The sequence below is a fragment of the sulfur-oxidizing endosymbiont of Gigantopelta aegis genome, from assembly GCF_016097415.1.
Taxonomy (GTDB): Bacteria; Pseudomonadota; Gammaproteobacteria; order GRL18; family GRL18; genus GRL18.
In genome coordinates, this window is record NZ_JAEHGE010000001.1 from 1,205,599 (window position 1) to 1,263,269 (window position 57,671).

Sequence of the window (57,671 nt, forward strand, 5' to 3'; positions counted from 1 at the left end):
CCCTAATGAGTGAAATGCTAAGTTTGTTCTGGGACAAAGAAGAGGGTGCTTTTTATATGAGTGCTTTGATTGATACCAGCCTCCCCGAACATGAGCAAGGAGTCGAATTATTTGATCGACCTAAGGATATTTATGATGGCGCTATTCCTTCGGCCAATGCAGTCGCTTTGGAAGGTCTCACGCATTTATATTTGAGAACCGGAGAAGAAAATTATCATGCCAAGGCCATGGCTTTGATTGCTTCTTTGTCATCAAAGGTTAAAGTCACACCCTCATCGTTTTCCTATTTGCTGATGGCTGTGAATCAGTTGAATTTTGGTGAGTTGTCAGATGTTCAATACGGGGGAAAAGGTCATGTCAAACTTGAAGCTCAACATCAATTAAACGACCAAGCCAAAGAGGGAAGTATCTTCGTTGATATAAAACTTAATTTTGATGAACATTGGCATATCAATAGCCGTTATCCCAAGGATGAAGACTTGCAAGCAACATCCATTACTTTGGGCGAGAAGGCAAAAGGTTTATGGAAAATTACTCGCGCAGAATATCCTCAAGGTGAAATGGTGAAATTGAAGTTTAATGATACGCCATTGTCGCTTTATCAAAACTCAGTGACGATTAAGGTGTTATTGGAGAAAATTGCTCACTCTAATCGCTCTAATAACAAGCAGGAAAAAAACGAAATGCTGTCTATTCCATTGAAAGTTAATTATCAGACTTGTAGTGATAAGGTATGCTTGGCACCTGAGAGTAATACTTTTTATGTTTTTTCGAGGGACTCCGGGAATTTGGATAAATAGCGGATAAAATGAGAACGGAAAAACATTGCCGTTTAAGTTGATTTTTGTTCTCCACAATAAGGCCTAAACCGCTTTTGTGCTTTCGGATTACTCCCACCCACCATCAACAATAACACAATCTCATCTTGGCTTAATTTTTGCATTTCATATACCACCATGAATAAAATTTTTACCATTATCATTTTTTTATACTTTATTGCATCTCACATCGCAATAGTGTCCGCCGCTGAGCGCGAGTATGTTGTGCCTATGGAAAAAGCACTTTGGACTAGCGTAGCTAAGAAAAACTATGAGTGTAGTTTGTCACAAATCATTCCTTTTTATGGTGAAGGAAAATTTATTCATAAGTCGGGTCATAAAGTAAGGTTTGAACTCTTCAGTGATAAACCGGTTATGGATGACAATATAAAGATCATTGTGCAATCTGAGCCTCCTCCCTGGCGTCATGACGATAAGGTGTTTGAAATTGGGCAATATGTCTTTGAGCGTGGTCATAATCCTTTGATTGTGGCTTCACCTGAAGGCTCAAGAATGATCCAACAGGTAGAAAATGGTATGTCGCCAGTGGTCATTTATCGTGATATGGCCGATGGACGTGACATTATTGCGGTTATGTTGTCACCGATTAATTTTCGTAAGGCATTGGTAGAATATCGAGATTGTGAAAAGACCTTAATGGATTTTGATTTGGAAGAAATTAAAAATCTTAGACTCTATTTTGCGACCAATAAAGATATTTTAACGCCTCGTTCAAAGCGAGATTTAAGAAATATTCCACGTTATTTAAAACTAGATCCCAGTATTAAACAAATCAAAGTCGATGCTCATGCCGATTCTCGTGGTCGTCGTCGTTTTAATGACAAGCTATCAGAAAGACGTTCTGAGGCTGTGGTGAAGTATTTATTATCCATCGGCATCAAAAAAGACCTGATTTATGCGGTTAGTTTTGGTGAACGTAAGCCGTCACATACGAATAAAACAGCCAAGGGACGCTCTAAGAATCGTCGTGCCAATGTGCAATTATTGACTACAGCGCCGCCAACAGAAGAAGAACAAAAGGCAATTATAGAAGCCAGAAAAGCTGAACGTCGTCGTCAATTGACAGAACGTTCTGTCTTTAGTGGCGCTAAATCTGCTGAGAATAAAAAGTCAGGTAAAAAGACCCAGGACAAAAACTCTGCCAATATAAATGGCGCAGCACCGTCTTCTGAAACAAAGAACGGTGCGCCTAGCAACTCATCTTCTGCAGCGAATGATTATGTCGATGACGAGCCACCCGCCCCTAATTTCATCAATTTTGACCATTTGGTTGATAAAAACAACCAAAAAGTTAATTCTCAGTAGGTTAGAAGTCAAGAATCCGCTATAATGCGCCCATTTCGACAGTCTTATTGTTTGTGGTAAGCCTTGGTTTGAGTAAAGCTTGGTTTGACTAATGTCTGTCTACACTTAATTTATTAATGTTTTCTATACAGAAACGAATGTGGGAGAAATTCTCGATGTCTGACGTGAAAAAGGTGGTTTTAGCCTATTCCGGTGGTCTTGATACTTCAATTATTGTCAAATGGCTGCAAGATGAATATCAATGTGAAGTAGTCACTTTTACGGCGGATGTCGGTCAGGGTGAAGAAGTTGAGCCAGCACGTGCCAAAGCAAAGGTGGCGGGTATCAAGGAAATTTATATTGAAGATTTACGCGAAGAATTTGCGCGTGACTTCGTATTTCCTATGTTCCGTGCCAATACCATCTATGAAGGTGAATACCTGCTAGGGACTTCGATTGCGCGTCCTTTGATTGCCAAACGCCTGGTTGAAATTGCCAATGAAACCGGCGCTGATGCCATTTCTCATGGTGCAACGGGCAAGGGTAATGATCAGGTGCGTTTCGAACTGGGTGCTTATGCCCTGAAACCGGATGTACACGTCATTGCTCCTTGGCGTGAATGGGATCTTAACTCTCGCGATAAACTCATGGACTATGCCGAAGAGCATGGTATTGCCATTGAGAAAAAACGAGGCAAAAAATCGCCGTATTCTATGGACGCTAACTTATTACATATTTCCTATGAAGGTGATATTTTAGAAGATCCAGCGAATGAGCCAGAAGACTCTATGTGGTTATGGACTGTTTCACCTGAAAAAGCACCGGATGAACCAACCTATCTGGATTTTGATTTTGTTAAGGGTGATATTGTGGCCATTAATGGTGAAAAAATGTCACCGGCTACCGTGATGGAATATTTGAATAAAGTCGGTGGTGAAAATGGTGTTGGCCGTACCGATATAGTGGAAAACCGCTATGTGGGCATGAAAGCGCGTGGTTGTTATGAAACGCCAGCGGGTACAATTATGCTCAAGGCACATCGAGCAATGGAGTCCATTACTCTGGATCGTGAAGCAGCGCATTTAAAAGATGAAATGATGCCTAAATACGCCACTCTTATTTACAATGGTTATTGGTGGTCACCTGAACGTGAAATGTTGCAAGCCCTGATTGATGCCTCACAGACGGTGGTTAATGGTCAGGTACGTGCTAAATTGTATAAGGGGAACGTGATTATCGTGGGACGTAGCTCTGAAACGGATAGTCTGTACGATGGTGATATTGCCACCTTTGAAGATGATGAAGGGGCTTATAACCAACAGGATGCAGAAGGTTTTATTAAATTGAATGCATTAAGATTACGAATTGCTGCGAAACGAAAAAAACAGTAAATCCGCTCAAAATTAGCAGTCTTCCCGTTTGTTGTTATGGCGGGGAGTGCTTGTTAAACGCTTTAACCTAAAAAAATCAGTTGAATCTACTGCGACCGCCTTATGCACTGAATCTTAAGGATTTTCCAGAACATTTTGACTTCACCCGCAGGGTGACTACGAATAAAGCCAAAATAACCTGTAAAACCCTTAATCTTCAGCACCTAAGTCGCTCTCGCTACGATTCAACTGATTATTTTAGGTTTAAATTCACCTTTCCAAGCTTTCACACCCTAGGTTTACTATTTAAAACACTCATGTTTTTGAGGGTGAACGCTTATATAAAATCTTATTACTATCTCTTATTCTTATTATTAAATCTAGAATGATTACTTGCTTTGGAATTGAATTTCAACATGAATAAGATAAAAAAAATAAGTGTCTCTAAAATGAGTTGGTTTTTTGAAAAAACCATCATGGGTGGTGCTGTTGCTTTTATATCCCTATTTGCCGTATTGATGCTTGTTTGGATGTTCTATTTGTTGAGTGGTATTGAAGGTTAAGCTATTGAAGGTTAGACTATTGAAATAAAGTCAATTTATGGCTGTCAGATAAATCCCAATAGCAATACGATGAGCTATCCGAGACGCCACTTTGAAACGAGAACCCATTTTGAAACGAGAACCCATTTTGAAGAAATATACATTAATTTCACTGTTAATATTTCTATCCGGCTGTACCGATAAAAATCAAATAGTAGACGATCGCTGGTATACATACGCTCAAATAGATAAGGGTGCTGATATTTTTAAAAATAATTGTGCCTCCTGTCATGGCGATAATGCACAGGGTACTACTCCTGACAACCCAGCACCCGCATTAAACGGCACTGCTCATGCTTGGCATCATCCTTTGAAAATGCTACGACAATCTGTCCGTAATGGCAGTATTCCCTTAGGAGGGACTATGCCGCCATTCAAAGATAAACTCAATGCCGATGAAATAGATGCGTCTATTGCTTTTTTTCAAAGCCAATGGAAGGATGAAATATATGAAGCATGGATAAAAAGAGGCGCTTTAAAATAACAGCGTCGACTTTCTGGGTTGTTTACTTTTAATGCTCAAGTGTCAGTGCTCAAGCTTCAAGTTTGAAAGTTACTTGAAGAAAGGCATGTTACCAAACATCCCATTATTCTTTTTCGGTGGTGGTGGACGCATGCCATTGTTTTGGCTAGGTGGTGGTCGACGACTTTTTAATTCTTTGATGGCTAAAATAGTGCCTGTGTAACGGCAGAGGTATTCTGCTTTTTTTTCACTTTTTGGCATTCTGATGACTTGAGCATCAAAATCGCAAACTCTTGGCACTAAAGTGGGTTTGACCAATATGATATCACCCTTTTCACAATGCTTAGGCTTCCCCTGATCGGAAATACAAAAATATTCAGCAAAGCTATTATTGCTGATCACTAGTAGTGCGCCTGCGATTACAAGGCTAATCTGTTTCATTGACTTCTCCGTTGATTGAAAGCTATTTATAACAGCTTTTTAATGCATTCCAAATAGGTAGTTTCATCTGGTTGCTGATTATTACTTTGTGCGGCCCATAGCATTGCGCCTAAACACTCCATCATTTGATGTTCGGCTTCATGAGCATCGCCGGTTTTCTTGCATAGTGATTGATACAGGCTGGTGATTTCTGCCGGGCGCTGGGTGCCGAGCTGCTCCTGAATAGAAATATGCATCCCCAAATGTAAAAAAGGGTTCGTTTGACCCATTTCAGGCGTAAAATCTCGCTCTTGATTGAGTTCGATATTATCAAAAAAAGCATGGTATTCAGGATGTTGACCAATTAAACTGGCAATTAAGGATTCCATGGGTTCCAGGGGTAATTTTTTTTTAAATTTATCCCAACTTTGAAAGTAAACCTTGCGTAGCTGATTTCTATCCTGGCCAAAGAGCATTCATTATTCCTGTTGTGACAATAAAGTGTGACAATGAAGGTGACAATAAAGTAATAAAAATTACTAAAAAACTAAAAAATCATTAGAAAAAATTGCTGATAGAACGGAATTTACCAGAACTTGGGCTATTTTCCACTAAAACGCTTGGCATTGTCCACTAAAGCTTTTATTTAGCTGATAAATCAACTTTGCAACACCACTTCTAATAAATCAACAACATGAGCCTTTCTTGATAAATGTCAAAAATAGCTTCTTTAGGCAAGAACTTAGGTAATTATTTCGTTAAATAATGCCTCAAAGTGCAATCTTCGTTTCCATTCTTCTTACAGTTTTATTACAATCGCGCTATAGAAAAATACAATGATAAAGCCTGTTGCTATTTAAAAATTGCTGCAACCAGAAAAAGGCTTCCCTGAAACTTAAAAGAAATGTGGTTATGGACTTAAAAAATATCAATGATGTCGACGATGCAACCAAAGGCTCTCGTCGTGAACTTTTTCGTATTGGCACAGCGTTATTATTTATTGTCGGTATTATGCTTTACACCTTATCACAAAATAGTGTGGATGGTAGTCCCAGCACCTTATTGATTATCGCCGCTATGATTGGCGGTTATATGGCCATGAATATTGGTGCCAACGATGTTGCCAACAATGTCGGGCCAGCAGTGGGTTCCAAAGCACTTACCTTGACAGGGGCTATTCTTATTGCCGTAATCTTTGAAGCCTCGGGGGCATTAATTGCCGGCGGTGATGTCGTTAGTACCATTAAAAAAGGTATTATTGATCCGACTGGGGTGCTCACTAGTGATTCCTTTGTATGGATGATGATGGCGGCCTTGTTGGCCGGTGCTATTTGGTTAAATATTGCCACTGCATTAGGCGCACCGGTATCAACCACACATTCAATTGTCGGTGGTGTACTGGGTGCAGGCATTGCAGCAGGCGGAATGGGTATTGCCAATTGGGATAAAATGGGTGCGATTGCCGCCAGTTGGGTTATTTCTCCTGTGTTAGGAGGGCTGATAGCAGCCTTTTTCCTCTATATGATTAAACACTTTATTACCTATCGAACGGATATGCTGACTTCAGCTAAAAGAGTGGTGCCGATATTTGTGGCCATTATGGCCTGGGCTTTCTCAACGTATTTAATTGTTAAAGGCTTAAAGAAAATTTGGAAAGTTGAATTTCTGTCTGCAGTGCTGATTGCACTGGTGATTGCCGTGGTAATTTATTTAATCGTCAGACCATTACTGGCTAAAGCGGCTGATAAATTAACTAATGATAAAGAAAGTGTCAATGCTTTATTTACCATACCGCTTATTTTTTCAGCGGCCTTATTAAGTTTTGCTCATGGTGCTAATGATGTGGCAAATGCTGTAGGCCCGCTTGCGGCAATTAATGAAGTCATCAGCACGGGTGCCGTGGTCGCAAAAGCCGCTATTCCGCTATGGGTGATGTTGATTGGTGCCATTGGTATTGCTGTCGGTTTGGCTTTATATGGTCCCAAGCTGATTAAGACCGTGGGTAGTGAAATTACCGAACTGAATAAAATGCGCGCGTTTTGTGTTGCGATGGCCGCCTCTATTACGGTGATCATTGCATCACAATTGGGCTTGCCAGTGAGCTCCACACATATTGCGGTGGGTGGTATTTTTGGTGTGGGCTTTTTAAGAGAATACCTGAAAGCTTCTTATGCACAAATGGTTATCGAAATTAAACACCACCACGAAAGTGATAATCCGGAAGAAATTGAACTATTCTTAATGGAGTTTAAGGCTGCACCGTTGAAGAAAAAGCGCCTGATGCTAGATGAACTGAAAATGAAATCAGCCAAAGCCAATTTAAGTAAAAAAGAGCGCAAGCAACTTAAACAAGTCTATAAAACAGAACTCGTAAAACGCTCACATCTCTACAGAATTGCTGCTGCCTGGGTTATTACAGTACCCGTATCAGGTCTCATGGCGGCGCTATTGTTTTATATGAACCGTGGCATGATGATGCCTTAATTCTTTAACTCTTTAATTACGGAGTCGTATTCATTTCCCCTGCAGGGATTAAGGCTGCTGCCGTTGCCAGATGAATAAAGGCACGGTAGGAATGGTAATCTTGTATGGTATCATTCTGATAGGTAATAATGCGATCCAGCCATAGAATACCGGGATTTGTACTCGCCAGCGGATCCTCCTGCCATTGCCATGTCCAATCATTCCAATCATCCGGTATCGCCAGCATAGAGGCTAGTGAAATCTGAGCCGTATCATTAAAGTCATTGCCTGCACGGGTTTGGTTCTCAATAATACGCTTTGTTAAAGCATAATATAAACTACCATCTCTATTCAAGGCCTGTGCATTAGCAGCGGCAAAAGCTAATAGATTTATCTGATAAAAATAAGAACTGGCATGACCATCAGTGCCGAGATCCCAGTCATCACCATCACCGGCTACCAGAATATCTGCAGCATCGAGAATGAGTTGGCCAATGACTTGATCCCCCGTACGTTCGTAGCGGTATAACAAGCCTGGAGCTGCGCGCATAAAGAATTCAAATCCAGAACGATAGAGACTGCGGTTAGAACGTCCATCACCATCCCGATCATGTTGACCATTATTATTCATATCAATGAGTCTGGCCTCAACACGATTCCAACTGTATTGACTGGAGTTCAAATAGTTACGATAGGCATCAATACGGGTATTGATTGCTTGTGCCAGCGCAGTGTCATCATAAAAAACCGCTAGCATTCTATCTAAGACATCTAAACCATTTTTCAGTGAGGTTTTATTATCACTGAGACGTAAAATAAACTGCCCGGCTTCATAGAGCGTTTCTTTAGCACGAGGATCACCCGTGAGGTAATAATAAGTTTCGATTCCAGCAATATGACTATAATCAGGACTATTGGCATAGCCTGACCAGGCTTGTGCGCCATGACGGTGTAGCGAACCGACGGAATTAATCATGTTTCTGCCATCTAAGGCTTGTTTATCACTTTGCACGGCATCGGCATAATGTACCATTTGCTGATCCATCGTATGACGAGCCAGAGCTTCGGCATCGAGAAAGACTTGTTGTGAGGTCTTTCTTAAAAATTGTACCCAGAGTTGGTTCGAGGGTTCACCAGAATTACCTGACCAGCCATAGCGACCACGCTCTAACCAGTAAAGCTCATTTTTACCACCTATGAAACGACCGCGTATATCGCCGTAGTTTTCCTGACCAAACCAATTAAACTGCTTACGCTGATTGATACGCATAAAATCAGCCATGGTTTTTAATACCCGATCAATTCTAAAATGTCCTTCTGCCTGTTGTGCATCGGTACTGAAGCTAAACGCACCGACACCCATCACCTTGCTTGCGGAATACCATTCTGGACTGGCCAATAATAATAGCGGGCCTTGATCGACCGCTTTGGCCTGTTGTGCCAGCGTGTTTAAGTCACTGGCCTGAGTACTGAAAATGATTTCATAATTATCGGTTGCAGATAAGCCTTGCGCACCACGTAAATACAAGTGATCGGTGAAGCGAGTGGTTTCGCCATCATAGGTCGCAATTTCATTGAGGGGGAAAGAACTGAACTCGCTTCGAGAAGGATCAGGGGCATCACGGCTCAAGTCCCAGGCTCTGATATTGTCAGGATAGAGTTGCACTTCTAAGCCCTGAGTATTCGATAAGAGTGCTTTAGGAAAGCGTTCAGCCATATCTCTAAGAATAATACTGATGGAGCCTTGATTATTACTGCGACTGATATAGCCTATAGCCTGACCAGCAGAGACAGACTGATTGACTTTAAATTGATCATAGGCGAATTGTTGTAATTCAACATTATTGCCTATCTGACCTTCAACTAACGTTTGTGTACCGATAAAAGGCAAACGCAAACCATAACCTTCAATGGTTTGTGTTTCATCACCCGTATACACCAGCGTATGATCCACCTTTATATTCTCTTTGCCTGCATAAAAATGTAAACGGACAATGAAAGTAGAAAAACTGTCACCATTGCTATTGAGGTGAGTGCCGGAAATTCGGATGATGCTATGTAAGTCACCTTGCTCTTCTATAGCGACATCTAAATTCCAGGGATGATAAAGATTATAATTGCTGACCTGTTGGGCATATTGATTGATTTTGTCGTTGGCCTTAGCTTGTGAAGAGCTCTGTAATAAGCTGGCAAAATACTGTTGTCCCCCAGTACGAATATAAGGGCCACGATCTTTGGGATCAGTGGGCGTGTCGATCAATAGCGTCCCATCAACCCAGGCACGATCAATAATGCCCCCATAGTTTTTTGGGATTTCAACTTTCAAACGCCCAGTATCAACGATAATATGACTACTTGATTGCTGTAGTGTAATGGCTGATGGTGTCGTTGCACTACTACTGGCACGGCGCAGGCTGAGTTGTTTGTTTTCTGCCGCGTCAATAGGCAATGTTGTGTCCATTAACAACCAGCGAATAGAGCCATCATCCCACAAACTTAAGGTTTTGCTTTGAGTCGGTAGGGGCGTATCTCCGACAAATAAACTCACGGGGGTAGAGGGCGAAAGTAGGCCTTTAGGTAAAGGGATACCGCTGCGAATATTAGCATTAGCACGTGCCACACCCGCGCTTTCTTCTACACTGAGGTTGACTAAGGTAGCGTTGCTTTTGCGTTGAAATAGCACATAGTTTTTAGGTTCGCTGACAATGAGTAATTGTGAGAAATCAGCATTAAAAGTCATGCCTTCAAATTGTCGTCCACCTTCATTGATGTCTAAACTGGTTTGCACATCACCATTGAGATTAACCTCAATAATCTTTTCACTGACATGACTTAAAATCAGCAAGTTTTGGGATTGGTTATTAAAATAACAACTGGAAATATCTGAAATATAGGGGCGGAGCTTGCTTTCAGCATTAAAGAGTTCAGTGACACTCAAGCCACTATCCAGATAAGAAATATCAGCACTGCTCGCAGGCCGCTTAAATTGATAGACTTTCATAGGGGAAGCCTTATTGGGATCACTATGATAACGCCCCTCAATACAAATATAGAAAGTATCCAAAGCCTTATTATAAGCAACACCTTCACCACCGGTATTGCTTAACTTAGGTGTGGATGCATAAGTGATCCGCTGGAAGTTTTTATAGTTTAAATCGGCATCAGCAGCAATGCTACCTAGAAACATACGCCCGTATTCATCAACGATAGCATATTCATGTAAGCCCGATGCTGTTACACCGATGAAGGTGAGATCCTCATGGTCATTGCCATTGCCACCATTTCTGATTTGTTTGCTAAAGATAAGATCGTTATCAAACACGTTAAAATAACCATTGCCATTATAAAGCGCGATGTATTGCTGATTAGCACTATTAAATGTCACACCCGATAAATTCACTCCAGGATTATCGGCCAGAGTTGACCAGGTTTTTATTTTTTCATACTGATCAATAGGAGCGGGTCCTATTGCACCTGAGCCGCTTCCGCTTCCGCTGCCTGAGCCGCTTCCGTTGCCTGAGCCGCTTCCGCTGCCTGAGCCGCTTCCGTTGCCTGAGCCGCTTCCGCTGCCTGAGCCGCTTCCGCTGCCTGAGCCGCTTCCGCTGCTTGAGCCGCTTCCACTGCCTGAGCCGCTTCCGCTGCTTGAGCCGCTTCCGCTGCCTGAGCCGCTTCCGCTGCCTGAGCCGCTTCCGCTGCCTGAGCCGCTTCCGCTGCTTGAGCCGCTTCCACTACTTGTTCCAGTCCCAGTGCCGTTATCACGGTTTAGCATCGATATAATTTTTAAAGCAGATGAACGATGTTTAATGGGTTCAGCTTGTTGAGTGATGCTTGTATCTGAACGCTGATAAACAACATAATGACGTGGTTTGCTAGTGATGATCATTTGGGAGAAATCCTGATTGAAAGTCAGGCCTGAGAAGTCACTCCCGGGTTCTTGAATATTGAGGCTATCCAATAACTTGCCTGTTAAATCGGTAACTTCTCAATAAGTCTGTGCATTTAAACAGCACAAACTTTACCTTTCAGCAACTCAGGCAGATATGGGGTCAAATTTCTCTTGCTGATCCGGTCATTAATAAAATCCCAGAATGAAATTCCTTGTTTCAAACAAGTTTTCTTTAAACTGACAAAGGTATCTCTGCAAAGTTGCCCATCCTTTGAGCGTGTACTACCACTAATTTTACGCTTAATAACATATTCTCGAATATCATTTTCACTCAAATTATTATGAAGAGGAATATCAGGCCGTTCCAATACCAGCAGTAATTCTGTTTTATTTCTTGCCAATCGTTTCAGTGCCTGATTCAACGTTTCAAAGCTTCAAAGCTTGTTTTAGTCCGGCACAATTCATCAAAATGTTCAGCAATCGCTGACTTCAACGGATCATCTGGCTCAAGTTTATATTGTTTGAGATCATAAAATAGTTCCCAAATCTGAGTATGTACCCAGTTCAGTTCTTTATCATGTCGCTCATTGAGTGGTAGTATCCGCTGAAACACTCTGTCTGCATGTATCCAACATAATGCGTGCAACAAAATATCAAATTGTCCTGCATCATCACTCACAATCACCAAATCACTTGGAAAGCCACTGTTAATTAATGCCCCCAGTAAAGCGCCTTCTGTGGCAATGCGAACATGCCGTTGTGTTATGATACTATTGTTCTGCAGATAGTATTTCCAGGCTTCTTCATTATCAAAGCAAGTCTGATGACTTTGTTCAATAACGCTCAATGGCTTGTGAGGTAATTTTTCTGCTCTCATATAATCAAGTGCTGCATCGTTGAGCGTATAATCAACAGCAGCACCTCGTAACAATTGTAGAAAATTAATCCGGCTCTTATATCGAGTACTTGAAAACCAGGCAAAGGTTTCATTGCCAACGTGAGTACAATAACCATTCTTTCCATCATGACGACTACCCGTATCATCAACATGGATATAAGTACTATGATGTGTCAACACTTTTCCGGACAGTTTTCTAAATATTTTTTTGGCTGTTTCAAGTGATTTTTGTCATTTTGTATTTCCTATCATTTTAGTTTCTCATGTTAACTTTAAACAGATGAAGAGAAAGGGCTTTGCCCTCTGGAACGATAGAGCCGTTCCATTCACCCAAGGTATTTTCACAACGGTAATGATCCTGTTACAATATCTTCACGGCACAGGCTGAGGAGCCGATGGCCGTCAACGGTAATGGGCGGCATTTATGTCGCCTTTTACCCCTCTTCAATCAATCGATTTAAGCTATTTCCTGCTGTATTTCATAATCGACTGGTGACAAATAATCATTAGCCGAATGAAGTCGCTCCCGATTATAAAATACCTCAATATATTCAAATATTGCCTGCTTTGCTTCTACTCTGGTTTTGAATCGACAATGGTGCGTCAATTCAGTTTTCAAACTATGAAAGAAGCTCTCTGATACAGCATTGTCCCAGCAATTTCCTTTGCGGCTCATAGACTGAATTATGTTATGATCCGACAATATTTTTCTATGACTATCAGAGGCATATTGGCTACCTCGGTCAGTATGCCAAAGCAATCCATCCATTGGTTTACGCTTCCATATGGCCATCAGTAAAGCATCATTGACTAGCTTGGCTTTCATTCGCTCATCCATCGACCAGCCAACAATTTGCCTAGAGAATAAGTCAATGACAACCGCTAAATATAACCAGCCTTCCTTGGTGGCAATATAGGTAATATCACCCACATAGTAGCGATCAGGTTGAGAGACAGTAAACTCTCTTTCCAGTAAATTTGGAGATATACGCTTATTATGCTTGGAATTAGTCGTCGCTTTAAAGCGTCTCTTCGTTTTACAAAACAAACCGGCTTTTTTCATTAATCGACCAATTCTCCGGCGGCTTATATGAACGCCTTTTTCAGCCAGTTTTCTTTTTAAGACGACGGGTTCCATAAGTCTTGCGACTGTCTTCAAACAGTTTTTTAGCTGCTCAGTAAGCGCTTCATTTTCTTTCTCTCTATCCGTTTTAGGAGAGCTAACCCAATCATAATAGCAACTACGGGAAACATCCATAAAACGGCACAGAATCGTTACCGGGTAATCTTTAGCGATCAGTTATCCATGCGTACTTCACAAAGTTTCCCTTGCAAAGTACGCTGTGGCCTTTTTAATAAATCACGCTCCTGAATCACTTTTGCCAATTCTTTTTTCAGACGTTTTACTTCATCATAAATGTGTTCATCACTTCTATTGGCTACCGTCTTCACCGGTTTGGAATATTTACTGATCCAGGTATGTAGAGTATTTACATTAACACCTAGCTCCCTGGCAGTCTGAGAAACGGGTTGATCCGTCTCATTAGCTAATTTGACAGCTGATTCTTTAAATTCTGATGTATAGCTTTTATTCGGTTTTTTTTGTTTGATCATTCATTTTAGGTCACACTTTTTATTTTTTAGTTATTTTAAGTTGTGTGTCCGGTTAAGTATAGCCACATTACTATTGTTGATACCGGCAGTTAGCAATGTATTTTTTTCAGTATGAAAATGGTCTTTGTCATGGATTAAAATCTCATTGATCTGACCCGTTGAAATATCAAAACCTAATTCTGTTAATTGTTGTATTATCAATGGCTGAGTCACTCTCTGGTGATAATATTGATAAACGATATAACTCTGTAATGTATGGCCAAAATGTCCTATATGTGTATCAAAGCTCAATTTTCCTATACAGGTATCATCATCGGGTGTTTTATAGCGAGCCAATCGATAACGAGTATTGAAAGGCTTAATCAGCAGCTCCTGAACAAAATAATCCTGATACCCTAAAAAACGTGAATGTTCTGGCAGGTTATCTGGTTTGATAACGGTGGTTTTATGAATAGCCAATTTCTTCTTTCGTTTACGACTTTTACTAGTCCCATTTCCTGAGTTGTTTTTCTTGCTTCCTGAATGACCTGTCGGATTATCATTGTCATCATCCTTTGGCAATTTACTGGCTCTTATTTTAGGCTTTGGAGGTAGCTTTTTAAGCTTAGCAACTTCTGTTTTAAGGGCATCGATTTCAACCTGTTGGTTTTGAATGATTTCCTGTTGTTGCTCCATGAAAGCAAGGAGTAATCGGACTACCGGTGTCTTTTTTCTTCAGGTATCTCTGGAATTGGAGGTAATTTTTTCACTATAATCAATACAGGTTGTTTTCAATAAAACAATTGTATCATGGCTTTTTAAGGCTCTTTAGTTTGCCCTGTGTTGATCAAACTCCCTCTCAGTTAAGATAATATTCAAAAATATTCTATTTCGATCTGAGACAGATCGACAGGATCATTTATAGGGATAAATTACATGGGGCAGTGAAAATGCAATTTTTGTCCTCTAAAATGCTGTCAAGACTTTTTTTGTTTTTATTTCAAGTTTTGCACAGACTTATTGAGAAGTTACTTAAATCGACTTCAATGACTTTTTCACTGATTTGGCTCAAAATGATCAGGCTTTGAGTTTGATTGTTAAAATAACAACTGGAAATGTCAGCAATATAGGGGCGTAGTTTTAGCTCGGCATCGAATAATTCCGTAACAGTAAGTCCGCTATCAAGATAAGATATATCAGCCTGAGTTGCAGGCCGCGCAAACTGATAGATTTTCATAGGAGAGAATTTATCTGGGTCGGTATGATAACGTCCTTCGACACAGACGTAAAAAGTGTCACTAGCAGCATTATAGGCTAAACCTTCGCCGCCATAATTTTTTAGCTGAGGGCCAGCAGAATAAGTAATTGTCTGGAATTGTTTATAGTTAAAACCTGTATCAGGCGTGAAGGCTCCAAGAAACAAGCGACCATATTCATCTACGACAGCATATTCATGTTGATTATTGGCTGTCTTGCCAATATAAAGTAAGTCTTCATGATCATTTCCATTGGCATTATTATTTATTTGTTTAATGAAGTTAAAGTTTTCATCCAGTACATTACTCAAATTGTTGCCATTGTGAAGCGTAATGTATTGTTTAAGCTGAGCATTATAGGTGATGCCTACCAGTTTTGTAGCAGGCGTATCAACTAATGGGCTGAGTCCTTGAATTTTGCTATATTGATTGAGATTTGTGGCTATACTTGTAGAGGGAATGAAAAATATGATGAACAATAGAAGTGTAATGCGCATAGAGCTTGTAGGAATAAGCAGTTTAAGCTTGTCAGGTGCAAACATAAAATAATCCAATTAAGTTGAGATGTTAAACAGCTGATCCTTGCTGTTTTCTATGTACTATTAAAGAGCTGTCTAAAAGTGGCAACGCTCTTTTTATGTTATGACAGATCAATAACAAAAAGCATGATGGTCTTCACAATTAGATGGTGAAATAATGAGAACTCATTGATTTGTGTTGATGTTTTAGAACTACATCACTTAATTGGGAGCGCTAATATCATGAAACTTTGATGCCACTTACTGTCTTTTTTACTAAAGATATTTTCTAATGAGTCGATATATGACAACAGTAATAAAAATAATAACAAGCTATTTGAGGTATTAAATGAAAGTTAATATGCCAGTAACAAGTACTGAAGTCGAAGTCGATAGCACAAAAAACCTTATATCGACGACGAATGCCAAAGGCATAATAACTTCTGCTAATCAAGATTTTATCAATATCAGTGGATATAGTCTTGAGGAATTGCTTAATAAGAATCACAATATTTTGCGTCATCCTGACATGCCTGCTGCGGCGTTTGAAGACTTATGGCAAACCATAAAGCAGGGTAAATCATGGATGGGTATTGTAAAAAATCGCTGCAAAAACGGTGATTTTTATTGGGTAAGAGCCATTGTCACGCCCATTACCAAAAATGGTAGGGTTGTTGAATATCAATCAGTGAGAACAAAAGCTCGCCAGGAAGATATCCATCGGGCAGAAAGAGCTTATCGCTTATTGAATGAAAATAAAATGCCCATTGAACTTAAACTGGCAAAATTGAGTATTAATTTAAAGCTAATGTCGGTATTTATGCTTGCCTTACTACCGCTCTTATTTCTTGCCAGTGCTAATAACATCATACCGTTACTGATTACTGGTCTTGTTAGCTTTATTGTTGCCTATTCCGGTATCTGGTTTGTTACCAAAAAACTGAAAGCCTCTATCAAGCAAGTCAGTGCTACAGTTGATAATGATTTATTAGAATATATCTGTACGGGTAATTGTAGTGATACAAACAAGCTTGCCTTCGCCATTGAAATGCAAAAATGCCAACTGAATGCAGTTTCTGGACGTCTATCTGATGGTTCTAAGCAATTACAAAATGAAGCAAAAGGACTAACATCAAATATAGCATTAACTGATCAGGGTGTAACTCACCAACATACAGAAACAACTCAGCTTATTAGCACCATGAATGAAGTTATTGTCAATACTTCGCAAGTGACAGCTAATACACAATTGGCATCCGATGCGGCAGATGATGCGAATAGAAGTGTTATAAGTGGTCAGGAAATAGTTAACAATACTATTCAGACTATTAATCAATTAGCAGAACATGTCCTGCAATCATCAAATGTCATTAGTAAACTAGAAGATGATTCTAATAAAATCAGTACTATTTTAGATGTGATAAAAGGCATTGCTGAACAGACTAATTTATTAGCATTAAATGCTGCAATAGAAGCAGCCCGTGCAGGAGAGCAAGGTCGTGGTTTTGCTGTTGTTGCAGATGAGGTTCGGACTCTGGCGAGTAGAACACATGACTCAACCCAAGAAATCGAAGCCATGATTGAGAATCTGCAATCGGGGGCTAAAAATGCGGTAGAAGTGATGAACCAAAGTTGTCAGCAAGCAGAGAAAGGCGTTGATCAGGCACGTAAAGCAGGCGAAGCATTAATCGAGATTAGCAATGCAATTGCAAAGATCCAAGTTACGACTTTACAAATTGCCAGTGCAGCAGAACAACAGGTGATTTTATCTAATAGTGCTAATGATACCTTATCTGATATTAGTGATGTGAGTGAATTAACGGTCGAAACACTGGAAAGCTCCAGAAATATTAGTGAGGAACTCAGTAAACTTTCTACCATGTTATTTGATTTATCAGTCCAATTTCGTGAGCCGATTTAATCTGTCCTGAATTAATCATATTGTTTCTTTTTAAACTCACAGAGATCTTCAATCAGGCAGGCACCACATTTAGGTTTTCTGGCGGTGCATATATAGCGCCCAAGCAAGATTAGCCAATGATGGGCATCGAGCATAAACTCTTCTGGAATGAGTCGCACCAGACGTTTTTCCACTTCAACAACATCTTTGCCATGGGCAATTTTAGTACGATTTGACACTCGAAATATATGCGTGTCAACAGCCATTGTTGGATGACCAAAGGCTGTATTAAGTACTACGTTAGCTGTTTTTCGTCCAACACCAGGTAGGGCTTCCAATGCTTCACGATCATCAGGAACTTGGCTATCATGTAATTCAACCAGCATTTGGCAGGTTTTTATGATGTTTTTGCCTTTGCTATTGTATAAGCCAATAGTCTTAATGTATTCCTTCAAACCGGCTTCGCCCAGTGCATAGATTGCTTCGGGTGTGTTAGCAATGGGGTATAGTTTATCCGTGGCTTTATTAACGCCTTTATCCGTTGCTTGAGCGGAAAGTATGACGGCAATTAATAATTCAAAAGGATTGCTGTAATGGAGTTCAGTTTTAGGATGAGGATTATCCTCTCTGAGGCGGGTAAATATTTCTATGCGTTTTTGTTTGTTCATACGTTGCTTATAAAATAGTTTAGGCGGGTGAAGCTTCAGTTGTTATGATGCTTTGTCTTTGTAATTTTTTCTTTTCGAGTTGTTTTTTCTCATAGAAATTTCGCGCGGCAAGTAAAAAAGCCAGACCAATAAAGGCACCGGGAGGTAAGATAGCCAGTAGAAAACCATCATAATTGGGTATCACTGTTGTGGTAAGATTGTGGAAACTAGCACCAAACATGATATGGGCATTGGCAAAAATTGTCCCCATGCCGATCACTTCACGCAGGGTGCCTAAAACGAATAATACCAAGGTAAATCCCAGTCCCATCATCAGTCCATCAAAGCCAGATTTCATTACGGTATTTTTGGATGCAAAGGCTTCTGCGCGAGCAATAATGGCACAATTGGTGACAATAAGCGGGATGAAAATACCTAACACTAAATATAACTCATGAAACCAGGCGTGCATGACCAATTCGATTGCGGTCACGGCAGAGGCGATAATGACGACAAATACCGGCAGACGGATCTCTGGTCGAACAATATTACGAATCAAGGAAACGGACATGTTGGAAATAATTAATACCATCATGGTGGCAATGCCTAGGCCTAATGCATTGACCATGGTATTGGACACGGCCAATAGCGGGCAGAGTCCCAACATCTGGGCAAAGACCGGATTGCTAGTCCACAGGCCATCCTTTGCAATAGGCGCATATTCCTCAATAAAAGAGGCTTTGGTTTCTTCAGTATCATTATTTGTCATCTGATAAAACTCGCTAGTGTCACGGTAAATAGGTTTATTTTTTTCTAGTGCCTAGATTATTGTATTGGCTTTGCTCAAGAAATAATTTGTTTTTATTATCGTCATAATAATCTAAGGCCTTATAGACTGCTCTAACGACAGCACGTGGTGTGATGGTTGCACCGGTGAATTGATCGAACACTCCACCGTCTTTTTTCACTTTCCATTTTTTTCGTTCGGGATCATCAAGGCTTCTATTGTTGAAACTCAGTATCCAGTTGTTTTTGATGATTTCAATTTTATCGCCCAAGCCTGGGGTTTCTTTATGACTGATCACCCGTACACCGGAAATTTGTCCGTTTTCTTTAATCGCAACTAACAAGGTAATATCGCCGCTATAACCATCATGCGCAATGATAGAAAACGCAATTGCAATCGGTGTTTTATCTTGCCAGGCTTGATAAATAGTCGTATTTTTATCTTTCCCCAATGCTTCTGTAGGGGGAACGATTAATTTGTTATCCAATAAGTTATTATTATAAGACTCAGCGGGAATAATATTATTCAGGTTACGTAATAGATTCGCTTTTTCACTGGCTTCAATTTGATCTTTAGTTTGTTCAAATGTCACCATGACTAGGCCTGTTCCCAAAGCGCCAAATGTGGCCAACAACGTGGCACTGATGATCATATTTCTCAGTATCTGGGTTTTTTTCATGGGCGATATTGTGCTATTAGAACTCATGATGAACTCTCGTCATCAACATCATGGCCATAGACTCTAGGTTGTGTATAGTAGTCTAATAAGGGTGCGCACATATTCATGAGTAAGACTGCAAAAGCAATGGCATCAGGATAGCCACCCCAGGTACGAATAATATAAATCAGCATACCAATACCGGCACCATAAATAATGCGACCTTTGGGCGTTGTACTGGCAGTAACGGGATCGGTAGCAATAAAAAAAGCCCCGAGCATAGTCGCGCCAGAAAACAAATGAAACAAAGGTGAAGGGTTGCTGTCCAGTTCAAAACTACCGAATAATAATGATAAAAAGCCTAACATCGCTAATAAAGAGACTGGAATATGCCAGCTGATGAGGCCTTTGCGCATCATAAATAAACCACCGGCAAGAAAGGCCAGATTAACCCATTCAGTGCCTATACCACCATCAAAGAGTCCAAAGGCAGTTGCTTCAGCATGAATTTCATCAATAGTGGCTGAACCATTTAATACTGAAGTTCGCACAATATCTAAAGGCGTTGCCGAGGTCAGAGCATCAATGCTTATACCGGTTGGTAATTGCGCAAATAGTTGGAAGTTAATGCTTTCCAGTAAGCTCAAGCTTTGCCCCCCGGTTTGAGCGAGGAGCATGGTAGGGGTTTGCCAATAGGTCGTCATTTGTGCAGGAAAAGAGATCAATAAAATGGCATAGGCTACCATTGCCGGATTAAAGGTATTATAACCCAAACCACCATAAAGCTGTTTGGCGATAACGATGGCAAAAAACAGTCCGATAAAAGTAAGCCACCATGGGGCTAAAGGCGGTAGGGAAACGCCAATGATGACCGCTGTGAGCAGTGCACTTTTATCATTGAGATACACTTTGATCGGGCGCTTGCGCAAATACAGAATGGCGGCCTCAAATCCCAGTGCAAAGACAATGGCCAGAAAAACATTAACCAAGACACCATAACCAAAGATATAGGTGGAGGTTAAGATTCCCGGAATCATTAAGAGTGTGACCACCAGCATCATTTTTGATACTGACATCTCCGGTTTTAAATAAGGTGAACTTTGAGCTAAAAACATAGTTTATTTAATATCCTCAGACTGAGCGCGTTTACGGCGACGCTCATTAACCGCGTCTATTTTTTGTTGCTGAGATTCGCTTAAATGGTCAGTATTTTTTTTCAGCCCTTGTTGCTGTGCTTTTTTTGCTTTAGCACGGGCAATGGCTTCCTGAATGAGATCGGCACTGCTACTTTTGGCTGCTTTTTTGTCACTGCTATGTTCAGCTTTGCTCGAATCATTTCCTTCGCTAGGTGAATTTTCAGCGTCCAGTGCTTTTTTCTTGGCGAGCTTTTCTTTTCTTAATCTTGCCGCTTCTGCTTTGGCTTCTTTCATCTTTTCTAAGCGTTCATTGCGAAACTCATGACGTTCACGGGCAATGTTTGCCTTGTTTCGTTCGCGCTCATCATCCCATATTTCAGTTTTGGCATAGCGAAAATACTGCACAAGAGGAATATTGCTGGGGCAGACATAAGAGCAGCAACCGCATTCAATGCAATCAAAGAGATTGTAGTCCTGCACTTTTTCTAAATCACGGGCCTTGGCAAACCAATACATTTGCTGTGGTAATAAAGACATAGGGCAACTATCTGAGCAACGAGCACAACGAATACAGGGCATGGCCGGTGGTGGAGTGGCTAATTCGCCGGGCTCACTGACTAGAATGCAATTGGTTGCCTTGGTAACGGGGGCATCGATGGAGGGTAAAGAAAAGCCCATCATAGGACCACCCATAATCACTTTTTCTATCTTGCTTTCATCCAGACCTGCTTGATTTAAAATATTCCGAATGGGGGTACCCAATGGCACTTCCATATTTTGTGGATGTTTGATTGCACCGCCAGTAATGGTGACAATTCTTGAAATCAGAGGTTCACCGCGATAAATCGCCTGGTAAACTGCAACGGCGGTAGTGACATTATGGCAAATAATACCGATGTCCATAGGAAGTCCCTGAGAGGGAACTTCATAGCCGGTGAGCACTTGTATTAATTGTTTTTCACCACCAGCCGGATAGCGGGCTGGCACTTGAACGATTTCGATGAGATCATCATGAGAGAGCTTGTTATTCGCATAACCCTGAATGCATTTTTGCAGTGCTTGATAAGCTTCAGGTTTATTATCTTCTATACCGATAATACATTTGCTGGCACCGACGACCTTGCGGATCAATAATATGCCGAGAATGACTTCTTCAGGACGTTCACGCATTAATACATCATCACAGGTGATATAAGGCTCACATTCTGCGGCATTAATGATCAGGGTATCGGTTTTCATTTTTCCGGCAGTACGTAATTTCACCGCCGATGGATACAATGCTCCACCTAGGCCAACGATGCCAGCCTGAGCAATTTGCTCATTGATTTGTTCACTGCTTAAATCGTTGATAGTCTGTGAATGAGTGCCTTGTGGAAGGCTGCTTTGTAAATCATTGCCTTGTAAACCACCGCTTGCCTGTGTAATGAGTGGTGCGCATTCAATCCACTGATCATAGCCATCGGTGTCGATGATGACACTCAGAGCTGATAAGCCTGATGGATGGGGTATGAGACGTTCTTCAATGGCGACGACGATACCTGATCCAGAAGCATGAACGGGAGCGCTGACATGACCGCTGGCAAAGCCTATGAGCTGTCCTTTAAGCACCTTATCGCCTACTTTCACTATGGCTTCAGCAGCTTGACCTATATGCTGAGTCAAAGGAATACTCAGTTGCAAGGGGATTTCAGCAGTACTGATGGACTGCTGATTGGACTCTGCTTTATGCCCGGGTAGTTTTAAACCACCGGGAAAAGGCCATAAATGCCGTAATTTGTCGGTTAGCTGGGTAATGGATGAGGGTATAGGTTGGCTCATGAGCGACTATTCTCCGCCAGAACATGATCAAGGGTGGTAAAAATTGTCTCTGCCTCCTGATTATTGGCTGTATATTGTGGTTCAGGCCAACGCCAGTTTTTTAAGGTTTGCTTAATTGGAATGATTTCAATGCAATCGACCGGGCAAGGGGGCACACAGAGTTCACAGCCGGTACATTCGCTTTCAATGACAGTATGCATTTGTTTGGCTGCACCGAGAATGGCATCGACTGGGCAGGCTTGAATGCAAAGCGTGCAACCGATACAGGTATCCTCAATAATGACGGCAACGACCGGTCCCTGATAAGCATCTTCCTCGTCCATGGGAAGTACTTCAACATCTAGTAAATCAGCCAGAGATTGTATTAAATTTTCTCCACCGGGAGGGCATAGATTGATTTGTGCCTCACCCGCTGCAATGGCCTCGGCATAGGGACGACAACCGGCAAATGAACATTGTCCACATTGTGTTTGCGGTAATAGGGCATCAATCTGCTCGACTACCGGACTGGATTCTACTTTAAATACAATCGCAGCCAGCCCTAAGACCAGACCAAAAAAAGCAGCCAGTGCTACGAAGGCTATCAGGCCACCGAACATGGCATTGTATTTGCCACTTAATAATTCAGTGATGGCTTCGCTGAACATCTAGTTAAGCCCCTTATCGAGACCTGTAAAACCAAGGAAGGCAATGGACATTAAACCCGCAGTGATCAAACCAATGGGGGCGCCCTGAAATACTTCGGGCACATCAGCAACAGCCAAGCGTTCGCGAATGGAGGCAAAAAGTATCATGACCATCGAAAATCCCACCGCAGCACCAAAACCAAAGAGAATGGATTCAAAAAATCCATAACCGGTTTGCACGTTAAGCAGGGCGACACCGAGTACAGCGCAGTTGGTGGTAATTAAGGGTAAGAACATGCCCAATACTTGATACAGCATAGGACTGGTTTTATGTACCATCATCTCGGTGAAATTCACCACGGCAGCAATGACGAGAATAAAGGCGATAGTGCGCAAATATTCAATGTCTAAGGGCAATAAGATGTATTGATTAACCAAGTAACTAGAAGCAGAGGAGAGGGTCAGTACAAAGGTCGTAGCCAGTGCCATACCAGTGGCCACTTCAAGTTTGCGTGACGAGCCCATGAATGGACAGAGTCCCAGAAATTTCACCAGAACAAAGTTGTTCACAAAAATCGTGGAAACCAATAATAAAAAATATTCACTCATAGGAAAATGTCATTTATACAAAAATGTAGGGTGGCATCGCCCACCAATTGATGTTAATAAATTGTGTTAATCAATACTTCTGGCGGGCAGTTGCCCAGCCACTATTTTACTTTCATACCCGGTTGTGCGCCATTCGCCTGGTCACCTTCGGGATTCAGTATCCATAAATCTTCACCACCAGGGCCTGCGGCTAACACCATGCCTTCAGAAACACCAAAGCGCATTTTTCTCGGTGCTAAATTGGCCACCATCACAGTGAGTTTGCCTTCTAAATCTTCGGGCGCATAAGCGGACTTGATGCCAGCAAACACGTTGCGGGTTTCACCCCCAATATCCAGGGTTAATTGCAATAACTTATCAGCCTTCTCGACATGCTCTGCTTTGATGATTTTGGCAATACGTAAATCTATTTTAGCAAAGTCCTCGAAACTTACCATATCGCTAATGGGGTCTGCGAGTCGGTGATCCGGATCACTATCACTGACAACCGGTGTGGTTTCTATGCTCTTATCGGCTTTCTTTTTCTTGCTTGGCTTAGCCGGTTCTGCTGCTTGGGTAGTATCTGCTGAGGCATCCACAATGGCTTGTACCTTATCTTCTTCTACGCGCATCATTAAGGGCTTAAACTTTTTGATTTCATGATTAGTCAGTGGTGTTTGCACATCACTCCACTGCATGGCTTCAATGTTTAAAAAGTCACAGGTTTTTTCAGCCATCACGGGTAATACCGGGCTGAGATAAATCATTAATTGGCGAAATAGATTCAGTCCCATGCTACAAACGTCATGCACTTCTTGCTCACGACCTTCTTCTTTAATCGCCTGCCAGGGTTTCTTGTCATCAATGTATTGATTGGCCAAGTCAGCCAAGGCCATGATTTCCCGAATGGCCTTACTGAACTCACGCGCCTCATAATGTCCTGCAATAGACTCGGCAGCATCAGCAAACTGAGCAAATAATGCGGGTTCACTGATGGTTTCAGAGAGTGTGGAATTAAATTTCTTTTTCACAAAACCGGCACAGCGGCTGGCAATGTTGACTACCTTACCGACCAGATCGGAGTTCACACGGAGACGGAAATCTTCCAGATTCAAATCCAAATCGGTGACACCGCTGCCCAGTTTGGCAGAGAAATAATAACGTAGGTATTCAGGATTTAACTCATCTAAATAAGTCCGCGCCTTGATAAAAGTACCGCGTGACTTAGACATCTTCTTGCCATCAACGGTTAAGAACCCGTGTGAGAAAATAGCGGTAGGGGTTCTAAAACCAGAACCACTGAGTATGGCAGGCCAGAATAAACCGTGGAAATAAATAATGTCCTTACCAATGAAGTGATACAGTTCAGTGTCACTATCGGCTTTCCAGAAGCTATCAAAATCGATTCCCCGTTTATCACAGAGGTTTTTAAAGCTGGCGATATAACCAATGGGTGCATCTAACCAGACATAGAAAAATTTGCCCGGCGCATTGGGAATTTCAAAACCAAAATAAGGCGCATCACGGGAGATATCCCATTCTTGTAAACCGGCTTCAAACCATTCTTTTAATTTGTTGCTGACTTCATCCTGTAAGTGACCAGAGCTAGTCCAGTCTTTTAGCATGGCTTCAAAATCAGGCAGCTTAAAGAAATAGTGTTCGGAGTCTTTTTCAATGGGCTTGGCACCGGAAACCACAGACACGGCATTTTTCAGCTCGGTGGTACTATAGGTTGCTCCACAGGCTTCACAATTATCACCGTATTGATCTTCTGCACCACACTTAGGGCATTCACCCTTAATGAAGCGATCCGGTAGGAACATTTCTTTTTCCGGATCATAGGCCTGAGAAATGGTGCGTTTACTGATATGACCCGCATCATAAAGACGATTATAAATGGTTTCCGATAACTCGCGGTTTTCATCAGAGTGGGTGCTGTGAAAATTATCAAAGGCGATAGAAAAGTCTTTAAAATCCGCCTGATGTTCCTTGCTGGTATCACTGATTAACTTTTCCGGGGTAATTCCTTCGGATTGAGCGCGTAGCATAATCGGCGTACCATGTGCATCATCGGCACACACATAGTAACATTCGTGACCTTGCATTTTTTGAAAACGTACCCATATATCTGTCTGAATATACTCGACGAGATGCCCTAAATGGATTGAGCCATTGGCATAGGGTAAAGCGCTGGTAACCAAAATTTTTCGTTTGTTGGAGTGTGATGCCATTAAAGGACTGCCTGCGGATGATAAGTTGAAAAATAAACAGGGTATCTTAACAATTTTATCGGTTCCTTCTCAAGCTCAGGCTTGATTTTATCCACATCTTGAAGATTACCGATGGTATGTATAACTAAATTTGATTCATTTGAGTATTTTATCAAAGTCTGTATAATAACCGACTAATTTACTCAAGAATTTATCTGTCTTAGAAATAATATAGCTGGAGTTTCGAAACATGGCAACTATTGAACAAGTTGAAGAAAAATTAAAAGAATTTATTGATCCTTATATGGAGAGCGATTTGGTCTCTGCCCATTGCGTTAAAAATACGCAGGTTGACGGTTCAAAAGCAATAGTTGATATCGAACTGGGCTTCCCTCATAAGGGTTATGAAAAAGAATTAAGCGAAAAATTAAGCACTTTATTGACTGAACTTGATGGTATCGATGCGGTACAAATTAATCTCAGTAGCCGTATTGTGGTTCATGCCGTACAAAAAGGTGTGCAACCTATTAAGGGTGTGAAAAACATCGTTGCCGTTGCCTCAGGCAAGGGTGGTGTGGGTAAATCAACCACTACCGTTAATATCGCGCTGGCGCTAGCCGCTGAAGGTGCTACTGTTGCAGTTTTGGATGCGGATATTTATGGTCCGAGTATGCCAAGAATGTTAGGTATCACTGGCAAGCCTGAATCCGAAGATGGTCAATCTTTAGAGCCTCTGGTTAATTATAATATTCAAACCATGTCGATTGGTTTCTTAGTGGATGATGATACTCCAATGATTTGGCGTGGCCCTATGGTGACTCAGGCTTTAGAGCAGTTATTTAAAGATACTCGTTGGAAAGATGTTGACTATTTAGTAGTTGATTTGCCACCGGGTACGGGCGATGTGCAATTAACCCTAGCACAAAAAATCCCTGTTTCTGGTGCGGTTATAGTCACAACACCTCAGGATATTGCCTTATTGGATGCCCGTAAGGGTTTGAAAATGTTTCAGAAGGTGAATGTACCTGTACTGGGTGTGGTCGAAAATATGTCTACTCATATTTGTAGCAATTGTGGTCATGAAGAGCGTATCTTCGGTGAAGGCGGTGGTCTGCGTATGTCTGAAGAAGAAAATGTAGCCCTACTAGGTACATTACCCTTGGATATGAGCATTCGTCAGTTAGCTGATGATGGTAAACCAACCGTCGTTTCAGAACCTGATAGTCGAATCACTGAACTCTATGTTGATATCGCCCGTAAAGTAGGCGCTAAATTAGCCCTTAAAGCACGTGACTATAGCAACAAGTTCCCTAAAATTGTGATCAAGAATGACTAAGTAAATATATTTATTCTCTGTTATCCTAAAAGCAGGTTCTAACTTATCCCCGAGTTGTCAGGTGCCTGCTTTACAGAGTTTATTAAGCCAATTCCTCCGTATTAAATCCAAAGCAAAAAAATACCTTAGTTCATAATGCCGCCGGTGATATTTTTCAGATGAATTCGATGCGGTTCGTGCCTCACCACATCCTACGTTGATGGGCAAATATGTCATGTGTTAGTCATAACTCGTAGGATGTGGTGAGGTACGAACCGCATCATGGTATATTAAACCTAAAAAAATCAGTTGAACCTACTGCGACTGCCTTATGCACTGAATCTTAAGGATTTTCCAGAACATTTTGACTTCACCCGTAGGTGACTACGAATAAAGCCAAAATAACCTGTAAAACCCTTAATCTTCAGCACCTAAGTCGCTCTCGCTACGATTCAACTGATTATTTTAGGTTAAAACACCTCAAGCCATACAAACATATTCAAAGGATTGAATTTATGACTAATTATCGCCGAGCAAAAATCGAAGGTGCGAGTTATTTCTTTACCGTTAATCTTGAACAACGTTCTCAAAACAATCTCTTAATCGAACATATTGAGTCATTACGTAATGCATTTCATCAAGTTAGAAATAAACATCCCTTTACCATTGATGCCATTGTCATTTTACCAGAGCATCTTCATTGCATTTGGACCTTACCCGAAGGGGATGCGGATTTTAAAACGCGTTGGGGATTAATAAAGGCCAATTTTTCACGGCAAATCCCAAGCGGTGAAAAGTGTTCACAAAGTCGAATTAAACGAGGTGAACGTGGTATTTGGCAACGACGATATTGGGAACACTTACTTCGTGATGAAGTTGATTTTCAACATCATGTTGATTACATTCATTGGAATCCGGTTAAACATGGCTGGGTAACTGAAGTAAAACAATGGCCTTATTCGAGCTTTCATCAATATGTTAAAAAGAGAATTGTGCCGGAAAACTGGGCTTCGGATAGCAATATCATTATTTCGGCGGGAGAGTGATGCGGTTCGTGCCTCACCACATCCTACGTTGTTATGCTGTAATAAAATTTAGGTATGTTACAAAAAATAGGGCAATTTGTCATAAATGTCATATAAGTGTCATACTTATGGTGTGTAATATTGCGGTAAAGTGATAAGTTGCATTCAGAGGAATGAAAATGGCGCAAAAAAAGATATTACTGGTTGAAGATGAATTAGCCATTCGGGAAATGATGAAGTTTGCTTTTTATAAAAGTGACTATACCTTGCTAGAAGCAGAAGATGCTGAACAGGCTCAGGTCATGATCATGAAAGAGCACCCCGACTTAATTCTTTTGGACTGGATGTTGCCGGGTATCAGTGGTTTGGAATTAGCGCAGCGTTTGAAAAAAGACAGCTCAAGTAAAGAAATTCCAATTATTATGCTCACTGCGCGTGGTGAGGAAAATGATCGGGTGCGTGGTTTAGATGCCGGTGCGGATGACTATGTGACCAAGCCTTTTTCGCCCCGTGAATTAATGGCGCGGATTAAAGCGGTGCTACGTCGCACTACGCCGGATGAAGATGGCATTCTAGAATTGGGCGGTATCCGTATGGATAGTGCCAAGCACCGTTTATCCGTCGCGGACAATAAATTTGACTTAGGGCCGACTGAATACAAATTATTACACTTTTTTATGACTCATCCCGAGCGTGTTTATGATCGCAGTCAACTCTTGGATCGTGTCTGGGGTGGTGATGTTTATATTGAAGAACGCACGGTCGATGTGCATATTCGTCGTTTGCGTAAAGTATTATCCGAATTCAAAGTGGAGCATTTAATTCAGACTGTACGTGGTGCGGGATACCGTTTTTCTACCGAATGAGTCAGGATAAGGATTATATTTTTAATGAGATCTTTTGGGTTTCATTAGGACTCGTTGCTTTACTGCTTTTGGGGTATGCCATTGGCAGCCCCTGGTTTCTCTTTTCTATGGGCTTGCTGATTTATATCTTCTGGCACTTGCGTCAACTCACCCGTATGGTGCAATGGTTAGCAAAAAATGAACTGGACATGCCCCCTGATGCTAGTGGCTTCTGGGGTGAAATATTTCGCCATCTCTATCGTATTCAACGTCATAATCGGCATCGTCAGGAAAAATTAATGGTGGTGCTGAATCGCTATAAAGAATCCACTGAGGCGATGCCCGATGCGACCATTATTTTAGGGCGTAATTGGGAAATTGAGTGGTTCAATTCTAAATGTGAAAGCTATTTCGGCCTGAAAAAAAATCAGGACGTAGGCCAGATTCTGACTAATTTAATGCGCAGTCCAGTGCTTTTGGCCTTTATTGAAAGCCAGAATCAATGGCATGAAAAAGAGGGTGGTGATAGGCAAAAAGCCCTGGAAATGCTTGCACCGGATGGTGCTCGTACTTTATCTATTCGTTTGATCCCCTACGGTAAAAAATACCTGCTGATTGCTCGCGATATCAGCAGTATCCAAAAACTAAAAACCATGCGCCGAGATTTTGTGGCCAATGTTTCCCATGAATTACGCACTCCCTTAACGGTGATTACGGGCTATTTGGAAACACTGGATGAACATTTGCGTGAAGAACCGATGTTTCATAATTCTATCAAATTGATGCAGCAGCAATCTAATCGTATGTGTCATATTGTGCAAGATTTATTATTATTATCCACGATAGAAAGTAATGAACGACAGAATTTAAAAACGGATTATATTGATATGTCAGCGCTGGTAATGATGTTAAAAAAAGAAGCATTGGCACTGAGCAATGGCAAGCATCAAATCACTGCAAGCGCTACCGGTGTTAAATGGCTCAAGGGTGATAGCAATGAGTTACAAAGTGCTTTTTCAAATCTCATTAGCAATGCTATTCGTTATACCCCGGTAGAAGGTGAAATTACTATACGCTGGTATATGAATGATGAGCAACAGGGTTGTTTTGAAGTGCAGGACAATGGTGAAGGAATTGCCGAAGAACATATTGAGCGATTGACTGAGCGTTTTTATCGTGTGGATGTTGGACGCTCCAGAGATACGGGTGGTACAGGCCTGGGGTTGGCAATTGTGAAGCATGTGGTGAATCATCATTATGGCAAACTGACTATTCTGAGCACGCTTGGTGCGGGCTCAAGCTTCTGCTGTGAATTTCCACAAAAAATGCTGAAATCTGAATAGTTAGTGTCCATCCGTTTATTCTAGAATTATTTGATAATTTTGACCGTAGGGTGCCCACGCTGAAAGTGTACATAATAAGCGCTTGAGTCAGCGTGGGCAGATAAAGCCATGCCCACCCTACGATTATTTATATAAAATGATGTGTCAACACTTTTCCGGACAGTTTTCTAAATATTTTTTTGGCTGTTTCAAGTGATTTTTGTCATTTTGTATTTCCTATCATTTTAGTTTCTCATGTTAACTTTAAACAGATGAAGAGAAAGGGCTTTGCCCTCTGGAACGATAGAGCCGTTCCATTCACCCAAGGTATTTTCACAACGGTAATGATCCTGTTACAATATCTTCACGGCACAGGCTGAGGAGCCGATGGCCGTCAACGGTAATGGGCGGCATTTATGTCGCCTTTTACCCCTCTTCAATCAATCGATTTAAGCTATTTCCTGCTGTATTTCATAATCGACTGGTGACAAATAATCATTAGCCGAATGAAGTCGCTCCCGATTATAAAATACCTCAATATATTCAAATATTGCCTGCTTTGCTTCTACTCTGGTTTTGAATCGACAATGGTGCGTCAATTCAGTTTTCAAACTATGAAAGAAGCTCTCTGATACAGCATTGTCCCAGCAATTTCCTTTGCGGCTCATAGACTGAATTATGTTATGATCCGACAATATTTTTCTATGACTATCAGAGGCATATTGGCTACCTCGGTCAGTATGCCAAAGCAATCCATCCATTGGTTTACGCTTCCATATGGCCATCAGTAAAGCATCATTGACTAGCTTGGCTTTCATTCGCTCATCCATCGACCAGCCAACAATTTGCCTAGAGAATAAGTCAATGACAACCGCTAAATATAACCAGCCTTCCTTGGTGGCAATATAGGTAATATCACCCACATAGTAGCGATCAGGTTGAGAGACAGTAAACTCTCTTTCCAGTAAATTTGGAGATATACGCTTATTATGCTTGGAATTAGTCGTCGCTTTAAAGCGTCTCTTCGTTTTACAAACAAACCGGCTTTTTCATTAATCGACCAATTCTCCGGCGGCTTATATGAACGCCTTTTCAGCCAGTTTTCTTTTAAGACGACGGGTTCCATAAGTCTTGCGACTGTCTTCAAACAGTTTTTAGCTGCTCAGTAAGCGCTTCATGATGTGTCAACACTTTTCCGGACAGTTTCTAAATATTTTTTGGCTGTTTCAAGTGATTTTTGTCATTTTGTATTTCCTATCATTTTAGTTTCTCATGTTAACTTTAAACAGATGAAGAAAGGGCTTTGCCCTCTGGAACGATAGAGCCGTTCCATTCACCCAAGGTATTTTCACAACGGTAATGATCCTGTTACAATATCTTCACGGCACAGGCTGAGGAGCCGATGGCCGTCAACGGTAATGGGCGGCATTTATGTCGCCTTTACCCTCTTCAATCAATCGATTTAAGCTATTTCCTGCTGTATTTCATAATCGACTGGTGACAAATAATCATTAGCCGAATGAAGTCGCTCCCGATTATAAAATACCTCAATATATTCAAATATTGCCTGCTTTGTTTACTCTGGTTTTGAATCGACAATGGTGCGTCAATTCAGTTTTCAAACTATGAAAGAAGCTCTCTGATACAGCATTGTCCCAGCAATTTCCTTTGCGGCTCATAGACTGAATTATGTTATGATCCGACAATATTTTCTATGACTATCAGAGGCATATTGGCTACCTCGGTCAGTATGCCAAAGCAATCCATCCATTGGTTTACGCTTCCATATGGCCATCAGTAAAGCATCATTGACTAGCTTGGCTTTCATTCGCTCATCCATCGACCAGCCAACAATTTGCCTAGAGAATAAGTCAATGACAACCGCTAAATATAACCAGCCTTCCTTGGTGGCAATATAGGTAATATCACCCACATAGTAGCGATCAGGTTGAGACAGTAAACTCTCTTTCCAGTAAATTTGAGATATACGCTTATTATGCTTGGAATTAGTCGTCGCTTTAAAGCGTCTCTTCGTTTTACAAAACAAACCGGCTTTTTCATTAATCGACCAATTCTCCGGCGGCTTATATGAACGCCTTTTTCAGCCAGTTTTCTTTTTAAGACGACGGGTTCCATAAGTCTTGCGACTGTCTTCAAACAGTTTTTTAGCTGCTCAGTAAGCGCTTCATTTTCTTTCTCTATCCGTTTTAGGAGAGCTAACCCAATCATAATAGCAACTACGGAAACATCCATAAAACGGCACAGAATCGTTACCGGGTAATCTTTAGCCTGATCAGTTATCCATGCGTACTTCACAAAGTTTCCCTTGCAAAGTACGCTGTGGCCTTTTTAATAAATCACGCTCCTGAATCACTTTTGCCAATTCTTTTTCAGACGTTTTACTTCATCATAAATGTGTTCATCACTTCTATTGGCTACCGTCTTCACCGGTTTGGAATATTTACTGATCCAGGTATGTAGAGTATTTACATTAACACCTAGCTCCCTGGCAGTCTGAGAAACGGGTTGATCCGTCTCATTAGCTAATTTGACAGCTGATTCTTTAAATTCTGATGTATAGCTTTTATTCGGTTTTTTGTTTGATCATTCATTTTAGGTCACACTTTTTATCTTTTAGTTGTTTTAAGTTGTGTGTCCGGTTAAGTATAGCCACATTATCATTTTCTTTCTCTCTATCCGTTTTAGGAGAGCTAACCCAATCATAATAGCAACTACGGGAAACATCCATAAAATGGCACAGAATCGTTACCGGGTAATCTTTAGCCTGATCAGTTATCCATGCGTACTTCACAAAGTTTCCCTTGCAAAGTACGCTGTGGCCTTTTTAATAAATCACGCTCCTGAATCACTTTTGCCAATTCTTTTTCAGACGTTTTACTTCATCATAAATGTGTTCATCACTTCTATTGGCTACCGTCTTCACCGGTTTGGAATATTTACTGATCCAGGTATGTAGAGTATTTACATTAACACCTAGCTCCCTGGCAGTCTGAGAAACGGGTTGATCCGTCTCATTAGCTAATTTGACAGCTGATTCTTTAAATTCTGATGTATAGCTTTTATTCGGTTTTTTTGTTTGATCATTCATTTTAGGTCACACTTTTTATCTTTTAGTTGTTTTAAGTTGTGTGTCCGGTTAAGTATGGCCACATTAAAAAACCTATTTACGGATGGGCACTAGTTACAAATAATGTCATCATCCTGTCATGCTTTGGGGGGATAATCACTGCTTGTCACAGCAGTTTTTAAAAATGGATATCTATGTTTTTTAATATAACAATGCGCACTTTGCTGTCTATTCTAGGCTTGTTTGTCTCAATACTATTGATGCAAAACATACAGGCTTCCATGTCTTCTTTACAAACAATTGATGAACATACACCGGTTTATCATAAGTCCAGTGGCGTATCCGGTAATTTATCCAGTGTGGGTTCAGATACACTGGCGAATTTAATGACCCTCTGGGCAGAAGAATATAAACGCCTTTACCCCAATGTGAATATCCAAATTCAAGCGGCGGGTTCATCGACAGCACCACCAGCATTAACGGAAGGAACGTCAAACCTAGGGCCGATGAGTCGCAAAATGAAGTCCAAAGAAATGGCCGCATTTGAAGATAAATATGCCTATAAGCCGATGGCTATTCCAGTGGCAATTGATGCGCTGGCCGTTTATGTTAATCGTGATAATCCAGTGAAAGGTTTGACGCTGGCGCAGGTGGATGCCATTTTTTCTTCCACACGAAAATGTGTTGGTGGGAGTAATATTTCTAAATGGGGTGATGTGGGATTAAAGGGGGAGCTGGTCAGCAAAAAGCATTCAACTTTATGGTCGTAACTCTGTCTCAGGTACTTATGGTTATTTTAAAAAGAAAGCCTTATGCAAGGGCGATTTTAAAAATAATGTCAATGAACAACCGGGTTCGGCATCGGTGGTGCAATCAGTGACGACCTCAATCAATGGTATCGGTTACTCAGGCATTGGCTATAAAACCTCGGGGGTCAGAGCCGTGCCCTTGGCCAAACGGTCTGACTTACACTATATTCCCGCCACACCCGAAACATCAGCCTCGGGTCAATATCCCTTGTCTCGATTTCTTTATGTTTATGTGAACAAAAAGCCCAACCAGTCTTTAGCGCCTTTAGAGAAAGAATTTATTAAAATGATTCTGTCACAAAGTGGTCAAAAAGTGGTGTTAAAAGATGGTTATATTCCATTGCCCTTCAATGTTTTGAGTCGAGCGCTAGAAAGTATTGAGAAACCAGAGCATTGAGAAACCAGAGCATTGAGTAATCAATTTGTAATAAAACCAAAAACATAGCGCCTGATGTCATACAAATGTCACAAAAAAGTCATATAATAGCGATCCCTCACAATGATATCGCTAAATGCGCTTTATGACACAAAGATCAACGACCAAACAAGCAAGCAATAGCATTGTCCTGCCTTCTGAACACCCTCAACGCCTGCGCCATTGGAAGTTTAGAGTTTTCAAAGATAAACTCGCTCAAATAGTGATTAGTCTGGGCGGAAATTCCGTGATTGTGGCTATTTTGTTAATTTTTTTCTATCTGGTTTATGAAACAGCGCCACTGCTTAAAGGGGCGGATATCAGTTCTTTAAGTGACTATTCACTCACAGACCATGACCATAATGCAAAAAAAATACTGACCCATAGTTATTATAGCCTTGAAGAGCAGGGTGAAATAGCGGTTCAATTTGCCTTAAACGGGGATATTCGGTTTTTTGCTAGTCGCTTAGGAAAAACAGCTTCAGTAAAAAAACCTTCATCAAAAAAAGACCCTCTAAACAAAACAATTCATCTGACTCTGCCACAAGATGTATCGATCAGCAGCTTCTACGCCGCCCATTCTGCAAGTGGTTTAGTCGCTTATGGGCTGAGCAATGGGCAACTGATATTGCTCAAACACGACTATAAAATTAGCTATCCTAATGAACAACGCCTGATTACGCCTGAGATTCTTTATCCCATGGGTAAGTCTCCAATGACCATAACGGAGAGCGGTGAGCCACTGGCTTTAATCGCTTTTGAACACAATGATGATGAAATGACCTTCGTTTCCTTACTGCAAGATAAGCGTCTGATCATGAGTTATTTTTCCAAAGAAGAGTCATTAACACAATTAAGCTTAGAACCTGAAAATGAGGCTTCTGCCTACCAGCGTCAGGATGTAGAAATCCCCCTGACGGAATCCTTGCTCAAGGGAAATATCTCACAATTATTAATTAATCGTGAACAAAACCAACTTTTTATTGCCTATCGGGATCAGGCTGGACGTAGTCTACTGGAATTTTATTCCCTACGTGATAAAGCGCATCCACAGTTTGTTCAACAAGTGTTGTTGGCAGAGGCATCAAATCCTGTGACCGTCATTACTTATCTCACAGGCAAAATTTCTTTATTAGTGGGACAGCAAAGTGGTCGTATTTCTCAGTGGTTTCCCGTTACTAGTGATGGCCAGGGCGAGCAACTTAAACTGATCCGTGAATTTAATGATCAGCATTCACCTATCACCGTTATTCAATCTGAAATACAACGCAAAGGCTTTATGGCCGGTGATCAATCAGGCACTTTAGGCATTTATCATAGCACTGCTGAAAAGACCTTATTATTGGAAAAAATAGCCGCTAATCCAATCGCTCAACTGGCTATTGCCCCTAGGGCTAATTTTTTATTAAGCATTGATGATCAAGCGAATGTGGTCTATTGGGCCGTTGATAATGAGCATCCGGAAATTTCCTGGCATTCTATGTGGGATAAAGTCTGGTATGAAAGTTATCCGCAGGCGGAATATATCTGGCAATCATCCTCAGCCAGTAATGATTTTGAACCCAAGTTTAGTTTGACCCCATTAGCCTTCGGCACTTTAAAAGCAGCCTTTTATGCCATGCTATTTGCTATTCCTCTGGCCATTATGGGAGCGATTTATACCGCCTATTTTATGAGCCCTAGAGTACGTGGTCTGGTCAAGCCATCCATTGAAATTATGGAAGCATTGCCCACGGTTATTTTGGGTTTTTTAGCAGGCTTATGGCTAGCACCCTTGATAGAAGATAATTTGCCTGCTGTGTTTATTTTACTCCTGGTCTTACCGCTGTCGGTATTATTGACGGCCTGGGCTTGGCATTCCTTGCCAAAATCAATGCGTCAATCAGTACCCGAAGGTTGGGAAGCTTTTATTCTGATGCCGGTGCTGATTTTTGTTATTTGGGCAACCTTTGCCCTGTCTCTGCCCATAGAAAAATTGTTTTTTGACGGCGATATGCAAAGTTGGTTGACCAATGAAATTGGCCTTGATTTTAATCAGCGAAATTCAATTGTTGTGGGCATCGCCATGGGCTTTGCCGTCATTCCGACTGTTTTTTCCATTACCGAAGATGCCATTTTTAGTGTCCCTAAACATTTAACTCTGGGCTCGTTAGCTCTGGGAGCAACACGTTGGCAAACTTTGATCAGAGTCGTTATCCTGACGGCCAGTCCGGCGATTTTTTCAGCGGTCATGATAGGCTTTGGTCGTGCGATTGGTGAGACCATGATCGTGCTAATGGCCACAGGTAATACGCCTATTATGGATTTCAGTTTGTTTCAGGGCATGCGGACTTTGTCTGCTAATGTGGCAGTTGAAGTGCCGGAATCTGAAGTGGATAGTAGCCATTATCGAGTGCTTTTTTTAGCTGCGCTGGTGTTATTTGCCTTTACCTTTTTCTTCAATACGATTGCTGAGTTGATTCGTCAACGCTTGCGTCACAAATACAGTAACTTATAGTGACTCGCTGATGAATATTTTGACTAAAACAAAAAATTGGTTTGATACAGGCGAACCCTGGGTCTGGCTGAATGCCTCGGCAGTCAGCCTCAGCCTGCTCATGGTTTTCGGCTTACTGGCTTTGATTGCCTATAATGGTCTGGGACATTTTTGGCCAGCAGATCTCATGGAAGCGGAACTGGTGGATGGCAATAGACGCATAGTGTTAATCGGTGAAATTCGTGATACTGAAACCGTACTCGCCCAACAGGTTAGAGATGCAGGCATTGATTTGCCTGAAGCTGTGCAAGTAGTGAAACGCTTATTAATTAAACAGGGTAATCGCGATTTTTATGGCTTGGATTTTCGTTGGGTGTTGGCAAGGGATATTCAAAATAAGCATTATCCCAAGGATTTATTGAGCATAGAACGACGGGAATGGGGACAACTCTATGGGCGTCTTGTCAATGTTAAAACAAAGGGACAGGTTGTTAAATCGGATGACCCGTATCACACTCTGCAAGCCCGTCTTGCCCAAGTGCTGGTATTGCATGATTTGGCAGAAGATATTTCTCGTGATGAGATAGGCAGTATTAATTATTCACTGGAACAGCTGCGTTTAAGTGAGAAAAAATTACACTTAAAGTATAAAACCGACAATAATTTGAGCCTGCAAAAGAAGCTATTAAACATTGAGCAACAGCGTCAGTCATTGCAAAAAAAATTCGCTCAATTACAAAACACTTTAAGACAGTACCATGAAAAAATGGCTGAGGATGTAATGTTAGTTCAGCTTGCATCCGGTGAAATAGTTGAAGTAGCATTGGAAAAAGTAATTCAGGTCATTCGTCCCAATGCCATGGGCAATGGCGAAAAAATTGCCTATTACTTTCATCAAATTGGCGCATTTATCAGTGATGATCCCCGTGAAGCGAATACAGAGGGCGGAATTTTTCCAGCCATATTTGGTACGGTATTAATGGTGATTATTATGAGTATTATGGTGACGCCTTTAGGCGTGATTGCAGCGATTTATTTACGTGAATACGCCAGTCAGGGCATGATGGTACGTATTATTCGTATTGCAGTGAATAACCTGGCCGGTGTACCTTCGATTGTTTATGGTATCTTTGGTCTGGGATTTTTTGTCTATTTTATTGGTGGCTCGATAGATGATTTGTTTTACCCTGAAGCCTCACCTGCTCCTGTTTATGGTACACCGGGTTTATTATGGGCATCCATTACTCTGGCCTTATTGACCTTGCCCGTGGTGATCGTAACGACTGAAGAAGGCCTATCGCGGATCCCGTCTTCGGTAAGAGAAGCAAGTCTGGCACTGGGGGCAACTAAATTTGAAACCTTGTGGTACATTGTTCTGCCAATGGTGAGTCCAGCGATGATCACGGGCTTAATTTTAGCCGTAGCCCGTGCTGCCGGAGAAGTAGCACCCTTGATGCTGGTAGGCGTAGTGAAGTTGGCTCCGACTTTGGCGCTGGATGCGAATTATCCATTTTTGCATCTGGATAGAAAATTTATGCATCTGGGCTTTCACATTTATGATGTTGGTTTCCAAAGTCCCAATGTTGAAGCCGCGCGACCACTGGTTTACGCAACGGCATTATTATTAGTTGTGGTTATTATTTTGTTGAATTTAACGGCTATCACAGTGCGTAATCGCCTGAGAGAAAAATACAAAGGTCTTGAACATGAGTCGTGAATTGAATAGCAATATAAAGATTTTTACTGAAGAACCTGTGGCGATCACCCTCAAAGAACTCAGTTTGCATTATGCTGAGAAGCAAGTCTTGCATGATATTAGCTTACAGATCCCGGATAAGAAAGTAACTGCTTTTATTGGCCCTAGTGGTTGTGGCAAATCAACCCTATTACGTTGCTTTAATCGTATGAATGACCTGATTAATAGTTGTCGTATTCAGGGTGAAATTATTATCGATGATGAAAATATTTACGATAAATCAGTCAATGTTGCGGACTTAAGGCGTAAAGTCGGCATGGTGTTTCAACAGCCTAATCCTTTTCCCAAAAGCATCTATGAAAATGTTGCCTATGGCCTGCGCTTACAAGGCGTGAAAAATCGTTTATTATTGGATGAAGTGGTAGAAAAATCCTTGCGCAGTGCGGCACTATGGGATGAAGTGAAAGATCGCCTCAATGATAACGCGCTGGGTATATCCGGTGGTCAGCAACAACGTCTGGTGATTGCCCGTGCCATTGCCATTGAGCCGGAAATCTTATTGTTGGATGAACCTGCCTCGGCACTTGATCCCATTTCAACCTTAAAAATTGAAGAACTCATTTATGACTTGAAACAAACTTATAGCATTGTCATTGTGACTCATAATATGCAACAGGCAGGGCGGGTATCGGATTATACGGCCTTTATGCACTTGGGTAATATGGTCGAGTTTTCTAAAACCAGTGCGCTTTTTACCAACCCCAGAGACAAACAAACAGAAGATTATATCACTGGCCGTTATGGTTGATCGCTAGAAGCGTTTACTTAAAATTAAAGTAACTATTCAGTAAATTTTAAAGCATGTATAGAGTATCAGGTTGAGGTGTTTATCTTTATAGGGTTTTGAAAACAGGATGTTTTCATAAAGCGTCACATGGATGTGCTCGAGCGACCCTGTAAAGACAAACACCTCAATCTGGTACGGGTTTATGCTGAATAGTTACAAATTAAAGAGCAAAATAATTAATGGATACTCCCAGAACAGGCAAACATATTTCTCAGCAGTACAATGATGAGCTAGAAGAAATAAAGACACATTTATTGACCATGGGCGGACTGGTGGAACAACAGCTTGAAAAAGCCACTCGAGCTTTGGTTGAAGGTGACTCGGCCTTATCAAATGAAGTCTATAAAGAAGGTCGTCGAGTCAATGAGCTGGAAAAACTGATTGATGAAGAAAGTGCCCAATGCCTTGCTCGTCGTCAGCCTGCGGCCGGTGATTTACGCTTAATCGTGACTGTTATTAAAGCGGTGAGTGACATTGAACGTGTTGGGGATCAGGCGGAACGACTGGCACGCTTTGCTGCTCAGTTAACAGAACATCCACGGCCTAAAAATAACTATCATGAAGTTTATCGCCTAGCGCAGCATGTACAAAAAATGTTTCATGATGCACTCGATGCCTTTGCCCGTGGCGATGAAAAACTTGCCTTGAGTGTTATTAATGAAGATGTGAATGTTGACCACGAATACGAAGGGATTATGCGCCAACACATCACTTATATGATGGAAGATCCCCGTTCGATTAATAGCTCGCTGGATGTATTGTGGGCGATTCGAGCCTTGGAGCGCATTGGCGATCATGCCTGTAATCTCTGCGAATACTTAGTTTATCTGGTCAAAGGCCAGGATATTCGTCATACCAGTAAGCCTGAATAATTCCAGCCGATCACATCATAAACCTGAGTTTTGCTTAACAAATACGACAAGTTAACTTAATAGTGGTGCGCTTCGTTCCTCAGCAGCACCCTACATTTATCTGCAAATAATGTATTGTAGAACAGTAGGATGCTGCTGAGGAACGAAGCGCATCATAAATAGTGAAAACTGAACAATACCGTTTATTATTAGCCAGAACTCAGGCTAATAGGCTGAAAATTTTGCCGCTTTGCACGATACTTGTTTTTATTGCTCATCACATGGATAATATGCATCCAAACATCAACAACACGAGTAATTCATAGATGAGTATTAAGTCCGACCACTGGATCCGTTCCATGGCAGAAAACGAAGGCATGATTGAACCATTTGAGTTTGGTCAGGTAAAAGAAAATAATGGTGAGCGCATCGTTTCTTATGGCACTTCAAGTTATGGCTATGATGTCCGTTGCTCGAGAGAGTTTAAGATTTTTACCAATATCAATTCCGCCATTGTTGATCCCAAAGATTTCGATAATAATAGCTTTGTTGATGTGGAGTCTGATGTCTGTATTATTCCCCCCAACTCTTTTGCGCTCGCTCGCACTATTGAATACTTTAGAATTCCCAGAAAAGTACTGACCATCTGCTTAGGAAAATCAACCTATGCTCGTTGTGGCATTATCGTCAATGTCACGCCATTAGAGCCAGAATGGGAAGGTCATGTGACCCTAGAATTCTCAAATACCACGCCATTACCGGCAAAAATTTATGCCAACGAAGGCGTGGCGCAAATGTTGTTTTTTGAATCAGATGAAGTGTGTGATGTGTCGTATAAAGACCGTCAAGGTAAGTATCAGGGGCAAACCGGCGTCGTGACTCCTAGAACATAAGTCGTGACTCCTAGAACATAAGTCGTGACTCCTAGAACATAAGTCGTGACTCCTAGAATATGAGTCGTGACACTTAGAAAACATAAGTTGTGACACTTAGAACATAAGTTACTGCTTGCTCACTCGTTATGAGTCATGCCTTCCTGATAAGAAATCAATGTTGACACAAAGGTGGGTTTGCCAGTTTCTTCCTGAATGATCTTAACCGGCAAATACTCCAGCTCAGGTGCGCACCATAGGGTGATCATTTTTCCTTTCTTATAGCGCTTATGCTGTATTTTGACTGCTTTATAACTGCCCAAAGACGTATAAACCCGTTCTTCACCCAGAATTTCAAAATAATATTCTTTTAGTTTGCCGCCATCAGCAATATGAAAACCGAAGCTTCGCTTGGGATCATGCGCCAGTTTGAGCATCAAAGCTAATTGATAAGAGAGTTTATCAATGGTTTGTGCCGGTATGGGCATAGTCCATTTATTTTTCTTATGCTTATGATTGTTGCTCACGGCATTGTGTAGCCAGTCAAACTTTAGTTCAACATCTCGCCGGGTTTTATTATTGCGGATTTGTAAAAATGTATATTTTTGGGGCTGTATCGTGCCATTGATAAATAAGCCTTCACTTTGCTCATCGCGAGTTTCATCTTTTTTGAACGCCAGCAGACCAATCGGCATGGAATAGGATTTGAACTGATAGGCTTGAGACTTTTTACTGATACTGAGCGAGTTGGTGACATTAATGCCTTCCAGCCCCATGGCAGTGATCATGTAGGTGGCGACAAAAGGCCTGAGTGTGCTTGATTTCTTATGTGATTCAGCTGAACCGGCAAAGCTCTGACTGCTCAGCAGCGTGAGTAATAATAAGACACAAAATAAGCCTGTGTTAAAGAATGACGCTTTTGTATGAGTTGTATTCAGTATTTTATATTGCATCTTTTGGGCTGACGATTAATGTTATTCAGACAAAATAACCTGATTATCAACTAATTGCAAACGCCCTTGAGCAAACCATTCGATAACCTGAGGGTAGGCAAGGTGTTCCTGAACTAAAACCCGTTGGGCCAGGCTCTTTTCCGTGTCATCGGCCAAAACCGGTACTGACTGTTGAAAAATAATCGGCCCGCCATCCAACTCAGCACTGACATAATGAATGCTAAGGCCATGTTCACTGTCACCAGCGTCCAAAGCGCGTTTATGGGTATGTAGTCCACGGTATTTGGGTAGCAGAGAAGGGTGGATATTAATCATTTTGCCATAAAAATGATTAACAAAATCAGCCGTTAAAATACGCATAAAGCCGGCCAGCACAATTAACTCAGGCTGATATTTTTCAATACGACGGGTGAGTTCGGCATCAAAGGCGTCACGGGTTTCATAGTCCGCATGAGCAATGATTTCGGTGGGAATATTGGCTTCTTGAGCGCGCTGCAAAGCATAAGCATCAGCTTTGTTACAAATGACCGCAGCAATTCGGGCACTCAGAGTGCCCTTGGCAATGGCATCAATCAATGTTTGCAGATTACTACCACTGCCGGACACAAGTACGACAATAGGAAAAGGCGTCTGAGCGCCTAATTCAGAAGTGTGTTTCTTCATTAATCTCTATATCCGTGATACTTGGAAATGCACCCCAAGGGCACTTCTTTCAGGGTGCAGCGAGGCATTTTGACTAAGAGCCGATTGAGTGTATAAATACGACATGATTGAGGCTTTTAGTTACATCTCTTAACAAAGAAAACAAAGCCTGCATTTTCAAGTATCATGGGTATATTGTCTCACTCACTAATGGTAACAGAGGGTGTTTCATCATCGCTGGCTTCAATAGTGCCCAGTGTGAAAACGGTTTCGCCTTGTTGCTCAAGAAAATCAATGGTTTTTTGCTGATTTTCTGGCGAAACTACAACCACCATGCCAATACCACAGTTAAAGGTACGATACATTTCAGTGGCTTCAATATTGCCTTCTTCCTGTAACCAGTCAAAAACAGCAGGGCGAGACCAACTCTTGCCATCAATGTTTGCCATGGTGTTAGCAGGCATGACACGAGGCAGGTTTTCTAATAGACCACCACCGGTGACATGACAGAGAGATAAAATTTCCACTTCTTTAGCCAGCGCTAAGAGTGGCTTAACATAAATGCGTGTCGGTTCAAGTAAGCGCTTGCCCAGAGTCTCGCCATCGAACTCAGCATCTAAATCAGCCCCTGAGACTTCAATGACCTTACGAATCAGTGAATAACCATTGGAATGAGGTCCACTAGAAGCTAAACCGAGTAGAATATCGCCAGCTTTAACCTTAGATCCATCAATGATGTCTTCTTTTTCAACGATGCCGACACAAAAACCGGCTAAATCGTAATCTTCTCCCTCATACATGCCGGGCATTTCAGCGGTTTCACCCCCAGTGAGGGCACAACCGGACTGAATACAGCCTTCGCTGATGCCCTTAATGACATCGGTCGCCGTATCAACATCCAGTTTGCCCGTGGCATAATAATCAAGGAAAAACAGTGGTTCAGCCCCGGCGACAATTAAATCATTGGAACACATAGCAACCAGATCAATACCAATCGTATCATGTTTGCCGATGTTCAGTGCCAATCTTAACTTGGTGCCGACACCATCTGTACCCGAAACCAGTACTGGATTCTTATAACGATCCAGTGGTAATTCAAACAAGGCTCCAAAACCACCCAAGCCACCCATAACACCGGGGCGTTTAGTGGCCTTGGTATAGGGCTTTATGCGTTCGATAAGCGAGTTTCCCGCGTCTATATCTACACCTGCATCACGATAACTGAGAGATTTTTTGCTCACGGGCACTCCAAATTTGAGAGAGGAAAATTTAAAAGAGCTATTATACCGCAAACACAATTAGAGAATCTAGATGCAAGAAAAATAAGGCACCGATCAAACCTTGTTTACACATTTTACCAATTTGTCCTTATATTGGCTTATTTGATCTGTCCCAAAATGTTTTTACCATGTTGATCGATGACTATTTCTTTGCGTATCGCTTTGAGTTGTTGAACCGCATCATCAATGCTCAAATGTGTTTTTGCAAGAATCATCCAAGTTGAAAAATGAGTTTTAAAGCTGAGTATTTGATTCAAGCAGTGCTTTTTGAGTGCGGTTAATTAAAGTCATTACCAACAATACAGTCAATAAGGGCATTAACCAGAATAACCATGCTGGAAATACACCCATAAGACCGAACCATAACCCTAATGCGCCAAATGTCAGCGCCCGATCACTTTTGCCCATGGGACCGTCATAACGTCTTGAACCGCCAATCGTTAAGCCTAAGACACCGACAAACTCAACCAAAGTGGCCAGAAAAATAATCAATGCGATGCCAGAAAAACTAAAAGGGGCGGTTAGTGCAAAGGGAATGTAAAGCGCTGCATCGGAAATAACATCACTAACTTCGTTTAAAATAGCCCCCAGCTTACTTTGCTGGTTAAATTCACGGGCTAGCATGCCATCGATGGCATTCAGTCCCATACGGATAAACATCCACAAGGGAATCAGTAAAAACAATTGAGTGATATGTGAATATAGGCTAATCGTCAAACCGAGAAGCACAGAGCCTATTGTTGCGATGAGAGTGACTTGGTTGGCCGTGATGCCAAAGCTCGCCATTTGTTTGACCAGTGGCCTGAGTAGTGATTGAAACTGAGGTTTGATGTCGTATAAAGTCATTATCTTATTCCTTTGCTGTTATTGTAGTTGGTTTACTATGGATGCAGTTTGTATTAAACCTAAAATAATCAGTGCATAAGGCGGTCGCAGTAGGTTCAACTGATTTTTTTTAGGGTAAAGTATCGATCTTTATCCTTATCAGAACGAGAAGGCTATAGTCTGCTATTTGCATTTCGCCCCTGGCGACCTTATATTTTTGAAAATATGAGAAGAAAAGAGAATTGAGTCGCGACTTATGAGGGATATAAGTCGCGCTTTATGAGGAAATGTACAGGTATACCCGTCGTTAGCCGCACTTACTATCGCCACAACTCAAGCAAGTCATGCAGCCATCCATTAACACTAATGCCTTGGTTTGGCATTTGCCACAGAGCAGTGCTTTTTTAGGAAAATTATTATCATCGTCAGCTTCAGTTTTGTTTTTTTCTTCAAATTGCTTACGTTTTTCTGCAATTAACTTTTTTTGATGCTCATCCAACTCATTGTCTTTAAGCATACCGATAAGCTTCATGTGGGACTCAATGGCGCAGCCGATTTCAGCGACTAAAGAGGGCATGAAAACACCGCCTTTCTTGAAATAACCACCCTTGGGATCAAATACCGCTTTAAGCTCTTCTACCAAGAAACAAGCATCGCCACCCTTGCGGAATACGGCTGAAATAACTCGTGTGAGTGCCAGCACCCATTGGAAGTGTTCCATATTTTTGGAGTTAATGAAGACTTCATAAGGACGGCGTTCTTCATGCTCTGTCCCCATATTGAGTACCATGTCATTGATGGTAATATAAAGCGCATGTTCAGATTGAGGGGTCTTTATTTTGTAGGTTGAACCCAAGAGCATTTCTGGGCGCTCCAGATTTTCATGCATGCTTTCCACATCATTGATTTTGTCATCATTGCATGATTCAGAGGGTTGTTTTTTATCATCTTCAGTGAGCACTTTGTAACTGACGATTTTGCTGTTGATTTTTATAGCCATGTTCATAAACCTTTTTATTCCGTAGTCAGCTCATTTTTTGAGCGCGAATAATCTTTCTCTAATGAGCGCTTTATCGCTCTAAAATTTTCCGTAATAACCTTCTTTTAAAGCATCAAACAAGTTGGCGGCGGTATGCATTTCACCATCGTATTCAACTTCTTCATTGCCTTTAAGATTGACTACGTCACCGTCTTCGAGTGTAAACTGATAGGTGGTGTTTTCTAAGTCAGCTTCTTTCACTAAGACGCCCTGAAACACTTCAGGATTAAAGCGGAAAGTCGTACAACCTTTTAAGCCCATATCGTAAGCGTATTCATAGATATGCTTGAAGTCTTCATAAGGATAATCTGTGGGCACATTGGCGGTTTTAGAGATGGACGAATCAATCCATTTTTGCGCCGCTGCCTGCACATCAACATGTTGCGTGGGTGTAATGCTATCCGCAGTAATGAAATAATCCGGCAGTTGCTCATTCGTTTCTTCTGAATAGGGCATTGCCTTTGGATTCACCATTTCACGATAGGCCAACAATTCAAAAGAGAAAACATCGACTTTTTCTTTGGTCTTTTTACCTTCACGAATCACATTGCGTGAGTAGTGATGTGCAAAACTTGGCTCGATACCATTACTGGCATTGTTGGCTAAAGATAATGAAATTGTGCCCGTTGGTGCAATCGAACTATGGTGGGTGAAACGTGCGCCGGTAGTGGCAAGTGCTTCGACTAGCTCAGGTTCTTCTTGCGCCAGTTGCTGCATATAACGGCTGTATTTAGCATGTAATACTTTACCGGCAATTTCATCACCGACTTTTAAGCCATCGGTGAGCATTTCTGGACGCTTGTGCAGCATTTCACCGGTTACGGTGAACATTTGATCCATGATCTTAGCTGGACCCTTTTCTGTGGCCAAATCCAGACCGGCTTTCCAGCCTTCGACTGCCATGACTTTGGTCACTTCTTCGGTAAATGATAAGGAGTTTTTATCCCCGTATTTCATACCCATCATGGTGCAGGATGAACCTAAGCCCAGGTAGCCCATACCGTGGCGACGTTTATTGGTAATTTCTTCACGCTGCTGTGGTAGTGGCAGGCCATTGATTTCAACCACGTTATCCAGCATGCGAGTGAAGATATGAATGGTTTTACGGTAGTTATCCCAATTAAATGATGCTTCGCTAGTGAAAGGCTTTTCGATAAAACGGGTTAGGTTGATTGAACCTAATAAACAACTGCCATAAGGGGGCAGTGGTTGCTCACCGCAAGGATTGGTGGCACGAATGTTTTCACAAAACCAGTTGTTATTCATTTCATTGACTTTATCAATCAAAATGAAGCCCGGCTCGGCATAATCATAGGTGGAAGCCATGATGATGTCCCACAAGCGACGGGCTTGCAGGGTACGGGTCACACGACAGGCAATTAGCCCATTGTCGTTAGTAATATAGCCGTCTTTATTGGGTAGGTCTCGCCAGATGACTTGTTCGGTATCGCTCAGGTCAATTTCATCTTGTTGAACTTCTTTGTCGGTGACGGGGAATGATAATTTCCAAGGGCCGTCATTTTTAACTGCCTCAACAAATTCGGTGGTGATCAATAAGGACAAGTTGAACTGGCGTAAACGACCGTCTTCACGTTTGGCACGAATAAAATCAATGACATCCGGATGACCAATGTCAAAGGTTGCCATTTGTGCGCCACGGCGGCCACCGGCAGATGACACGGTAAAACACATCTTGTCATAGATATCCATAAAGGATAAAGGCCCGGAGGTGTAAGCACCTGCACCGGAGACATAGGCATTTTTAGGACGCAAAGTAGAGAATTCATAGCCAATACCACAACCGGCTTTCAGAGTCAGACCCGCTTCATGCACTTTGTTGAGGATGTCGTCCATGGAGTCTTTAATGGCACCGGAAACAGTACAGTTAATGGTCGATGTGGCCGGTTTATGTGCTTGAGCACCGGCATTGGAGATGATGCGTCCTGCAGGGATAACGCCCTGACGTAGAGCCCATAAAAATTCTTTGTAATAACGTTCTTGATTTTTTTTGCCCGTTTCTACATCGGACAATGCTTTAGCAACACGTTGATAAGTCTCATCGATATTGGCATCAACGGCCTCACCCTCTTTTGTTTTTAAACGGTATTTGGTGTCCCAGATGTCTAAAGATGCATCCTGCAATGCTATTTCTGTCACTGTATTGGGTATGGCGTGTAATTGAGCTGTCATTAAGAAAAATCCCCACAATTGAAACTGACAAATTAAAGTGTCATGAAATAAGTCCCTGCTAACACCCTGAAAACTTTTATTATTTTTAAGAGAGGGCAGTTCATTTTGTTTTGTTTATATTGGTTTAGCTGAAACAAGCTATCTTGTGTTTTCGCTGTTAAGAAACACAATATGTTGTGTTCTGATGAGGGAATCGTAAATTTTTCGGTGGCTCAGGTCAAGTCCTTTTGTGATAAAAAATTCATGTTTTTTTAGCAAAAAAAGTGGACATTTTTGAGAGCTAGACAGGACAAGGGATGTAGAAAATTTAGTATATTAGTAAATTACTAGCTGTTTTATAAAAAAACAGTAAATAGATTAAATTTTAAGCACTTTAACGGCAATGACATTTTTCTGACGCCGCTTGTTAGAGCAAAGATGAAACGGCGAATTCATTCTTATCTAAGCGTCCCCACTTTTAGAACAAAGAGGGCGACCGGGCTTGAGATTTTGTTTGATTTCATCCACGCTTACCAGCGCCTGATCGTTAGCAAAACAGAGCCTTACCTGTTGTCCGGGACTAAGTTGTGTGGCTGATTTAATTAACTGATTGTCCTTATCCTTCACCAGACTATAACCACGCGCCAAGGTTGCCAGCGGACTATAGGCATCCATTCCTAGCGCGAAGGTGGCAATTTTTTGTTGTAATTGCTCTAAATGCTGTTGCATATTATGCGCTAAGCGCTGTTGTAAATATCTCAGCCGACTCTGTTGTAATGTAATGCCATGCTCAGGGGAATGTTGCTGTAATTGTGCGTTTAAGGTCAGCACTTTAGCCTGGCGGGCTTTTAATTGCAGACGCAGGTGTTGTTCCATACGGGCTGATAAATCATCAATCCGCTGTGCCACTTCCTCCAGATAACGCCCCGGATGTTTGAGTTGCTTATATTGCCATTGTAATTGCTGTTGCAGCGCACGCAAGTGACGCTCTATATGCTGCGTCAATTGTTGTTCAATACCACGCAACCAAGACAGCCATTCTTCTCGATCGGGGATGACCAGTTCTGCGGCAGCAGAAGGGGTTGCAGCACGTACATCAGCGACAAAGTCACAAATGGTAAAATCGACCTCGTGCCCGACTGAACTGAGCACTGGAATGGTACAAGCAAAAATAGCTCGTGCCAGTGCTTCATCATTGAACGCCCAGAGATCTTCAATAGAGCCACCACCACGACCAATGATCAGCACATCGCATAAATTTTGTGATTGTGCCTGCTGCAAGGCATGCAATAATTGCTCAGGCGCATTAGCACCCTGTACCTGAGCCGGATAAATAATGATCGGTAAGGCAGGAAAACGGCGTTTTAGTACATTAAGAATATCCTGCAAGGCCGCGCCGGTAGGGGAGGTAATAATGCCTACACAGCGGGGGAGTTCGGGCAAATCCTGCTTATGTTGTGCATCAAACAAGCCCTGCGTTTGTAATTTCTGTTTGAGCTGTTCATAAGCACGTTGTAACGCCCCCACACCGGCATCTTCCATGCTATCAACAATGAGCTGAAAGTCGCCACGCGCCTCATAAAGACTGACCCGAGCCTTGACTAAAATCTGCATGCCTTCAGTGGGTACAAAAGTCAGACGCTGATTGCTTTGGCGAAACATTGCGCAACGCACTTGAGCACGTTCATCTTTCAGGGTGAAATACCAATGCCCAGAACGAGGCATCGCCAGATTAGAAATTTCTCCTGAAACCCAGGTCGTGGGAAAATTATATTCCAACACGCTTTTTACATTGCGGGAAAAATCAGAAACAGACAGGATATTAAGTTCAGTGCGCGTATTGCTCATAGGAAATTGTTGGTCATTTTTTCTTGAAGAGAAGCCAGAAAGCCATCATACAGAAAAATGCATCCGAGTCATAGTTACTAAAAAAGCCAATTTTTGCCCTGATTCATGGACATGGCTCACAGCATTTACGCACATTGATTGATCCTGCCCATACTTTTCGCTAAAATAGCCGAACTTCATCTATCAGGACGATGGGTGAGTGGTCTCTATACAAACGACACAAAACGTATTTAATACGGCTTCGATAAGGAAATCAACCATGGCTTCAGTCTCTCAAGACCCGATTACGCCCGGCAATACTCAGCGTTTGACTCTGGATATCAGCAATTGCATCGAAGACACCACAATCTTTGAGCTGTCAGGGCAACAAACACTCTCTGCACCCTATGAACTCAGCGCCCGTTTTATTTGTGGCATTCCTGATTTAGACCTGAGCCAATTAGTTCGCCAAGCGGCTATCATCACCTTATATTACAAAAACGAATCCCGCTATTATCACGGCATCATTAAAGACGCTACCCTGCTGGGCGAAAACGGCCAGTCCTACGTCTATGAAATCACTTTAGTACCGAAAGTCTGGTTTTTAAACTACCGCCGCAACTGCCGTATTTTTCAGCAAAAAAATGTTCAACAAATTATCACGCAGCTCCTTGATGAAGCCGGACTCAGCGGTGAAGAAGTTCAGTTTCATCTTAAAGAACAATATGCGACGCTCAACTATACCGTGCAGTTCAATGAAACAGACTTTGCCTTTATCTCACGTTTGCTCGAACGCCACGGCATCCATTATCACTTTGTGCATGAAAGTGATAAACATATACTGGTTTTTGCCGATATTAATGAATCACTGCCACATATCGAAGCAGCCGATTTGGAATTACGCCCCCGCAATGGCTTAGAGCCGGACTATACCAGCTTTGCCAGTTTTCAACGCGGCGCAAGGATTGGCCATGACCATGCGACCCACATTGGTTTTGACCTGAGCAAACCCGCTAAAGATCTGAAACACGTACAACGTCTCAATGATAGCCAGTTTCTCGAACACTATAGCTTTCACGACCACCAAAGCTTCCAGAATGCCGAAGCCGGTCAACACTATATCGACCAAAGCCTACAAGCCTTCAAAGCCCAGACCGATTTTGGTGAAGGCAAAAGTGACGTGATCCGAGCCGAACCCGGGTATCGTTTCATTCTCAACAATCACCAGCGTAGCGACTATAACCAGAAATACCTGATCCATAATGTTAACTTTAAAGTCAGACAATACGCCTCACTGGAAGAATATGCCGGTGATGATAGTGGCTTTCACTATGATAATACCACGAAGTTCATCCCTGATAGCGTACGTTTCAAACCCGAACAAATCACCCCCAAACCTCAACTAGACTATCAGGATGGTGTCTTTGTCAGCGGCCCCAAAGGTGAAGAAATTTATACCGATAAATACGGTCGCATTAAAGTCCAGTTCCCCTGGGACAGAGAAGGCCAGAATGATGAAAACTCCTCCTGTTGGATACCCGTCAGCCAAAGCTGGGCGGGCAATCAATGGGGTAAAATTCATATCCCAAGAATAGGCCATGAAGTCTTAGTCAGTTTCATCAATGGTGATCCCGACCAACCCATCGTTGTCGGCTCACTCTACAATGCCGTCAATCGTCCTCCTTATGCATTGCCCAAACACAAAACCCGTAGCACCACCAAAACCAATAGCTCGCTAGGGGGCAAAGGCTTTAATGAAATTCGTTTTGAAGACAAAAAAGGGCAGGAACAAATTGCCATCTTTGCCGAAAAAGACATTGATAGCCGAGTCAAAAATGACCGCCGTGAACACATCAATCACGACCGCCACCTCATCGTCAACAATACCCGTTTTGAACACATCAAAAACAACAAGCACCTCATTATTGATAACAACCAGAATATTGAAATCGGTGGTGATGCCCACCTCGATGTCGGTCAAACACACCACATCAAAGTCGGTCAAGATTATTATCTGGAAGCGGGCACAGAAATTCACATCAAAGCGGGCAATAAAATGGTCTTTGATGCCGGTGAAATGCTCAGCATGAAAGCCGGTGGCAGCGTCATGAAAACCAGTGCTGGCGGTGTCGGCTTTAATGGCGCAACTATCCGTATCAATGAAGGTGGTAGTCCCGGCAATGGTTCCGGTGCCAGCCCGCAAGCGCCCAAAATGCCCCAAGAAGCGGATAAGGATTATCCGGGCTATCAGGATAAAGTGCGTAAGGCACAAGCTAAGCATGTGCCACTACGCTTAATGGAGCAAGAAGTTCCACTTGAACCCAAACCCTTTCCTCCGAGAGTTTTTAATGACGAATTACTTGCACCACCAATTGCACCCAAAGTGCCGTTTTATTTTTCAGCACAATTGAGGGATCACAATAATAAAATTCTGTCAGGCATTGCTTATGAATTGACCTTAGATGGTGAAATGTTTAAGGGTTCAACGAATGGGGAGGGATTTATTGAGTTTGAAATTGAAGAAAAGCCGAAAGAATTAACGCTTTCTTATCGACCCATTAAAGCCAATCCTGATTACATTGAATATTGGGAAGGTAGCATTGATACGCTTGAAAGTGAGTCGGAGACAAAAGGACAACAGAAACGCTTGCGACAACAAGGATATTATCCAGGTGCTTTAGATGGGCAGGATATGGGTAAGACATCATCGGCCTGGTCTAAATTCACGGAACATCAAGGAAAGAGTTCGCGTGATGGACAACGTTTGAATATGATGTGTCAACACTTTTCCGGACAGTTTTCTAAATATTTTTTTGGCTGTTTCAAGTGATTTTTGTCATTTTGTATTTCCTATCATTTTAGTTTCTCATGTTAACTTTAAACAGATGAAGAGAAAGGGCTTTGCCCTCTGGAACGATAGAGCCGTTCCATTCACCCAAGGTATTTTCACAACGGTAATGATCCTGTTACAATATCTTCACGGCACAGGCTGAGGAGCCGATGGCCGTCAACGGTAATGGGCGGCATTTATGTCGCCTTTTACCCTCTTCAATCAATCGATTTAAGCTATTTCCTGCTGTATTTCATAATCGACTGGTGACAAATAATCATTAGCCGAATGAAGTCGCTCCCGATTATAAAATACCTCAATATATTCAAATATTGTGCTTCTACTCTGGTTTTGAATCGACAATGGTGCGTCAATTCAGTTTTCAAACTATGAAAGAAGCTCTCTGATACAGCATTGTCCCAGCAATTTCCTTTGCGGCTCATAGACTGAATTATGTTATGATCCGACAATATTTTTCTATGACTATCAGAGGCATATTGGCTACCTCGGTCAGTATGCCAAAGCAATCCATCCATTGGTTTACGCTTCCATATGGCCATCAGTAAAGCATCATTGACTAGCTTGGCTTTCATTCGCTCATCCATCGACCAGCCAACAATTTGCCTAGAGAATAAGTCAATGACAACCGCTAAATATAACCAGCCTTCCTTGGTGGCAATATAGGTAATATCACCCACATAGTAGCGATCAGGTTGAGAGACAGTAAACTCTCTTTCCAGTAAATTTGGAGATATACGCTTATTATGCTTGGAATTAGTCGTCGCTTTAAAGCGTCTCTTCGTTTTACAAAACAAACCGGCTTTTTTCATTAATCGACCAATTCTCCGGCGGCTTATATGAACGCCTTTTTCAGCCAGTTTTCTTTTAAGACGACGGGTTCCATAAGTCTTGCGACTGTCTTCAAACAGTTTTTTAGCTGCTCAGTAAGCGCTTCATTTTCTTTCTCTCTATCCGTTTTAGGAGAGCTAACCCAATCATAATAGCAACTACGGGAAACATCCATAAAACGGCACAGAATCGTTACCGGGTAATCTTTAGCCTGATCAGTTATCCATGCGTACTTCACAAAGTTTCCCTTGCAAAGTACGCTGTGGCCTTTTTAATAAATCACGCTCCTGAATCACTTTTGCCAATTCTTTTTTCAGACGTTTTACTTCATCATAAATGTGTTCATCACTTCTATTGGCTACCGTCTTCACCGGTTTGGAATATTTACTGATCCAGGTATGTAGAGTATTTACATTAACACCTAGCTCCCTGGCAGTCTGAGAAACGGGTTGATCCGTCTCATTAGCTAATTTGACAGCTGATTCTTTAAATTCTGATGTATAGCTTTTATTCGGTTTTTTTTGTTTGATCATTCATTTTAGGTCACACTTTTTATCTTTTAGTTATTTTAAGTTGTGTGTCCGGTTAAGTATAGCCACATTAATAATCCAGAAGAATCAACTTCAGACACAAAGAATAAATAATTACAATTGAGTTAATAATCAAGGATGAAATGATAAGCAATGGCTTCGAATGAAATTGACCTGAAAGACATATTACTGGATTGTCGTGAGGCTGAGCTTTTATTAGCACTGATGTGTCAACACTTTTCCGGACAGTTTTCTAAATATTTTTTGGCTGTTTCAAGTGATTTTTGTCATTTTGTATTTCCTATCATTTTAGTTTCTCATGTTAACTTTAAACAGATGAAGAGAAAGGGCTTTGCCCTCTGGAACGATAGAGCCGTTCCATTCACCCAAGGTATTTTCACAACGGTAATGATCCTGTTACAATATCTTCACGGCACAGGCTGAGGAGCCGATGGCCGTCAACGGTAATGGGCGGCATTTATGTCGCCTTTACCCCTCTTCAATCAATCGATTTAAGCTATTTCCTGCTGTATTTCATAATCGACTGGTGACAAATAATCATTAGCCGAATGAAGTCGCTCCCGATTATAAAATACCTCAATATATTCAAATATTGCCTGCTTTGCTTCTACTCTGGTTTTGAATCGACAATGGTGCGTCAATTCAGTTTTCAAACTATGAAAGAAGCTCTCTGATACAGCATTGTCCCAGCAATTTCCTTTGCGGCTCATAGACTGAATTATGTTATGATCCGACAATATTTTTCTATGACTATCAGAGGCATATTGGCTACCTCGGTCAGTATGCCAAAGCAATCCATCCATTGGTTTACGCTTCCATATGGCCATCAGTAAAGCATCATTGACTAGCTTGGCTTTCATTCGCTCATCCATCGACCAGCCAACAATTTGCCTAGAGAATAAGTCAATGACAACCGCTAAATATAACCAGCCTTCCTTGGTGGCAATATAGGTAATATCACCCACATAGTAGCGATCAGGTTGAGAGACAGTAAACTCTCTTTCCAGTAAATTTGGAGATATACGCTTATTATGCTTGGAATTAGTCGTCGCTTTAAAGCGTCTCTTCGTTTTACAAAACAAACCGGCTTTTTCATTAATCGACCAATTCTCCGGCGGCTTATATGAACGCCTTTTTCAGCCAGTTTTCTTTTAAGACGACGGGTTCCATAAGTCTTGCGACTGTCTTCAAACAGTTTTTTAGCTGCTCAGTAAGCGCTTCATTTTCTTTCTCTCTATCCGTTTTAGGAGAGCTAACCCAATCATAATAGCAACTACGGGAAACATCCATAAAACGGCACAGAATCGTTACCGGGTAATCTTTAGCCTGATCAGTTATCCATGCGTACTTCACAAAGTTTCCCTTGCAAAGTACGCTGTGGCCTTTTTAATAAATCACGCTCCTGAATCACTTTTGCCAATTCTTTTTTCAGACTAGCCACATTACACAGCAACAGCAGAAAAAAAAATGCTCTGCATACAGAAGTTAATAACTATTATGAAAAGTACAATTCTCATCCCCTAAACTACTGAGAGAATATACTGAAGTTCAAGATCGCTGTGATGTTCTGCAACAACAGTGGCAACAGTTATCGTCGTTGAGTGGAGAAATAAATCCTGATTTTCAAGCTTGCCGTCAATGGTTGGATAAAATGAGAGACGTGGTTTCACAATGTTTCACAATGTGATATTAATCTTTTAAAAACACAACTTAAACTAAAAGATCAACGTGATTTAAAAGTAAACATCAGAATTTAAAGAATCAGCTGTCAAATTAGCTAATGAGACGTTCTTTCCTAGACTGCGAGCTTTGCGCTAATGTAAATACTCTACATACCTGGATGAATTGGTCGATTAATGAAAAAGCCGGTTTGTTTTGTAAAACGAAGAGACGCTTTAAAGCGACGACTAATTCCAAGCATAATAAGCGTATATCTCCAAATTTACTGGAAAGAGAGTTTACTGTCTCTCAACCTGATCGCTACTATGTGGGTGATATTACCTATATTGCCACCAAGGAAGGCTGGTTATATTTAGCGGTTGTCATTGACTTATTCTCTAGGCAAATTGTTGGCTGGTCGATGGATGAGCGAATGAAAGCCAAGCTAGTCAATGATGCTTTACTGATGGCCATATGGAAGCGTAAACCAATGGATGGATTGCTTTGGCATACTGACCGAGGTAGCCAATATGCCTCTGATAGTCATAGAAAAATATTGTCGGATCATAACATAATTCAGTCTATGAGCCGCAAAGGAAATTGCTGGGACAATGCTGTATCAGAGAGCTTCTTTCATAGTTTGAAAACTGAATTGACGCACCATTGTCGATTCAAAACCAGAGTAGAAGCAAAGCAGGCAATATTTGAATATATTGAGGTATTTTATAATCGGGAGCGACTTCATTCGGCTAATGATTATTTGTCACCAGTCGATTATGAAATACAGCAGGAAATAGCTTAAATCGATTGATTGAAGAGGGGTAAAAGGCGACATAAATGCCGCCCATTACCGTTGACGGCCATCGACTCCTCAGCCTGTGCCGTGAAGATATTGTAACAGGATCATTACCGTTGTGAAAATACCTTGGGTGAATGGAACGGCTCTATCGTTCCAGAGGGCAAAGCCCTTTCTCTTCATCTGTTTAAAGTTAACATGAGAAACTAAAATGATAGGAAATACAAAATGACAAAAATCACTTGAAACAGCCAAAAAAATATTTAGAAAACTGTCCGGAAAAGTGTTGACACATCAGCAGTAAAGCGACTGAACGAAAAAGGGTGAGGGAAGTACTGGCCTTATTCGAACCAACAAATAATAGTTAGTGGTGAATTTATGACTATGTCAACGAAAGAAGCATGGAACAAACTATTTGTTGAATTAGATATTAAAAACAATATTAATGCTCATGGTGTATTTTATCTGCAGGCTGATCGGATCAAGGCTATAACCCAAAAAGAGCCCCGATTAATGTGTAAGTTTGATCATCGTGAGTCAAGGCCTGCCATCTTACAGGAAAATAATTACACTATACTGTCTGTTAAAAATGGGCATTATGCCATTGTTGATGCTGATGGCTATGCTGATATTCAGACAGATGATGTTATCCATCCATTCTATTGGCCGAAGTTAGGCCAATTACAAACATTACCACTTGGTTTTCGGTCTGAATCACAGGTTATTGA

Annotated in this window: 45 protein-coding genes and 6 pseudogenes (2 of these 51 only partly in view); 20 read left to right on the forward strand and 31 right to left on the reverse strand. The window is 41.6% G+C overall.

What is annotated here, in order from left to right; translation table 11 throughout:
- The 4 genes from JEU79_RS06230 to JEU79_RS06245 all read left to right on the forward strand — a co-directional run.
- A protein-coding gene (locus tag JEU79_RS06230; protein WP_198263405.1) for a thioredoxin domain-containing protein crosses the window boundary here: on the forward strand, positions 1-800 show its 3' portion. Its footprint begins 1,873 nt before the window's first position; 800 of the gene's 2,673 nt are visible here — the last part of the coding sequence; its start codon lies beyond the left edge, outside the window; its stop codon occupies positions 798-800.
- Between the two features lie 249 nt (positions 801-1,049).
- Entirely contained in the window at positions 1,050-2,144 is a 1,095-nt protein-coding gene (locus JEU79_RS06235) for an OmpA family protein (RefSeq protein WP_198263406.1), read from the forward strand.
- Between the two features lie 155 nt (positions 2,145-2,299).
- Positions 2,300-3,514 carry an argininosuccinate synthase gene (locus JEU79_RS06240; RefSeq protein WP_198263407.1) on the forward strand — a complete coding sequence of 405 codons (1,215 nt, stop codon included), beginning with the start codon at positions 2,300-2,302 and terminating at the stop codon, positions 3,512-3,514.
- A gap of 651 nt (positions 3,515-4,165) precedes the next feature.
- Entirely contained in the window at positions 4,166-4,579 is a 414-nt protein-coding gene (locus JEU79_RS06245; protein WP_246540041.1) for a c-type cytochrome, read from the forward strand.
- A gap of 69 nt (positions 4,580-4,648) precedes the next feature.
- On the opposite strand, the gene JEU79_RS06250 is transcribed toward JEU79_RS06245, so the two are convergent.
- Positions 4,649-4,999, reverse strand: a complete 351-nt coding sequence (locus JEU79_RS06250) for a hypothetical protein (RefSeq protein WP_198263408.1) — start codon at positions 4,997-4,999, stop codon at positions 4,649-4,651.
- A 26-nt stretch (positions 5,000-5,025) separates the two neighbouring features.
- Entirely contained in the window at positions 5,026-5,454 is a 429-nt protein-coding gene (locus tag JEU79_RS06255; protein WP_198263409.1) for a DUF1841 family protein, read from the reverse strand.
- 436 nt (positions 5,455-5,890) lie between these two features.
- On the opposite strand from JEU79_RS06255, the gene JEU79_RS06260 reads away from it, so the two are divergent.
- Positions 5,891-7,462, forward strand: a complete 1,572-nt coding sequence (locus JEU79_RS06260) for an inorganic phosphate transporter (protein ID WP_198263410.1) — start codon at positions 5,891-5,893, stop codon at positions 7,460-7,462.
- Between the two features lie 16 nt (positions 7,463-7,478).
- Here JEU79_RS06260 and JEU79_RS06265 read toward each other — a convergent pair whose 3' ends face one another.
- The 8 genes from JEU79_RS06265 to JEU79_RS06295 form a co-directional block, all read right to left on the reverse strand.
- Positions 7,479-10,841 (reverse strand): SdiA-regulated domain-containing protein, encoded by a 3,363-nt coding sequence (locus JEU79_RS06265; protein WP_214660513.1) that lies wholly within the window; start codon positions 10,839-10,841, stop codon positions 7,479-7,481.
- Between the two features lie 65 nt (positions 10,842-10,906).
- A complete protein-coding gene (locus JEU79_RS06270; RefSeq protein WP_198263412.1) occupies positions 10,907-11,200 on the reverse strand; it encodes a hypothetical protein in 294 nt (97 codons plus the stop codon).
- A gap of 240 nt (positions 11,201-11,440) precedes the next feature.
- Positions 11,441-11,749: an IS66 family transposase gene (locus JEU79_RS06275; RefSeq protein ID WP_198263413.1), complete on the reverse strand. Its 309-nt coding sequence runs from the start codon at positions 11,747-11,749 to the stop codon at positions 11,441-11,443.
- Entirely contained in the window at positions 11,746-12,405 is a 660-nt protein-coding gene (locus tag JEU79_RS06280) for a hypothetical protein (RefSeq protein WP_198263414.1), read from the reverse strand. The genes JEU79_RS06275 and JEU79_RS06280 overlap by 4 nt, the downstream gene beginning before the upstream one ends.
- Positions 12,406-12,682: 277 nt before the next feature.
- Positions 12,683-13,483: an IS3 family transposase gene (locus JEU79_RS06285; protein ID WP_246540043.1), complete on the reverse strand. Its 801-nt coding sequence runs from the start codon at positions 13,481-13,483 to the stop codon at positions 12,683-12,685.
- A gap of 38 nt (positions 13,484-13,521) precedes the next feature.
- Positions 13,522-13,839, reverse strand: coding sequence for a transposase (locus tag JEU79_RS26115; RefSeq protein ID WP_198265150.1), 318 nt, complete (start codon positions 13,837-13,839; stop codon positions 13,522-13,524).
- 30 nt (positions 13,840-13,869) lie between these two features.
- The gene (locus JEU79_RS06290) at positions 13,870-14,514 is read right to left on the reverse strand and encodes a hypothetical protein (protein ID WP_198263415.1); all 645 of its coding nucleotides are present in this window, start codon (positions 14,512-14,514) and stop codon (positions 13,870-13,872) included.
- Between the two features lie 304 nt (positions 14,515-14,818).
- Positions 14,819-15,616 carry an SdiA-regulated domain-containing protein gene (locus JEU79_RS06295; RefSeq protein WP_198263416.1) on the reverse strand — a complete coding sequence of 266 codons (798 nt, stop codon included), beginning with the start codon at positions 15,614-15,616 and terminating at the stop codon, positions 14,819-14,821.
- Positions 15,617-15,953: 337 nt separating this feature from the next.
- Here JEU79_RS06295 and JEU79_RS06300 point away from each other — a divergent pair, with 337 nt between their 5' ends.
- The gene (locus tag JEU79_RS06300; RefSeq protein ID WP_198263417.1) at positions 15,954-17,513 is read left to right on the forward strand and encodes a methyl-accepting chemotaxis protein; all 1,560 of its coding nucleotides are present in this window, start codon (positions 15,954-15,956) and stop codon (positions 17,511-17,513) included.
- A gap of 11 nt (positions 17,514-17,524) precedes the next feature.
- Here the strand turns inward: JEU79_RS06300 and nth are convergent, their stop codons facing one another.
- From nth to metG, 8 genes are all read right to left on the reverse strand, one after another.
- Positions 17,525-18,160: an endonuclease III gene (gene nth, locus JEU79_RS06305; RefSeq protein ID WP_198263418.1), complete on the reverse strand. Its 636-nt coding sequence runs from the start codon at positions 18,158-18,160 to the stop codon at positions 17,525-17,527.
- 19 nt (positions 18,161-18,179) lie between these two features.
- Positions 18,180-18,908 (reverse strand): electron transport complex subunit E, encoded by a 729-nt coding sequence (locus tag JEU79_RS06310; RefSeq protein WP_198263419.1) that lies wholly within the window; start codon positions 18,906-18,908, stop codon positions 18,180-18,182.
- A 34-nt stretch (positions 18,909-18,942) separates the two neighbouring features.
- Positions 18,943-19,632, reverse strand: a complete 690-nt coding sequence (gene rsxG / locus JEU79_RS06315) for an electron transport complex subunit RsxG (RefSeq protein WP_214660514.1) — start codon at positions 19,630-19,632, stop codon at positions 18,943-18,945.
- Entirely contained in the window at positions 19,629-20,699 is a 1,071-nt protein-coding gene (gene rsxD / locus JEU79_RS06320; protein ID WP_198263421.1) for an electron transport complex subunit RsxD, read from the reverse strand. Before rsxD ends, rsxG begins: the two co-directional genes overlap by 4 nt.
- A gap of 3 nt (positions 20,700-20,702) precedes the next feature.
- Positions 20,703-22,538, reverse strand: a complete 1,836-nt coding sequence (gene rsxC / locus JEU79_RS06325) for an electron transport complex subunit RsxC (RefSeq protein WP_198263422.1) — start codon at positions 22,536-22,538, stop codon at positions 20,703-20,705.
- Positions 22,535-23,137, reverse strand: coding sequence for an electron transport complex subunit RsxB (gene rsxB / locus JEU79_RS06330; protein WP_198265886.1), 603 nt, complete (start codon positions 23,135-23,137; stop codon positions 22,535-22,537). The genes rsxC and rsxB overlap by 4 nt, the downstream gene beginning before the upstream one ends.
- 48 nt (positions 23,138-23,185) lie before the next feature.
- Entirely contained in the window at positions 23,186-23,773 is a 588-nt protein-coding gene (gene rsxA / locus JEU79_RS06335) for an electron transport complex subunit RsxA (protein ID WP_198263423.1), read from the reverse strand.
- 101 nt (positions 23,774-23,874) lie between these two features.
- Positions 23,875-25,983, reverse strand: coding sequence for a methionine--tRNA ligase (gene metG / locus JEU79_RS06340; RefSeq protein ID WP_198263424.1), 2,109 nt, complete (start codon positions 25,981-25,983; stop codon positions 23,875-23,877).
- 229 nt (positions 25,984-26,212) lie between these two features.
- Between metG and apbC the strand changes: the two genes are divergently transcribed.
- From apbC to phoR, 4 genes are all read left to right on the forward strand, one after another.
- Positions 26,213-27,298, forward strand: coding sequence for an iron-sulfur cluster carrier protein ApbC (gene apbC, locus JEU79_RS06345; RefSeq protein ID WP_198263425.1), 1,086 nt, complete (start codon positions 26,213-26,215; stop codon positions 27,296-27,298).
- A gap of 494 nt (positions 27,299-27,792) precedes the next feature.
- Positions 27,793-28,323, forward strand: coding sequence for an REP-associated tyrosine transposase (locus JEU79_RS06350; protein ID WP_198263426.1), 531 nt, complete (start codon positions 27,793-27,795; stop codon positions 28,321-28,323).
- A 158-nt stretch (positions 28,324-28,481) separates the two neighbouring features.
- Positions 28,482-29,168 carry a phosphate regulon transcriptional regulator PhoB gene (phoB, locus tag JEU79_RS06355; protein ID WP_198263427.1) on the forward strand — a complete coding sequence of 229 codons (687 nt, stop codon included), beginning with the start codon at positions 28,482-28,484 and terminating at the stop codon, positions 29,166-29,168.
- Positions 29,165-30,490, forward strand: coding sequence for a phosphate regulon sensor histidine kinase PhoR (phoR, locus tag JEU79_RS06360; protein ID WP_198263428.1), 1,326 nt, complete (start codon positions 29,165-29,167; stop codon positions 30,488-30,490). The genes phoB and phoR overlap by 4 nt, the downstream gene beginning before the upstream one ends.
- Positions 30,491-30,918: 428 nt before the next feature.
- Here phoR and JEU79_RS06365 read toward each other — a convergent pair.
- The 4 genes and pseudogenes from JEU79_RS06365 to JEU79_RS06400 form a co-directional block, all read right to left on the reverse strand.
- Positions 30,919-31,623: pseudogene (locus JEU79_RS06365) on the reverse strand (IS3 family transposase); the annotation flags it as partial.
- A gap of 308 nt (positions 31,624-31,931) precedes the next feature.
- Positions 31,932-33,073: pseudogene (locus JEU79_RS28390) on the reverse strand (IS3 family transposase); the annotation flags it as partial.
- A 4-nt stretch (positions 33,074-33,077) separates the two neighbouring features.
- Positions 33,078-33,281: a hypothetical protein gene (locus tag JEU79_RS06395; protein ID WP_198263432.1), complete on the reverse strand. Its 204-nt coding sequence runs from the start codon at positions 33,279-33,281 to the stop codon at positions 33,078-33,080.
- Positions 33,282-33,335: 54 nt separating this feature from the next.
- Complete coding sequence (locus JEU79_RS06400) at positions 33,336-33,578, reverse strand: transposase (RefSeq protein ID WP_198262486.1); 243 nt, start codon at positions 33,576-33,578, stop codon at positions 33,336-33,338.
- A gap of 239 nt (positions 33,579-33,817) precedes the next feature.
- Here JEU79_RS06400 and JEU79_RS06405 point away from each other — a divergent pair.
- The 6 genes and pseudogenes from JEU79_RS06405 (at position 33,818) to dcd (ending at position 41,544) form a co-directional block, all read left to right on the forward strand.
- Positions 33,818-34,763 (forward strand): annotated as a pseudogene (locus JEU79_RS06405) (PstS family phosphate ABC transporter substrate-binding protein).
- 124 nt (positions 34,764-34,887) lie between these two features.
- On the forward strand, positions 34,888-37,278 hold the full coding sequence (locus tag JEU79_RS06410; protein WP_198265888.1) for an ABC transporter permease subunit: 2,391 nt from the start codon (positions 34,888-34,890) through the stop codon (positions 37,276-37,278).
- A gap of 10 nt (positions 37,279-37,288) precedes the next feature.
- A complete protein-coding gene (pstA, locus tag JEU79_RS06415) occupies positions 37,289-38,974 on the forward strand; it encodes a phosphate ABC transporter permease PstA (protein ID WP_198263433.1) in 1,686 nt (561 codons plus the stop codon).
- Positions 38,964-39,761: a phosphate ABC transporter ATP-binding protein PstB gene (gene pstB, locus JEU79_RS06420; protein WP_198263434.1), complete on the forward strand. Its 798-nt coding sequence runs from the start codon at positions 38,964-38,966 to the stop codon at positions 39,759-39,761. Before pstA ends, pstB begins: the two co-directional genes overlap by 11 nt.
- 218 nt (positions 39,762-39,979) lie before the next feature.
- On the forward strand, positions 39,980-40,672 hold the full coding sequence (gene phoU / locus JEU79_RS06425; protein ID WP_198263435.1) for a phosphate signaling complex protein PhoU: 693 nt from the start codon (positions 39,980-39,982) through the stop codon (positions 40,670-40,672).
- Between the two features lie 305 nt (positions 40,673-40,977).
- Positions 40,978-41,544, forward strand: a complete 567-nt coding sequence (gene dcd, locus JEU79_RS06430) for a dCTP deaminase (protein WP_198263436.1) — start codon at positions 40,978-40,980, stop codon at positions 41,542-41,544.
- A gap of 119 nt (positions 41,545-41,663) precedes the next feature.
- Here dcd and JEU79_RS06435 read toward each other — a convergent pair whose 3' ends face one another.
- From JEU79_RS06435 to xseA, 7 genes are all read right to left on the reverse strand, one after another.
- Complete coding sequence (locus JEU79_RS06435; protein ID WP_198263437.1) at positions 41,664-42,476, reverse strand: DUF3108 domain-containing protein; 813 nt, start codon at positions 42,474-42,476, stop codon at positions 41,664-41,666.
- 21 nt (positions 42,477-42,497) lie between these two features.
- Positions 42,498-43,139, reverse strand: a complete 642-nt coding sequence (gene purN, locus JEU79_RS06440; RefSeq protein ID WP_198263438.1) for a phosphoribosylglycinamide formyltransferase — start codon at positions 43,137-43,139, stop codon at positions 42,498-42,500.
- A 179-nt stretch (positions 43,140-43,318) separates the two neighbouring features.
- Complete coding sequence (purM, locus tag JEU79_RS06445) at positions 43,319-44,365, reverse strand: phosphoribosylformylglycinamidine cyclo-ligase (protein WP_198263439.1); 1,047 nt, start codon at positions 44,363-44,365, stop codon at positions 43,319-43,321.
- A gap of 267 nt (positions 44,366-44,632) precedes the next feature.
- Positions 44,633-45,244, reverse strand: coding sequence for a CDP-alcohol phosphatidyltransferase family protein (locus JEU79_RS06455; protein WP_198263441.1), 612 nt, complete (start codon positions 45,242-45,244; stop codon positions 44,633-44,635).
- Between the two features lie 286 nt (positions 45,245-45,530).
- Positions 45,531-46,223 (reverse strand): TSCPD domain-containing protein, encoded by a 693-nt coding sequence (locus JEU79_RS06460; RefSeq protein ID WP_198263442.1) that lies wholly within the window; start codon positions 46,221-46,223, stop codon positions 45,531-45,533.
- 78 nt (positions 46,224-46,301) lie between these two features.
- Complete coding sequence (locus JEU79_RS06465; RefSeq protein ID WP_198263443.1) at positions 46,302-48,452, reverse strand: adenosylcobalamin-dependent ribonucleoside-diphosphate reductase; 2,151 nt, start codon at positions 48,450-48,452, stop codon at positions 46,302-46,304.
- Between the two features lie 441 nt (positions 48,453-48,893).
- Positions 48,894-50,279 carry an exodeoxyribonuclease VII large subunit gene (xseA, locus tag JEU79_RS06470; protein WP_198263444.1) on the reverse strand — a complete coding sequence of 462 codons (1,386 nt, stop codon included), beginning with the start codon at positions 50,277-50,279 and terminating at the stop codon, positions 48,894-48,896.
- Positions 50,280-50,538: 259 nt separating this feature from the next.
- Between xseA and JEU79_RS06475 the strand changes: the two genes are divergently transcribed.
- The gene (locus tag JEU79_RS06475; protein ID WP_198263445.1) at positions 50,539-53,088 is read left to right on the forward strand and encodes a type VI secretion system Vgr family protein; all 2,550 of its coding nucleotides are present in this window, start codon (positions 50,539-50,541) and stop codon (positions 53,086-53,088) included.
- Between the two features lie 231 nt (positions 53,089-53,319).
- Here the strand turns inward: JEU79_RS06475 and JEU79_RS28395 are convergent.
- Positions 53,320-54,470 (reverse strand): annotated as a pseudogene (locus JEU79_RS28395) (IS3 family transposase).
- 150 nt (positions 54,471-54,620) lie between these two features.
- On the opposite strand from JEU79_RS28395, the gene JEU79_RS06485 reads away from it, so the two are divergent.
- On the forward strand, positions 54,621-54,911 hold the full coding sequence (locus tag JEU79_RS06485) for a hypothetical protein (protein WP_198263446.1): 291 nt from the start codon (positions 54,621-54,623) through the stop codon (positions 54,909-54,911).
- Positions 54,912-54,979: 68 nt separating this feature from the next.
- Here the strand turns inward: JEU79_RS06485 and JEU79_RS28400 are convergent.
- Positions 54,980-55,920: pseudogene (locus tag JEU79_RS28400) on the reverse strand (IS3 family transposase); the annotation flags it as partial.
- Positions 55,921-56,346: 426 nt separating this feature from the next.
- Here JEU79_RS28400 and JEU79_RS06505 point away from each other — a divergent pair.
- Positions 56,347-56,949: pseudogene (locus JEU79_RS06505) on the forward strand (IS3 family transposase); the annotation flags it as partial.
- A 372-nt stretch (positions 56,950-57,321) separates the two neighbouring features.
- Positions 57,322-57,671: the 5' portion of a type II restriction enzyme gene (locus JEU79_RS06510; RefSeq protein ID WP_198263450.1), read on the forward strand. 70 nt of this gene lie beyond the right edge of the window; the window shows 350 of its 420 coding nt (coding positions 1-350); its start codon is at positions 57,322-57,324; its stop codon lies beyond the right edge, outside the window.

Bases quoted from the DNA above. Each gene is read 5' to 3' on its own strand.
- JEU79_RS06235 (WP_198263406.1), top strand. From the start codon at position 1,050: ATGGAAAAAGCACTTTGGACTAGCGTAGCTAAGAAAAACTATGAGTGT.
- JEU79_RS06240 (WP_198263407.1), top strand. From the start codon at position 2,300: ATGTCTGACGTGAAAAAGGTGGTTTTAGCCTATTCCGGTGGTCTTGAT.
- JEU79_RS06250 (WP_198263408.1), bottom strand. From the start codon at position 4,999: ATGAAACAGATTAGCCTTGTAATCGCAGGCGCACTACTAGTGATCAGC.
- JEU79_RS06255 (WP_198263409.1), bottom strand. From the start codon at position 5,454: ATGCTCTTTGGCCAGGATAGAAATCAGCTACGCAAGGTTTACTTTCAA.
- JEU79_RS06260 (WP_198263410.1), top strand. From the start codon at position 5,891: ATGGACTTAAAAAATATCAATGATGTCGACGATGCAACCAAAGGCTCT.
- JEU79_RS06285 (WP_246540043.1), bottom strand. From the start codon at position 13,483: ATGGATGTTTCCCGTAGTTGCTATTATGATTGGGTTAGCTCTCCTAAA.
- JEU79_RS26115 (WP_198265150.1), bottom strand. From the start codon at position 13,839: ATGATCAAACAAAAAAAACCGAATAAAAGCTATACATCAGAATTTAAA.
- JEU79_RS06290 (WP_198263415.1), bottom strand. From the start codon at position 14,514: ATGGAGCAACAACAGGAAATCATTCAAAACCAACAGGTTGAAATCGAT.
- JEU79_RS06295 (WP_198263416.1), bottom strand. From the start codon at position 15,616: ATGTTTGCACCTGACAAGCTTAAACTGCTTATTCCTACAAGCTCTATG.
- JEU79_RS06300 (WP_198263417.1), top strand. From the start codon at position 15,954: ATGCCAGTAACAAGTACTGAAGTCGAAGTCGATAGCACAAAAAACCTT.
- nth (WP_198263418.1), bottom strand. From the start codon at position 18,160: ATGAACAAACAAAAACGCATAGAAATATTTACCCGCCTCAGAGAGGAT.
- JEU79_RS06310 (WP_198263419.1), bottom strand. From the start codon at position 18,908: ATGACAAATAATGATACTGAAGAAACCAAAGCCTCTTTTATTGAGGAA.
- rsxG (WP_214660514.1), bottom strand. From the start codon at position 19,632: ATGAGTTCTAATAGCACAATATCGCCCATGAAAAAAACCCAGATACTG.
- rsxD (WP_198263421.1), bottom strand. From the start codon at position 20,699: ATGTTTTTAGCTCAAAGTTCACCTTATTTAAAACCGGAGATGTCAGTA.
- rsxC (WP_198263422.1), bottom strand. From the start codon at position 22,538: ATGAGCCAACCTATACCCTCATCCATTACCCAGCTAACCGACAAATTA.
- rsxB (WP_198265886.1), bottom strand. From the start codon at position 23,137: ATGTTCGGTGGCCTGATAGCCTTCGTAGCACTGGCTGCTTTTTTTGGT.
- rsxA (WP_198263423.1), bottom strand. From the start codon at position 23,773: ATGAGTGAATATTTTTTATTATTGGTTTCCACGATTTTTGTGAACAAC.
- metG (WP_198263424.1), bottom strand. From the start codon at position 25,983: ATGGCATCACACTCCAACAAACGAAAAATTTTGGTTACCAGCGCTTTA.
- apbC (WP_198263425.1), top strand. From the start codon at position 26,213: ATGGCAACTATTGAACAAGTTGAAGAAAAATTAAAAGAATTTATTGAT.
- JEU79_RS06350 (WP_198263426.1), top strand. From the start codon at position 27,793: ATGACTAATTATCGCCGAGCAAAAATCGAAGGTGCGAGTTATTTCTTT.
- phoB (WP_198263427.1), top strand. From the start codon at position 28,482: ATGGCGCAAAAAAAGATATTACTGGTTGAAGATGAATTAGCCATTCGG.
- phoR (WP_198263428.1), top strand. From the start codon at position 29,165: ATGAGTCAGGATAAGGATTATATTTTTAATGAGATCTTTTGGGTTTCA.
- JEU79_RS06400 (WP_198262486.1), bottom strand. From the start codon at position 33,578: ATGAATGATCAAACAAAAAAACCGAATAAAAGCTATACATCAGAATTT.
- JEU79_RS06410 (WP_198265888.1), top strand. From the start codon at position 34,888: ATGACACAAAGATCAACGACCAAACAAGCAAGCAATAGCATTGTCCTG.
- pstA (WP_198263433.1), top strand. From the start codon at position 37,289: ATGAATATTTTGACTAAAACAAAAAATTGGTTTGATACAGGCGAACCC.
- pstB (WP_198263434.1), top strand. From the start codon at position 38,964: ATGAGTCGTGAATTGAATAGCAATATAAAGATTTTTACTGAAGAACCT.
- phoU (WP_198263435.1), top strand. From the start codon at position 39,980: ATGGATACTCCCAGAACAGGCAAACATATTTCTCAGCAGTACAATGAT.
- dcd (WP_198263436.1), top strand. From the start codon at position 40,978: ATGAGTATTAAGTCCGACCACTGGATCCGTTCCATGGCAGAAAACGAA.
- JEU79_RS06435 (WP_198263437.1), bottom strand. From the start codon at position 42,476: ATGCAATATAAAATACTGAATACAACTCATACAAAAGCGTCATTCTTT.
- purN (WP_198263438.1), bottom strand. From the start codon at position 43,139: ATGAAGAAACACACTTCTGAATTAGGCGCTCAGACGCCTTTTCCTATT.
- JEU79_RS06455 (WP_198263441.1), bottom strand. From the start codon at position 45,244: ATGACTTTATACGACATCAAACCTCAGTTTCAATCACTACTCAGGCCA.
- JEU79_RS06460 (WP_198263442.1), bottom strand. From the start codon at position 46,223: ATGGCTATAAAAATCAACAGCAAAATCGTCAGTTACAAAGTGCTCACT.
- JEU79_RS06465 (WP_198263443.1), bottom strand. From the start codon at position 48,452: ATGACAGCTCAATTACACGCCATACCCAATACAGTGACAGAAATAGCA.
- xseA (WP_198263444.1), bottom strand. From the start codon at position 50,279: ATGAGCAATACGCGCACTGAACTTAATATCCTGTCTGTTTCTGATTTT.
- JEU79_RS06475 (WP_198263445.1), top strand. From the start codon at position 50,539: ATGGCTTCAGTCTCTCAAGACCCGATTACGCCCGGCAATACTCAGCGT.
- JEU79_RS06485 (WP_198263446.1), top strand. From the start codon at position 54,621: ATGGCTTCGAATGAAATTGACCTGAAAGACATATTACTGGATTGTCGT.